Origin of the sequence: Streptomyces sp. MNU89 (genome assembly GCF_020982505.1) — a bacterium.
GTDB classification, from domain to species: domain Bacteria; phylum Actinomycetota; class Actinomycetes; order Streptomycetales; family Streptomycetaceae; genus Streptomyces; species Streptomyces xinghaiensis.
Genome location: NZ_JAJKLL010000001.1, coordinates 5,856,467 through 5,914,137, shown reverse-complemented (window position 1 = coordinate 5,914,137; position 57,671 = coordinate 5,856,467). Strand labels below are relative to the sequence as shown.

At 72.8% G+C, this 57,671-nt stretch carries 38 protein-coding genes, 1 tRNA gene and 5 pseudogenes (2 of these 44 running past the window's edge); 21 read left to right on the top strand and 23 right to left on the bottom strand.

Annotated features, from left to right (window positions below):
* Window positions 1-852, top strand: the 3' portion of a protein-coding gene (locus tag E4N63_RS25250; protein WP_125623858.1) for an aromatic acid exporter family protein. The gene continues 420 nt to the left of window position 1, outside the view; 852 of the gene's 1,272 nt are visible here — the last part of the coding sequence; its start codon lies beyond the left edge, outside the window; its stop codon occupies window positions 850-852.
* A 198-nt stretch (window positions 853-1,050) separates the two neighbouring features.
* Window positions 1,051-1,650: a DinB family protein gene (locus tag E4N63_RS25245; RefSeq protein ID WP_230241761.1), complete on the top strand. Its 600-nt coding sequence runs from the start codon at window positions 1,051-1,053 to the stop codon at window positions 1,648-1,650.
* A 234-nt stretch (window positions 1,651-1,884) separates the two neighbouring features.
* On the opposite strand, the gene E4N63_RS25240 is transcribed toward E4N63_RS25245, so the two are convergent.
* Together E4N63_RS25240 and E4N63_RS25235 are read right to left on the bottom strand one after the other, a co-directional pair.
* Complete coding sequence (locus E4N63_RS25240; protein WP_374112890.1) at window positions 1,885-3,822, bottom strand: cellulase family glycosylhydrolase; 1,938 nt, start codon at window positions 3,820-3,822, stop codon at window positions 1,885-1,887.
* A 151-nt stretch (window positions 3,823-3,973) separates the two neighbouring features.
* Window positions 3,974-4,645 (bottom strand): uridine kinase, encoded by a 672-nt coding sequence (locus E4N63_RS25235; protein WP_230241759.1) that lies wholly within the window; start codon window positions 4,643-4,645, stop codon window positions 3,974-3,976.
* Between the two features lie 160 nt (window positions 4,646-4,805).
* Here E4N63_RS25235 and E4N63_RS25230 point away from each other — a divergent pair, with 160 nt between their 5' ends.
* Window positions 4,806-5,504: a cysteine hydrolase family protein gene (locus E4N63_RS25230; RefSeq protein ID WP_230241758.1), complete on the top strand. Its 699-nt coding sequence runs from the start codon at window positions 4,806-4,808 to the stop codon at window positions 5,502-5,504.
* Window positions 5,505-5,511: 7 nt separating this feature from the next.
* Window positions 5,512-6,426: pseudogene (locus E4N63_RS25225) on the top strand (GlxA family transcriptional regulator); the annotation flags it as partial.
* A 110-nt stretch (window positions 6,427-6,536) separates the two neighbouring features.
* On the opposite strand, the gene E4N63_RS25220 reads toward E4N63_RS25225, so the two are convergent.
* From E4N63_RS25220 to E4N63_RS25210, 3 genes are all read right to left on the bottom strand, one after another.
* Entirely contained in the window at window positions 6,537-7,208 is a 672-nt protein-coding gene (locus E4N63_RS25220) for an antibiotic biosynthesis monooxygenase (protein ID WP_230242648.1), read from the bottom strand.
* A 134-nt stretch (window positions 7,209-7,342) separates the two neighbouring features.
* Complete coding sequence (locus E4N63_RS25215; RefSeq protein WP_230242646.1) at window positions 7,343-8,593, bottom strand: ADP-ribosylglycohydrolase family protein; 1,251 nt, start codon at window positions 8,591-8,593, stop codon at window positions 7,343-7,345.
* Between the two features lie 84 nt (window positions 8,594-8,677).
* Window positions 8,678-9,484 carry a methyltransferase domain-containing protein gene (locus E4N63_RS25210; protein ID WP_230241757.1) on the bottom strand — a complete coding sequence of 269 codons (807 nt, stop codon included), beginning with the start codon at window positions 9,482-9,484 and terminating at the stop codon, window positions 8,678-8,680.
* Window positions 9,485-9,554: 70 nt separating this feature from the next.
* On the opposite strand from E4N63_RS25210, the gene E4N63_RS25205 reads away from it, so the two are divergent.
* Both E4N63_RS25205 and E4N63_RS25200 read left to right on the top strand, forming a co-directional pair.
* Window positions 9,555-9,887, top strand: coding sequence for a cupin domain-containing protein (locus tag E4N63_RS25205; protein ID WP_125623865.1), 333 nt, complete (start codon window positions 9,555-9,557; stop codon window positions 9,885-9,887).
* 14 nt (window positions 9,888-9,901) lie between these two features.
* The gene (locus E4N63_RS25200) at window positions 9,902-10,471 is read left to right on the top strand and encodes a DUF488 family protein (RefSeq protein ID WP_230241756.1); all 570 of its coding nucleotides are present in this window, start codon (window positions 9,902-9,904) and stop codon (window positions 10,469-10,471) included.
* 196 nt (window positions 10,472-10,667) lie between these two features.
* Here the strand turns inward: E4N63_RS25200 and E4N63_RS25195 are convergent, their stop codons facing one another.
* The 4 genes from E4N63_RS25195 to rpsA all read right to left on the bottom strand — a co-directional run bounded on the left by E4N63_RS25195 (window position 10,668) and on the right by rpsA (window position 14,437).
* The gene (locus E4N63_RS25195; RefSeq protein ID WP_043463180.1) at window positions 10,668-11,030 is read right to left on the bottom strand and encodes a tetratricopeptide repeat protein; all 363 of its coding nucleotides are present in this window, start codon (window positions 11,028-11,030) and stop codon (window positions 10,668-10,670) included.
* Between the two features lie 88 nt (window positions 11,031-11,118).
* A complete protein-coding gene (gene coaE / locus E4N63_RS25190; protein ID WP_230241755.1) occupies window positions 11,119-11,736 on the bottom strand; it encodes a dephospho-CoA kinase in 618 nt (205 codons plus the stop codon).
* A 52-nt stretch (window positions 11,737-11,788) separates the two neighbouring features.
* On the bottom strand, window positions 11,789-12,730 hold the full coding sequence (locus E4N63_RS25185) for a PAC2 family protein (protein WP_125623867.1): 942 nt from the start codon (window positions 12,728-12,730) through the stop codon (window positions 11,789-11,791).
* Between the two features lie 186 nt (window positions 12,731-12,916).
* Entirely contained in the window at window positions 12,917-14,437 is a 1,521-nt protein-coding gene (gene rpsA, locus E4N63_RS25180) for a 30S ribosomal protein S1 (RefSeq protein ID WP_043463184.1), read from the bottom strand.
* 379 nt (window positions 14,438-14,816) lie between these two features.
* Here rpsA and E4N63_RS25175 point away from each other — a divergent pair, with 379 nt between their 5' ends.
* Window positions 14,817-15,749, top strand: coding sequence for a class I SAM-dependent methyltransferase (locus tag E4N63_RS25175; RefSeq protein ID WP_230241754.1), 933 nt, complete (start codon window positions 14,817-14,819; stop codon window positions 15,747-15,749).
* A gap of 245 nt (window positions 15,750-15,994) precedes the next feature.
* Entirely contained in the window at window positions 15,995-18,610 is a 2,616-nt protein-coding gene (gene hrpB / locus E4N63_RS25170) for an ATP-dependent helicase HrpB (RefSeq protein WP_230241753.1), read from the top strand.
* Between the two features lie 279 nt (window positions 18,611-18,889).
* Here the strand turns inward: hrpB and E4N63_RS25165 are convergent, their stop codons facing one another.
* Complete coding sequence (locus tag E4N63_RS25165) at window positions 18,890-20,236, bottom strand: lytic transglycosylase domain-containing protein (RefSeq protein WP_230241752.1); 1,347 nt, start codon at window positions 20,234-20,236, stop codon at window positions 18,890-18,892.
* A gap of 483 nt (window positions 20,237-20,719) precedes the next feature.
* Here E4N63_RS25165 and E4N63_RS25160 point away from each other — a divergent pair, with 483 nt between their 5' ends.
* Window positions 20,720-21,655, top strand: a complete 936-nt coding sequence (locus E4N63_RS25160; RefSeq protein ID WP_230241751.1) for a DUF4184 family protein — start codon at window positions 20,720-20,722, stop codon at window positions 21,653-21,655.
* Between the two features lie 129 nt (window positions 21,656-21,784).
* Here E4N63_RS25160 and polA read toward each other — a convergent pair whose 3' ends face one another.
* Window positions 21,785-24,517, bottom strand: coding sequence for a DNA polymerase I (polA, locus tag E4N63_RS25155; protein WP_230241750.1), 2,733 nt, complete (start codon window positions 24,515-24,517; stop codon window positions 21,785-21,787).
* 197 nt (window positions 24,518-24,714) lie between these two features.
* Here polA and E4N63_RS25150 point away from each other — a divergent pair, with 197 nt between their 5' ends.
* From E4N63_RS25150 to E4N63_RS25120, 7 genes are all read left to right on the top strand, one after another.
* Entirely contained in the window at window positions 24,715-27,084 is a 2,370-nt protein-coding gene (locus E4N63_RS25150; RefSeq protein ID WP_230241749.1) for an FdhF/YdeP family oxidoreductase, read from the top strand.
* Window positions 27,085-27,185: 101 nt separating this feature from the next.
* Window positions 27,186-27,647 carry a PaaI family thioesterase gene (locus E4N63_RS25145; protein ID WP_230241748.1) on the top strand — a complete coding sequence of 154 codons (462 nt, stop codon included), beginning with the start codon at window positions 27,186-27,188 and terminating at the stop codon, window positions 27,645-27,647.
* A gap of 603 nt (window positions 27,648-28,250) precedes the next feature.
* A complete protein-coding gene (locus E4N63_RS25140) occupies window positions 28,251-29,489 on the top strand; it encodes a branched-chain amino acid ABC transporter substrate-binding protein (protein ID WP_125627052.1) in 1,239 nt (412 codons plus the stop codon).
* 103 nt (window positions 29,490-29,592) lie between these two features.
* Window positions 29,593-30,522 (top strand): branched-chain amino acid ABC transporter permease, encoded by a 930-nt coding sequence (locus E4N63_RS25135; protein WP_043463194.1) that lies wholly within the window; start codon window positions 29,593-29,595, stop codon window positions 30,520-30,522.
* Window positions 30,512-32,410, top strand: coding sequence for a branched-chain amino acid ABC transporter permease (locus E4N63_RS25130; protein WP_374112889.1), 1,899 nt, complete (start codon window positions 30,512-30,514; stop codon window positions 32,408-32,410). The genes E4N63_RS25135 and E4N63_RS25130 overlap by 11 nt, the downstream gene beginning before the upstream one ends.
* Window positions 32,411-32,488: 78 nt before the next feature.
* Complete coding sequence (locus E4N63_RS25125) at window positions 32,489-33,385, top strand: ABC transporter ATP-binding protein (protein ID WP_230241747.1); 897 nt, start codon at window positions 32,489-32,491, stop codon at window positions 33,383-33,385.
* Window positions 33,382-34,098, top strand: a complete 717-nt coding sequence (locus tag E4N63_RS25120) for an ABC transporter ATP-binding protein (protein WP_125626970.1) — start codon at window positions 33,382-33,384, stop codon at window positions 34,096-34,098. Before E4N63_RS25125 ends, E4N63_RS25120 begins: the two co-directional genes overlap by 4 nt.
* 124 nt (window positions 34,099-34,222) lie before the next feature.
* Here E4N63_RS25120 and E4N63_RS25115 read toward each other — a convergent pair whose 3' ends face one another.
* Window positions 34,223-34,876 (bottom strand): ANTAR domain-containing response regulator, encoded by a 654-nt coding sequence (locus tag E4N63_RS25115; protein WP_125626969.1) that lies wholly within the window; start codon window positions 34,874-34,876, stop codon window positions 34,223-34,225.
* Between the two features lie 95 nt (window positions 34,877-34,971).
* Between E4N63_RS25115 and E4N63_RS25110 the strand changes: the two genes are divergently transcribed.
* Together E4N63_RS25110 and E4N63_RS25105 are read left to right on the top strand one after the other, a co-directional pair.
* Window positions 34,972-35,046, top strand: a tRNA-Leu gene (locus tag E4N63_RS25110).
* 109 nt (window positions 35,047-35,155) lie between these two features.
* A complete protein-coding gene (locus E4N63_RS25105) occupies window positions 35,156-35,932 on the top strand; it encodes a helix-turn-helix domain-containing protein (protein WP_230241746.1) in 777 nt (258 codons plus the stop codon).
* Window positions 35,933-35,996: 64 nt separating this feature from the next.
* Here E4N63_RS25105 and pyk read toward each other — a convergent pair.
* From pyk to E4N63_RS25080, 5 genes and pseudogenes are all read right to left on the bottom strand, one after another.
* A pseudogene (gene pyk / locus E4N63_RS25100) lies at window positions 35,997-37,430 on the bottom strand (pyruvate kinase).
* Between the two features lie 89 nt (window positions 37,431-37,519).
* Window positions 37,520-37,861, bottom strand: a complete 342-nt coding sequence (locus E4N63_RS25095; protein ID WP_230241745.1) for a GNAT family N-acetyltransferase — start codon at window positions 37,859-37,861, stop codon at window positions 37,520-37,522.
* Window positions 37,858-38,625 (bottom strand): IucA/IucC family C-terminal-domain containing protein, encoded by a 768-nt coding sequence (locus E4N63_RS25090; RefSeq protein ID WP_230242644.1) that lies wholly within the window; start codon window positions 38,623-38,625, stop codon window positions 37,858-37,860. Before E4N63_RS25090 ends, E4N63_RS25095 begins: the two co-directional genes overlap by 4 nt.
* A 365-nt stretch (window positions 38,626-38,990) precedes the next feature.
* Window positions 38,991-39,833, bottom strand: a pseudogene (locus tag E4N63_RS30795) (siderophore biosynthesis protein); the annotation flags it as partial.
* A 101-nt stretch (window positions 39,834-39,934) separates the two neighbouring features.
* Complete coding sequence (locus tag E4N63_RS25080; protein ID WP_308188743.1) at window positions 39,935-41,125, bottom strand: aminotransferase class V-fold PLP-dependent enzyme; 1,191 nt, start codon at window positions 41,123-41,125, stop codon at window positions 39,935-39,937.
* Between the two features lie 980 nt (window positions 41,126-42,105).
* On the opposite strand from E4N63_RS25080, the pseudogene E4N63_RS25075 reads away from it, so the two are divergent.
* Window positions 42,106-43,647: pseudogene (locus E4N63_RS25075) on the top strand (SpoIIE family protein phosphatase); the annotation flags it as partial.
* Between the two features lie 538 nt (window positions 43,648-44,185).
* Here E4N63_RS25075 and pepN read toward each other — a convergent pair.
* Together pepN and E4N63_RS25060 are read right to left on the bottom strand one after the other, a co-directional pair.
* Window positions 44,186-46,936, bottom strand: a pseudogene (gene pepN, locus E4N63_RS25070) (aminopeptidase N).
* A 524-nt stretch (window positions 46,937-47,460) separates the two neighbouring features.
* Entirely contained in the window at window positions 47,461-47,784 is a 324-nt protein-coding gene (locus E4N63_RS25060) for a chorismate mutase (protein ID WP_125623917.1), read from the bottom strand.
* A 143-nt stretch (window positions 47,785-47,927) separates the two neighbouring features.
* Between E4N63_RS25060 and E4N63_RS25055 the strand changes: the two genes are divergently transcribed.
* Window positions 47,928-48,821, top strand: a complete 894-nt coding sequence (locus tag E4N63_RS25055; protein WP_230242641.1) for a tautomerase family protein — start codon at window positions 47,928-47,930, stop codon at window positions 48,819-48,821.
* Between the two features lie 311 nt (window positions 48,822-49,132).
* The gene (locus E4N63_RS25050) at window positions 49,133-49,567 is read left to right on the top strand and encodes a CBS domain-containing protein (protein WP_125623918.1); all 435 of its coding nucleotides are present in this window, start codon (window positions 49,133-49,135) and stop codon (window positions 49,565-49,567) included.
* Between the two features lie 172 nt (window positions 49,568-49,739).
* On the opposite strand, the gene E4N63_RS25045 is transcribed toward E4N63_RS25050, so the two are convergent.
* From E4N63_RS25045 to E4N63_RS25030, 4 genes are all read right to left on the bottom strand, one after another.
* Entirely contained in the window at window positions 49,740-50,615 is an 876-nt protein-coding gene (locus tag E4N63_RS25045; RefSeq protein ID WP_230241744.1) for a hypothetical protein, read from the bottom strand.
* 559 nt (window positions 50,616-51,174) lie between these two features.
* On the bottom strand, window positions 51,175-52,635 hold the full coding sequence (locus tag E4N63_RS25040) for a glutamate synthase subunit beta (protein WP_230241743.1): 1,461 nt from the start codon (window positions 52,633-52,635) through the stop codon (window positions 51,175-51,177).
* Entirely contained in the window at window positions 52,628-57,226 is a 4,599-nt protein-coding gene (gene gltB, locus E4N63_RS25035) for a glutamate synthase large subunit (RefSeq protein ID WP_230241742.1), read from the bottom strand. The genes E4N63_RS25040 and gltB overlap by 8 nt, the downstream gene beginning before the upstream one ends.
* 313 nt (window positions 57,227-57,539) lie before the next feature.
* A protein-coding gene (locus E4N63_RS25030; protein ID WP_125623921.1) for a VIT1/CCC1 transporter family protein crosses the window boundary here: on the bottom strand, window positions 57,540-57,671 show its end. Its footprint extends 636 nt past the window's final position; only the last 132 of its 768 coding nucleotides appear in the window; the start codon falls outside the window, past its right edge; the stop codon is at window positions 57,540-57,542.

Here is a 57,671-nt window from a genome sequence, read left to right as displayed (position 1 = left end):
CGGGTCCTGGAGACCCTGGTCGGCGCCGGGGTGGGGCTCCTCTTCAACATCGTCTTCGTACCGCCGGTCTGGGTGGAGGACGCGGGCGAGTCCATCGAGGACCTGGCCAAGCGGATGTCGGCGCTGCTGCTGGAGCTCGGCGAGGAACTCGGCGGCCACACCCCGGTGGAGGAGGCCGCCGCACGGGTCGAGGAGGCACGCCGGCTCGACCACGACATCTCGGAGGTGGACGAGGCCCTCACCCGGGCCGAGGAGAGCTTGCGGTTCAATCCCCGGGTGAAGGAGGGCCTGCTCTCCCGGATCGTGCTGCGGACCGGTCTGGACACCCTGGAGATCTGCGCGGTGATACTGCGGGTGACCACCCGGAGCCTGGCGGATCTGGCCCGGGCGCGGACGGAGGAGGCATTGTTCCCCCCGGATGTCTCCGCCGCGCTGCGCGAACTGTTCATCAACATGGCCGGCGCGGTGCAGAGCTTCTCCGTGCTGATCACCGATCAGGTGAGCGCCAACGCGGAGGACGCGGAGACCTTCCTGCTCACCGAGCTCTCCGCGGCCCGGATGAGCCGGGAACACGTGGCCCGCCTGCTGCTGGAGAAGGTGCAGGAGCACCCGCGGCAGTGGCAGCTGCACGGGGCGCTGCTGGCCGAGGTCGACCGGTTCCTGGACGAGCTGGACGTCGAGAAGCGCTCGACCCGGCTCGCCGAGGAACTCGACCGCTACTCGCGCGAACAGCGCGCCCGCCACCCGAGGCTGGACCAGGCCAAGCGCCGCGTCCGCCGGTACCGCCGCCGCCGCGGCCGCGGGCAGAGCCATTGGCAGGCACTGACGAAGCAGGACGTGGACGCGGCCTGAGCCTGAGATGCCGGGGGAACGCGGCCGGGGACGGCGCCAGTCCCCGGCCGGGGACGCGGCACCTTGCGGACGGGATCCGACCGCAAGTCCTTCTACGGTCGGGGCACCGGCGGCACACGGGCCCCGGCCCACGGGAAACCGGACCCGGGCTCCGGCCCTGCCCCCGCCCGCCCCCGACCGTACGAAGGGACTCACCCCGTGAACGCTCATGCCCCCGCGTCCTCCGGGACATCCGGCACCCCCTCCGCGGCTCCCGCTCCCGGCGCCGTCCCACCGCGCGACCTGCCCGGTGAGCGCGGGGAGTTCCTGCGCAGCATGGCCGAGCAGCGGGCCAATCTGCTGATCACCGTCCGCGGTCTGGACGACGAGCAGGCCGCCCGGCGGACCACCGTCAGCGAACTGACCCTCGGCGGGCTGCTCCGCCACGTCACCCAGGGGGAACGCGCCTGGATCCGGATTCTGGCCGACGGCGAGGGCAGGGCTCCGGAGGGCATGTTCGACATGGACCAGTACCGGATGCGGGAGGAGGACACCCTCGCCGCTCTGGTGGCCGACTACGAGGCCGCGGCACGGGTCACCGAGGAGACCGTGGCCGACCTGCCCGGACTGGACGTCACCGTGCCGCTGCCGCACAGCCCGTGGGGACCGCCGGAGACGGTGCACTGGTCGGCCCGTCGCATCCTGCTCCACGTCGTCCGCGAGACGGCGCAGCACGCGGGCCATGCCGACATGATCCGCGAGGCGCTGGACGGGGCGAGCACGACGGCCCGGATGGTCCCGCCGGGCTCGGCCGCGTAAGAGGCCTCGCGGCTCCGGCGGAGGGCTCGCTCCGGCGGAGCCGCCGCGGGCGCTCCGGCCCCGGGCCGGAAAGGGCCCACCAGTCACCCGGCCCCGGGCCCCCGCAGCCCGGGACTCAGCGGCCCCGGGACTCAGCGGCGCTGCCGGGCCCCACTCGCACCCGGCGAGGTGAACGCCGCCGCGGACCCGGACCCCGCCGTCAGTCCGACGGGGCGGCACAACCCGCCGTCCCGGTCACCCGCCGAAACCGGCGCGGGCAGCCCAGCCCGCGAGCTCCCGCCGGGCCTCCTCCCGCAGCTCCGGCGGCGCCGGGGCGGTGCCCTCGGCGATCAGCGCGAAGTGCAGCCGTCCGCCCGGCTCGCCGTCCTCCTCCCCGGCCGCCGGCGGTGAGAGCAGCAGCCGCCGGGCGTCCGTACCGCCCGCCTCGGGGGCGGTGGCGACCGGGTGGCGGGCCGTGCGGCCGTCGGCGGCGTACGGGGGCGGCCCGGCGGCCGTTCCGAGGTCGGAGACGACGACGGTGCGCTCCGGGTCGAAGCCCCGGGGCAGGTGCAGCTCGGTGGGGGCCTCCTCCGCACCGCCGTCCGGAGCGTCCGAGCGCCACACCAGCATCCCGTAGCGGCCGGAGCCGGTCAGTTCGGCGACGTGCGGCAGGTCGTCCGGGATCCGGTTCCAGGTCAGGGTGCGGTCCCCGTCGCGGGAGCGGTCCTCGTAGACGAAGGCAAGGGTGCGGCCCGAGACGGCGGTCGGGTAGAGCCGGTCGAGCAGGCGTTCGTCCTGGCGGAGTACCAGCTCGCCGGACGCGTCCCGTTCGACGGCGGAGAGGTCCTCGTCGTTCCAGGCGTCGCCCTCGGTGAGCACCTTGTCGGGGTTGCCGTTCATCGGTTCGCGATGGCGGCCGCTGTAGATGTCCCACTGCCACTGCTGGGCGGAGAGCACGGGACCGGACTCGGCGGCCCGCCGCCACCAGTCCCGGCCGGGGAGGCGGGAGTCGAGCGCCTGGTACATCGCCTTGAGGACGGTGGGCGCCTTGTCCGCCGTGAGCCCGTTGAGCGGGTGCCCGAACTCACTGACGACCGCGGGTACGCCGGTCGCCGCCGAGCGTTCGCGCACCTTTTCGAAGTCGCCGAGGTTCTGGCCGTCCCGCGCCTTGCCCGGCATGAGGATGCCGGAGATGGCCCGCTGGTCGTAGAAGTGCGTGTTGAAGACGGAGCGGGGGCCGAGCCGCCCGGCGTCCAGGAAGCCGCCCTCCTCGTGCTGGAAGCCGATGTTGGAGTTCCAGAACATGTTCGGTTCGAGGAAGGCCGGCTTGTCCTGCCAGCCCGCGGCGTCCATGCGGGCGCGGAAGCGCTCGTAGAACGGCGCCAGGGTGTCCCGCTCCCAGGACCGGCTGTTCTCGCCGTCCTCATAGGTGCCGGCGTAGGGCTCGTTGTACGGGTCGAAGCCGGCGATCCCCGCGAACTGGTCCTCGGTGAGGTGCTCCTTGAGGTGCGCCATGGTCTTCCCGGCGGTGGCCAGGAACGCGTCCTGCACGCCGAGGGGCCCGGCCTCCGTCTCCAGGACCCGGTTGTGCCAGAAGTCGCGGCTCGCGTCCATGACGGCCCGGTTCTGGGTGATGTTCTGCCCCCAGTGGACGCAGATGCCGCAGAACTCCCGTGGGTAGCCGCCGGCTTCGACGGCCCACCGGGGCGCTCCGTCGCCGGTGTACCAGCTGTCCTCGTGGAAGAGGTACCGGGAGTAGAGGTCCTGGTGGAAGTCGGGGTAGACGCGCAGGCCCGCGTCGAGGAAGGCGCCCATCTGTGCGGTGACGGCGGCCAGGTACGCCTCGTCGACCCGGCCCGGCTCGGGTTCGGCGTACGCCCAGGAGAGCAGGAAGCGCACGGTGTTGCCGCCGGTGAGATCCCGCAGCGCCTCGGCGGAGGCGCGGGCGTCGGCGGTGTTCGCGAAGGGCAGGCCGCGGTTTTCGTGCAGCTTGGTCTCGCCGGAGACGTTGAAGCCGCGCAGGACGACCTCCCGGCCGTGCCCGTCGGTGAACCGGGTGCCGTCCGGCGTGACCTCGGCGGCGGCGCGGCCGTCGAACCAGAGTCCGCCGTCACCGGCCGCGGTCCCGGCGGCGGCGCTCTCCGTCCCGGCGGCTCTCGCGGCCGTGTCCGGGCCGTACAGCCCGGCCGTCATCAGGGCGCCGAGGACGATTCCGACCGCCCCGGCCCGCCGCCGTCCTCCGCCACCACGCCGTGTCCGCACACCGCTGACCACCATGGCCGCCACGATCAGGGCTTGCTGACGCGCTGTCAAGACTGCTTACAGCAAAGCGGGTTACCGATGGTTATGGCTCGTCTCCGGGCCACGCCGCCCGCCCCTCGGCGCCGTTCCAGGCCGGCCGGCGCGGATCGTCCACCCGTACGACCACATCCGCGGCCTCCTCCGGACGCACCTCGTCCGCGTACCGCACGAAGGCGGGCAGCGTCCACCGCTCCCCGACGGGGGTGCGCCGCTCCAGCGCGCCGGGCGACAACCGCAGATGGACGGTCAGGTCGAACGGGAACCAGTGCCCCAGCAGCAGCGGGCCGTGCAGCACCAGCACCCCGCCGGGCGGGAGTTCGGTGTACGGGCTGCGGGTGGCCCGGTCGGTCTCCGGATCCCACAGATCGGGCAGCACCCGCCCGCTGCCGCCGGGGTCCAGCGGCCCGAAGACCTCCCGCCGGAGGGCGCCGGTGTCGAGCCGGCCCTCGTAGTACGCGTCGGGGTCCTCGCGCCCGGACTCGTACCGCAGCGAGGCCGGCCGCAGGAAACCCTCGGTGGAGACACCGCACACCGGGCGGCCGCGGAGGCGCAGGGCTCCGGCGAGCCGCGCCGCCGGCTCCCCGGGGGACGCCGCGGGGGCGCCGTCGATCGCGATCCGCTGCCACGGGCTGCCGTCCCGGCCGGTCTCCGCCGCAGCGACGCGCTCCGCGAGTGCGTCCGTCAGCCGTTCCCAGGTGATCGCTTCCATCCGCATACGGCCCATCCTCCCCGCCCCTTCCGCCGTGCCCGGACGGGCCGAGCCGGACGGACGTGTGCCGGGATGACGACCGCGACCCGGCCGGCTGACCGGATCGGTCCGCCGGCGGGCATGATGGTGTCTGTCGCGGGCGCCGTCGGAGGAGCAGGGTCGGGGTATGGACCACACCACCGGGAACACCTCGCACACCACGTCCGCCGCCGCCCTCGCGTCCGCTTCCGCCGCACCGAGCGCGCTGCTCGTCATCGACGTCCAGGAATCCTTCCGGCAGCGGCCGGACTGGCGGGCCGCGTCCGACCCCGAGGTCGCCGGCCGGGTCGCCCGGCTGGTCGCCGCGGCCCGCGAGCGCGGCGAGTACGTCGTCTGGGTCCTGCACAGCGAGCCCGGCACCGGCACGGTGTTCGATCCGGAACTCGGCCACGTACGGCTCATGCCGGGTCTGGAACCCGGGGCCGGGGAGCCCGTGCTGACCAAGACCGCGCACAACGCCTTCACCACCACCCCGCTGCAGCGGCTCCTCACCACGCGCGGTGTCCGCGCCCTCACGGTCTGCGGCATCCGGACCGAACAGTGCTGCGAGACGACGGCACGGCTCGCCGCCGACCTCGGCTACGAGGTGACCTTCGCGATCGACGCGACCGCGACCACCCCGGTCGAGCACCGTGACGCGCCGCCCGGCCGCCCCCTCGCGGAGATCCTGGCCGATCCCCGCACCCTGACGACGGCCGAGATCATGACCCGCACCGAGTACGCGCTGGCCGGCCGCTTCGCGACCCTGCGCACCGTGGCCGAACTGACGGCGGGGACCGGCGCGGAACCGGCCGCCGCAGCGGCCGGGGCAATGAGCGGGAGCTGACCGGATCGTGACCCGTGTCGTCTTCCTGCTCGTGCCGGGGCTGCATCTGCTGGACCTCGCCGGTCCCGCACAGGTGTTCTCCACAGCCGCCGACCTCGGCCACGGCTACCGGCTCGCCTACGTGGCCGAGCGGGAGGACGTCCCCACGGCCCAGGGGCTGCCGCTGCACGCCGCCACCGCGTGGCCGGAGCTGAGCGCGGACGATCTCGTCCTCGTGCCGGGGTGGCGTACGTCCCTGGCCGCCCGCGGCGCCGGATTCCTCAGCGCCCCGGTCCTCGGCCGCCTCGCCGCGCACCACGCGGCGGGCGGCACCGTGGCCAGCGTGTGCTCCGGGGCGTACGCGCTGGGGCGCGCGGGCCTGCTCGACGGACGCCGCTGCACCACGCACCACGAACTCCAGGACGAGCTGGCCCGGCGCCATCCGCGCGCCACCGTCGAGCGCGACGTGCTCTACGTCGTCGACGAGCGGGTGGTGACCTCCGCCGGGATCGCCAGCGGCATCGACTTGGCGCTCCACCTGGTGGCCGTGCGGCACGGGCCGGCCGCCGCCGCCCGGGTGGCGCGCTCGATGGTCGTCCACACCCGCCGCAACGGCGACGAGCGGCAGAGCAGCGCCATGCTCCGGTACCGGGCCCACCTCAGCGACGTGGTCCACCGGGCCCAGGACGTGATCGACGCCCGGTTCACCGAGCCGCTGCCCCTGGCGGAGCTGGCCGCGGCCGCGGGCGTCAGCGAACGCACCCTCACCCGCCGCTTCGGAGCGGCGACCGGACTGACGCCGCTCCGCTACCAGCAACGGCTGCGCGTCGAACGCGCCGAGCACCTGATCGGCCGGGGCGCGACCGTGGAGGCCGCCGCCCGGGCCGCCGGCTTCCAGGACGCCCGGATGCTGCGCCGGCTCCGCGGCAGGGAGGCGGCCCCGGGCGGAAGTGCGGCGGTCCCGAAGGTTCCGGCGGCTGCGACTGCGGCGTCGCCCGCCCCGGCAGCTCCTTCCGCTCCGACGGCTTCCGCGGCCGGCCCGGAGCACCCGCCTCACGGCCGGAGGCCGCTCCACGCCCAGCGGTAGCGCTTGACGTCACTGCGCAGCAGCCCCGGAAAACTCTGCACCCGCCGCCACCCCTCGGTGACGGAGCCCACGCCGTCACCCGGCGCGGCGAGGGCGTCGGCGTGCGCCTCTTCGCTCGTCCACTCCGCGTAGTTGAGCACCCGCGTGCCGTCCGTGCTCAGGAGGAAGTTCGCGGAGATGCCGCCCGGACGGGACTGCGGTTCCCCGTCCAGGGCCTGGAACACCGCGTCGACCCAGGCGCGTTGCCGGGCGCGGTCCGGGCCGTCGAACTCCACGTCCACGATAACGACACAGCCGGGCACGGCGCCCGGATCGCGCAGCGAACGGCTGCGGTACAGCTCGTACGCCGCGATGCCGACCCGTTCGATTCCGGGGACGGCGGCGTCGATCTCGTCGTTCCGCTCCTGCCGGTGGGTGCGGACGAAGGCGTGGTAGGCGGCCTTGTCGGTCCACTGCGAGTGGTGCAGCAGGGTGTCGCCGTCGGTGCCCGTGTAGACGTGGTAGGCGAGCAGGTCGCGGGTGGGCCAGGGGCGCTCCGCCCAGGTGGCGGCGACGGCCGCCACGACGGCCCGCTGCCGCTGCGGGGTGCCGACCCGCCAGGTGCTGAAGAAGCGGGCGCCGGCGTCTGGGCGGGTGATGTCGGGCCGGTGGGGACGGAGCGGGGTGCGCGGCGGTCATGGGTGTTCCTCCGTGGTGGTCGCGGGGCCGTGGTACGGGACACGCCGTTCGCGTGCCGGCGACCACCACCCTCAGACATCAACCAAGCTTGAGGTCAAGGGAGTTCGGGGGGACACCCCGCACCCCGGCCGCCACGCGGGCGGCCGGGGACCGCACCGCCGCCCCGGGCCCTCAAGCCCTCCGGCCCCTTCCGTCCCTTCCGCCCCTCACGTCCCGTCCCCGCGTGGAACCCCGCCGCGAAGTCGTCCGCGAGCAGCGTGATGGCGGCGCGCCCCTCGACCCGTGCCAGCCAGTCCTGCGGCAGTCGCAGGTCCCCGTGGTGGGCGCCGAGGAGGTTGCCGCAGACGGCGCCGGTGGAGTCGCTGTCACCCGAGTGGTTGACGGAGAGCAGCAGGGCCTCGCGGACCGCCTCCCCGGAGACGGCCGCCGGCCCGCCGGTCCCGCGCCGCTCCGGGGTGTGGACCAGCACGCAGTACACGGCGATGGCCAGCGCCTCCTCCGCGATCCAGCCGCCGCCGAGTGTCTCCACCCGCTCCGGGCCCGGAGCGGCACCGCGGTCCGCCGCGAGATCGAGCGCGGCGCCGAGGGCGGCCGTCGTCTCCTCGTGGCCCGGATACCGGGCGAGGAGGCGGAGCGTCAGCAGCACGGCGGCCTCCGGGCTCTCGCCGTACAGCAGATGGTGGACGATCGCCGCCAGGGCGCCGGCCGCGTAGTAGCCGGTCGGATGGCCGTGGGTGATCTGCGCGCAGCGGGCCGCCAGTTCGAAGGAGGCGCGCGGCCCGGCGCCGGTGAGGCCGAAAGGGGCGGAGCGCATCACCGTGCCGCAGCCCTTGGACTCGGGGTTGACGGGGCCGTGCTCGCCGCGCAGCTCACCGGCCGGGTCGGGCGCATACGCGTGTTCGAGGCCCGAGAGGCAGGCGTTGCCGGGTGCGCGCCGCGCGTACAGCCACCGCTCCTCGCGGAGCGTCCCGGTGCGGTGCGTGAGCTCGTCCGCGGCCGGCGGCCCGTCGTGGCGCTGGGTGTCCAGCCAGCGCAGATAGGCATCGCGCACCAGTTCGGTACCGGCGCCCGCGAGGCCCCCCGCGGCCGCCCGCTCGCGGGCCCGCATCAGGCCCTCGGCCGTGAAGAGCGTCATCTGGGTGTCGTCGGTGACCGTGCCGGCCGGCGCGCCGCGGCCGGCCGCCACCAGGCCGCGCAGGCCGTCCGGCCCGTGCGCGGCGCGGATGCGGTCCGTGGACAGGAACTCCACCGGATTGCCCAGCGCGTCCCCGACGGCACCGCCCAGCAGGCACCCCCGGATCCGGGCCCGTACCGCCACCGCCCCGCTCCAGGACCGGTCTTCCATGTCCGCCACCCCCACCTGGTGTTTCCGTCGCTCGAACGGCCATCCTGCCAGGTGCGTGCGCCCCGCCCGGCGGCAACGGGCTCCTCAGGCCGGAGGCTTCCGGGTGACGAGCTGGAAGATCCGCGCCAGATGGGGATACGGCGGCCGGCCGGTCACCGCCAGCTCCAGCTTCTCCAGTTCCGCGTAGAACGCCGGATCGCGCTTGCGTTCGTCGTCCGCGATGACGTCGCAGAAGCTGCGGATGCCGTAGTGGTGGACGTCCGTACAGCCGAGCGACTCCAGGACGGGGATCACCTCCTCGGCGGTGTGCAGGACCAACTCGGTGTCGAACGTCCGGGTGCGGTCCCGGCGTACGTCCAGCGCGGCGAGTGCGGCGGCCGGGTCCAGCTCCCGGACGGCCAGGCCGAAGGGCCCGGAGTGCCGGTTGAACGCCATCACGGAGAGCAGCCCGCCCGGCCGCAGCGGGGCGAGGGCCGCGCGCAGCACGGCTTCGACGTCCTCCCGGTACTGCAGCAGGTTGTGGCAGACGACCAGGTCGTGCACCGGACGCGTCTGCTCCCCAGGGAGCCGCAGGACGTCCGCCTCGACCGTGTCCACCAGCGCCGCGACGCCGGCCGCGGCGGCGCGTTCCCGGGCGCGGGCGAGCATCGCGGGAGTGAAGTCGGCGATCGTCACGTGGTGTCCGCGCAGCGCCAGCCGGATCGCGTCACCGCCGTCGGCCCCGGCCAGGTCGAGCACGCGCAGAGGCCGGCCTCCGGCACGGGGCGGACTCCCGGTGTGACGGGCGAGATTGGCCTCGGCGAGGGTGTAGCGCAGCCGGCCCCCGGGGCTGTCCTGCCACCGCTGCCACGCCTCCATCGCCGCGTCGAACTTCCCGGCGGATACGGACATCCCCCGACCGTAGCCGACACCGGGCGGCCGCTCTGCCCCGTTCTCCGTCACCGGTGCGAGACTGGCGGCCATGCAGAAGCTTTCTCTCGACGCACAGGCCCGGGAACACCTGGCCCGCGCCGCCAACTCCTCCGCCGGACGCAGCGCCGACACCCTCTACGGCGGTCACGAACACGTCCTGCGGCAGACCCTTCTCGCCCTGACCGCCGGCAACTCCCTCTCGGAGCACGAGAACCCGGGCGAGGCCACCCTCCAGGTGCTCCGCGGCCGGGTGCGGCTGCACAGCGGCGACGAGCACTGGGACGGCCGCAACGGCGATCTGCTCGTCATCCCGCAGGCCCGGCACAGTCTGGAGGCCCTGGAGGACTCCGCGGTCCTGCTGACCGTCGCCAAGCCCGCCTGACCGGCCGGCCGGCTGTGAGCACCCCGCCGCCGCTGCTGACGTTCGGTCACGGCACGGCCGGCCGCGACCGGCTGACCGGGCTGCTGCACGGCGCCGGGGTGACGGAGGTGGTGGACGTACGGACGGCCCCCGGCAGCCGGCGCAACCCGGACGTCGCCCGGGACGCCCTCGCGGTGTGGCTGCCGGGCGAGGCCGGCATCGGCTACCGCTGGGAGCCCCGGCTCGGCGGCTTCCGCCGGGCCGCGCCCGGCTCCCCCGACACCTTCTGGCGGAACGCGTCCTTCCGGGGGTACGCGGGCCACACCCGCCACCCGGACTTCCTCGCCGCCATGGACGAACTGCTGCGCGGGGCGGCTGCCGCCCGCACGGCGGTGATGTGCGGTGAGTCGGTGTGGTGGCGCTGCCACCGGCGGCTGATCGCCGACTTCGCCGTGCTGGCCCGCGGCGTGCCGGTGCTGCACCTCTCCCACGACGGCCGCTTCACCGCACACCCGCCCACCCCGGGAGCACGCCTGCGCGAGGACGGCCTCCTGGTCTACGACCGCACCGACGCGGACGGGGCGGGCGGCGAGGACAGCCGGTGAAACCCACCCGGCCGTCCAACCCGGACGGCGTACGGATGCACACCTCGGCCCCCGCAAGCCACACGCCCTGAACGTCCTCACGCTGGTGGTCCGTCCTCTGGCCGCGATATCCACCGCCGACGCGATCAGCTGCGCCGAAAAGGCGGGCAGACCGGGGCGGGAGCGGTGGTCGCCGCCGGCAGCGGCAATGCCGGCGTCAGCCGCCGAAGCCCGCGGCGGCGAGGTAGTCCGGCCGGGGGTCGAGGGCCGCGGCGAGCCGGAAGTGCCGGGTGGCCTCGGCCGGGCGGTCGGCGCGCTGCAGGGTGCGGGCCAGCGCGAAGTGCGCGAAGGCGTTGTCCGGTTCGCGCTCCAGAACGACCTGGAACTCCAGCTCGGCCGGGCGGAGCTGGGCGGCGTGGAAGAAGGCACGGGCGCGCAGCAGCCGGGCCGCGGTGTTCTCCGGGTGAGCCGTGACGACGGAGTCCAGCAGCTTGACGGCGCCCTGCGGGTCACGGGCGGCCAGCAGCTGCTCGGCGGCACGGTACTGGATGACGGTGTTCTCGGGGGTGCGCGCGGTCACGGTTTCTCCTTCCCGGAGCGGGCGGCGGCGCGGCGGCCGCGGCGAGCTCCGTACGGTCTCCCACAACACCGGCCCCGCGTGGGTCCGCTCAGCCGGCGGCGGTGCGCGTGGCCCGCTCGCGCCGCAGGAGTTCTTCCCACACCGCCCTGACCTGGGGTTCCAGCGCCTCGATCGGGCCGTTGTTGTCGATGACCAGATCGGCGACGGCCTTGCGCTGCTCCCGGCCGGCTTGCGCGGCCATCCGGGAGCGCGCCTCCTCCTCCGACATGCCGCGCCGCCGCACGAGCCGGTCGAGCTGGGTCTCCGGGGCGGCGTCGACCACGACGACCAGGTCGTAGAGCGGGGCGAGTCCGTTCTCCGCGAGCAGCGGGACGTCGTGGACGACGACGGCGTCCTCGCCCGCGGCGGACTCCAGTTCGGCGGAACGGGCGCCGACGAGCGGGTGCACGATCGCGTTGAGCGCCTTGAGGCGCTCGGGGTCGGCGAAGACGACACCGCCGAGCCGGGGCCGGTCCAGGGCGCCGTCCTCCGTGAGAATCTCCGGGCCGAACTCGGCGACGACCGCCGCCAGTCCGGGGGTGCCGGGCTCGACGACCTCCCGCGCGATCTTGTCGGCGTCCACGATCACCGCGCCGTACGAGGCGAGGAGCCGGGACACCTCGCTCTTGCCCGCGCCGATACCGCCGGTCAGACCCACCTTCAGCATGAGGTCAGCCTACCGGGCGGTACGGAGCTCGGACGGCGGCGTCCTGCCGCGGTCAGCCGTCGTTGCCCTCCCGCTCGGCGAGAAAGCGTTCGAACTCCCCGGCCAGCTCCTCCGCCGACGGCAGCGGGGTCGCCTCGGCGACGAGGTTGCCGCGGGTCTCGCCCCCGGCGGCGGCATCGTACTGGTGCTCCAGTCCCTGGACGAGCGCCACCAGCTCCTCGTCCCCCTGCCCGAGCTGGCGTTCGATCTCGGCCTGGGTGCGGTGCGCCTCGCTGCGGAGCGCGTGCGCCACCCCGGGCAGCACCAGTCCGGTGGCCGCCGTGACGGCTTCCAGCACGGTGAGCGCCGCGTCGGGGTAGGGCGAGCGGGCGAGGTAGTGCGGTACGTGGGCGGCGACGCCCAGCACGTCGTGACCGGCCTCCGCGAGCCGGAACTCGACCAGCGCCTCGGCACTCCCGGGCACCTGCGCCTCCTCGAACAGCCCGCTGTGGCCCGGCACCAGGTCCACCCGGTTGCCGTGCGGGGTGATGCCGACGGGCCGGGTGTGCGGCACGCCCATGGGTATGCCGTGGAAGTTCACCGAGAGCCGGACGCCGAGACGTTCGACGATCTGCCGGACGGCCGCGGCGAACCGTTCCCACTCGACGTCCGGTTCGGGGCCGGCGAGCAGCAGGAACGGCGCGGCGGTGGCGTCCCGCACCAGGTACAGCTCCAGCTTCGGCGTCTCGTAGGCGGTCCAGCGGTCGCGCTCGAAGGTGAGCAGGGGGCGCCGGGCCCGGTAGTCGATGAGCCGGTCGGCGTCGAACCGGGCCACGGTCTGCCGGGGCAGGCCGTCGAGCAGCCGCTCCACGATCTGGTCGCCGGTGTCGCCCGCGTCGATGTACCCCTCGAAGTGGTACAGCATCGTCAGCCCGGCCGAGTCCCGGGTGTTGAGCGCGTCAGCGGCCGGGAGCCCGTCCGGGTCCCACGTGTACAAACTCTGGGGATCCTGCACAGTCCGTTCCTCCTCGTTCCTGTGCGGTCAACACCGGCCGCGGTACCCGCATTCCCCCGGACGGGCGGACCGCCCCGGCCGGGCGCCTGGAGCCCGGACGCGGCGAGGCCCGCTCCCCCGAAGGGGAACGGGCCTCGCCGTTCGGCTGTCCGGCCTGCCGGCCGGGACGACCTGGTTGACCGGGCGTCAGCTCTGCCCGCCGGCCAGCTTCTCGCGGAGCGCCGCCAGCGCCTCGTCCGACGCCAGGGCGCCGGAGTTGTCCGCGGACTCGGAGGAGTACGAACCGCCACCGGCCGCACCGCCACCGCCGGTACCGGCGCCGGCACCCGGGGCCGGAGCGGCAGCGCCCTCGGCCGCGGCCTGCTCGTCGGCCTCGCGGGACTTGACGACCTGCGCCTGGTGCTGCTCGAAGCGCTGCTGCGCCTCGGCGTACTGGCGCTCCCACTCCTCGCGCTGCTTCTCGTAACCCGGCAGCCAGTCGTTGGCCTCCGGGTCGAAGCCCTCGGGGTAGATGTAGTTGCCCTGGTCGTCGTAGGACGCGGCCATGCCGTACAGGGTCGGGTCGAACTCGACCGCCGTCGGGTCGGCACCGAAGGCCTCGTTGGCCTGCTTCAGCGAGAGGCTGATGCGGCGGCGCTCGAGGTCGATGTCGATGACCTTGACGAAGATCTCGTCGTTGACCTGGACGACCTGCTCCGGGATCTCCACGTGGCGCTCGGCCAGCTCGGAGATGTGCACCAGGCCCTCGATGCCCTCGTCGACGCGGACGAACGCGCCGAACGGGACGAGCTTGGTGACCTTGCCGGGGACGACCTGGCCGATCTGGTGGGTCCGGGCGAACTGCTGCCACGGGTCTTCCTGGGTCGCCTTCAGCGACAGGGAGACGCGCTCGCGGTCCATGTCGACGTCCAGGACCTCGACCGTGACCTCCTGGCCGACCTCGACGACCTCGGAGGGGTGGTCGATGTGCTTCCAGGACAGCTCGGAGACGTGGACCAGACCGTCGACGCCGCCGAGGTCCACGAAGGCGCCGAAGTTGACGATCGAGGAGACGACGCCGGAGCGCACCTGGCCCTTCTGGAGGGTGGTGAGGAAGGTCTGGCGGACCTCGCTCTGCGTCTGCTCCAGCCAGGCACGGCGGGACAGGACCACGTTGTTGCGGTTCTTGTCCAGCTCGATGATCTTCGCCTCGAGCTCCTTGCCCACGTAGGGCTGGAGGTCGCGGACGCGGCGCATCTCGACCAGGGACGCCGGGAGGAAGCCACGGAGGCCGATGTCGAGGATGAGACCACCCTTGACGACCTCGATGACCGTACCGGTGACGATCCCGTCCTCTTCCTTGATCTTCTCGATCGTGCCCCAGGCGCGCTCGTACTGGGCGCGCTTCTTCGAGAGGATCAGGCGGCCTTCCTTGTCCTCCTTCTGGAGAACCAGGGCCTCGATCTCGTCACCGACGGCCACGACCTCGTTCGGGTCGACGTCGTGCTTGATCGAGAGCTCGCGGGAGGGGATGACGCCTTCGGTCTTGTAACCGATGTCGAGCAGGACCTCGTCCCGGTCGACCTTCACGATCACGCCGTCGACGATGTCGCCGTCGTTGAAGTACTTGATCGTCTCATCGATCGCGGCGAGGAATTCTTCCTCGGAACCGATGTCGTTGACCGCCACCTGCGGGGTGGTGCGGGTTGCCTCGGTGCTGCTCGTCATGTGGGAAAGGGCTCCGGTACGGACATGGTGTCGTAGATACTGCTACGCCGAGAACCCGTATCGCACCGCCGAAGCCGGACAGCCCTGGAACGCCCTACTTCCTGGGGAAGAACCGGCGTCCCGACGACCGAGGGGACATGCAACAGATGCGAGCGCGACCTGCTCTGTCTGAGGCGCGCAGGCCCGCAGCGCAACTTGTAGCATACGGGGGCAGCCGGACAGGGTCAATGCACGAAGAGCGCAGGATGGGCGGAAACTCCCAAACCCGGCAGATATCCGCTCACGGCAGAATCGCACCACGCGCGCCCGCACGGCCCCCACGGGAGCCGCCGGCACCGCGTGGCAGCGGGTTGGACGGAAGACTACGACGACGGGCGCGATGAACCAAGAGGACGGACCAGAAGCGACGGCGACACGGCGCGCCACCGGCGAGGCGGAGAGCAGCCGGGCGAGCCGCGGCTGGTGGGACCGGAACGCCGACGCGTACCAGGACGAGCACGGGGCCTTCCTCGGCGACGACCGTTTCATCTGGGGCCCGGAGGGGCTGGACGAGGCCGAGGCCGCCCTGCTGGGACCGGCCGCCGGGCTCCGGGGCCGGGACGTGCTGGAGATCGGGGCCGGCGCGGCCCAGTGCTCCCGGTGGCTGGCGGCGCAGGGCGCGCGGCCGGTCGCCCTCGACCTCTCGCACCGGCAGCTGCGGCACGCCCTGCGCGCCTCCGGCACGGACGGTGCCGGCGGTGCGGACGGGGAGCCGGGAGCCGGGGACCGCCGGGGCGCCTCCGGCTCTCCCGGCACGGCTCCGGCGGCGGGCGGGGCCTCCGGTACGGGCCCGGGTCCCGCCGGCCCGGTGGCGCTGGTCCAGGCCGACGCGGGGGCGCTGCCGTTCGCCGACGGCTCCTTCGACCTGGCGTGCTCGGCCTACGGGGCGATCCCGTTCGTCGCCGACCCGGTGAGGGTGATGCGGGAGGTGCGCCGGGTGCTGCGGCCGGGCGGACGGTGGGTCTTCTCCGTCACGCACCCGCTGCGGTGGGCCTTCCCCGACGAGCCGGGGCCGGAAGGGCTGTCGGTCGCCGCGTCGTACTTCGACCGCACGCCCTACGTCGAGGAGGACGAGCGGGGGAACGCCGTCTACGTGGAGCACCACCGCACGGTCGGCGACCGGGTACGGGACGTGGTCGCGGCGGGTTTCCGGCTGGTGAACCTGGTCGAGCCGGAGTGGCCGGACTGGAACGCCCAGGAGTGGGGCGGCTGGTCCCCGCTGCGGGGGCGGCTGATCCCGGGCACGGCGATCTTCGTCTGCACGCGGGACTGAGGCGGCGAGGGCTCGCCCTCCTCCCTCGCCCGGCCGGGGGCCGGGGGACGCCGACACGCGTCGCGGTGCTTCGTCCGGCACACGGCAGGGAACACGGGCACCCGGCGGTGCGCGGCACGGGACGCCTCTCGCGGAGCGCCGGGCCCGGGCGGCGGCCGGCGGCGCCGCGGCCGGGCCGTCGCCGGGCGTGTGCCCGGGGGCCCGCCCGGGACCGAGGGCCGGCCACGGTCCGGGAGACTGGGGGCGTGATCCGGACCGACGCCCTGTTCGACCTGCCCGTCCGCACCGCCGTCCCCGAGCTGCTGGAAGCGCTCCGGGAGCGCGGCGCCGCCGTGCTCGAAGCCCCGCCCGGCACCGGCAAGACGACCCTGGTGCCGCTGGCGCTGGCCGGACTGGTGCCCGGGCTCGCACCCGGCGGCGTCCCGGAGCCGCGGCGGGTGCTGGTGGCCGAGCCGCGCCGGATGGCGGTGCGGGCGGCCGCGCGCCGCATGGCCTGGCTGCTGGGCGAGGACGTGGGCGGCCGGGTCGGCTTCACGGTGCGCGGTGAGCGCCGGACCGGCCGGGAGACCGTTGTGGAGGTGGTCACGACGGGTGTGCTGCTCCAGCGGCTCCAGCGCGACCCGGAGCTGCCCGGGGTGGACGCCGTCCTGCTCGACGAATGCCATGAACGGCATCTGGACGCCGACACCGCCGCCGCCTTCCTGCTGGACGTCCGGGCGGCGCTCAGGCCCGGGCTGTGGCTGGTCGCGGCCTCCGCGACGACGGACGCCGCCGCCTGGTCGCGGCTGCTCGGCGGCCCGGAGGGCCGGGGCCCGGCCCCGGCCGTCCGGGCGGAGGGCCGGGCGCACCCCGTGACGGTCGCGTACGCGCCACCGCCGCGGCCGGTGCGCCCGCCGCACGGCACCCGCGTCGACCCGGCGCTGCTGGAACACGTCGCCGCGACCGTGCGGACCGCGCTGCGGGAGACGGACGGCGACGTGCTGTGCTTCCTCCCCGGCGTCGGGGAGATCGCGCGGGTCGCCGGAATGCTGGGCGGGCTCGGAGCGGAGGTCCTGCAGTTGCACGGGCAGGCCCCGGCGGCCGTCCAGGAGGCGGTGCTGCGCGGGAGCGGGGAGCTGCGGCGGGTGGTGCTGACCACGTCGGTCGCCGAGTCGAGCCTGACGGTGCCGGGGGTGCGCACGGTCGTGGACTCCGGGCTGGCACGGGAGCCCCGGATGGACCACGGGCGCGGGCTGGGGGCGCTGACGACCGTACGGGTCTCGGCCGCGTCCGCCGTCCAGCGGGCGGGGCGCGCCGGGCGCGAGGCGCCGGGCCGGGCCTACCGCTGCTGGGCGGAGGCCGAGGACGGGCGGCTGCCGCGCAGTCCGTCACCGGAGATCGCGGTGGCGGACCTGGCGCCGTTCGCGCTGCACGCCGCCTGCTGGGGCGATCCCGACGCGTCGTCGCTCGCCCTGCCGGATCCGCCGCCGGCCGGGGCGATGGCGGCGGCGCGGGAGGTGCTGACCGCGGTCGGGGCGGTGGACGAGAACGGACGGCCGACGGAACGGGGCCTCCGGATGGCCCGGCTGGGCCTGCATCCGCGCCTGGCGCGGGCGCTTCTGGACGGCGCGCGGGAGGTGGGTGCGCGCCGGGCCGCGGAGTTGGTGGCACTGCTGTCGGAGGAACCGCCGCGTGCGCTCGGGGACGACCTCGCGGCGGTGTGGCGTGCGGTGCGCGGAGGCGGCGGCCACCGGGACGGCGGCGGCCGGAGCGGGCCGGGCGGCCTGGGCGCTTACGCGGCGCGCTGGCGGCGCGAGGTGCGGCGCCTGGAGAGCGCCGTGAACGCGGACGGCCGGACGTCCGGTGGCGACGGCGGAACCGGCGGTGTCACGCTCTCGGAGGACGGGGCCGCCGGGCTGGTGGCCGCGCTCGCGTTCCCGGAGCGGGTGGCGCGGCGGCGCGGGACGGGCACCTATCTCATGGCCTCGGGCACCGGAGCGGAGCTGGGCGACGGCTCGCGGCTGGGGACCGCCGAGTGGCTCGCCGTCGCCGTCGCCGACCGGCCGGTCGCGGCGGCATCGGCGCGGGTACGGCTGGCCGCGGTCATCGGCGAGGAGACCGCACGGTGGGCGGCCGCGCCGCTGTACGCGGCCGGGGAGGAGGTCGTCTGGTCGGCGGAGCGGGACGATGTCGTGGCGCGCCGGGTGGAACGGCTGGGGGCGGTCGAACTCTCCGCGGGCCCCCTGTCCTCCCCGGACCGGGCCGCCGTGCGGGCCGCGCTGCTGGACGGTCTGCGGCGGGAGGGGCCGGGGCTGCTGCGCTGGTCGCGGGAGGCCGGGCAGCTGCGGGAGCGGATGGCGTTCCTCCACCGGGAGCTGGGGGAGCCCTGGCCCGATGTCTCCGACGCGGCCCTGCTGGCGCCCGGCCGTGTGGAGGAGTGGCTGGGGCCCGCACTGGAGAAGGCACGGCGGCGGGCCGATCTGGAGCGTACCGACGCGGGCCGGGCCCTGTCCCATCTGCTGCCGTGGGCCACGGGTGAGGCCGCCCGCTTCGACGAGCTGGCGCCGGAGCGCATCGCGGTACCGAGCGGTTCCCGCGTCCGGATCGATTACGGCGGGCCGCAGCCGGTGCTGGCCGCCAAACTCCAGGAGTTGTTCGGCTGGCAGGAGACACCGCGGATCGCGGGCGGCCGGGTGCCGCTGCTGGTCCACCTGCTCTCCCCCGCCGGGCGCCCGGCGGCGGTGACCGCGGATCTGGCATCCTTCTGGCGCGAGGGCTACCGCTCCGTACGCGCCGAGCTGCGCGGACGCTACCCGAAGCACCCGTGGCCGGAGGACCCGGCCGCGGCGGAACCCACCCGGCGCACCAACACCCGGCGCTGAGGCGGGCGTTCCGGCGCCGAGGCGTCTTCGCCGGAGCGGGCCGGTGGGAGGGAGCCTCCGCCACCGGACCTCCGGGGACGCCACGCCGGAGGACGCGTCCCGGCCCATGGTGCGCCGGGCCGCGGGCAAGTCTGCGCACGGCCGCGCCGGAGGGGCGCCGGGCAGGCCCGGTGCCCCCGGGGGGCCGCGCGGCCGGCCCTGAACGGACGGGCCCGGGCCGCCGTATCGGGCGGCCGGGCTCCGGGAGCGGGCGCACGGGGTGGTGTCGCCCGCGCGGTCTCAGAAGGACGTCAGCCGGGCCAGCGCGGCTCCGAGGACCGAACCGGTCGAGGAGCTCGGCTCCGGCTCGGGGGCCTTCTGCTCTCCGGTGTCCTCGTCGGCGCAGGGGTCGTCGCCGGGCTCGCCGCTGGGCGATGCCGAGGGCGACCCGCTGCCGCTGGGGGTGGGCGTCGGGCTGGCGGAGCCCGAGCTTCCGCTCGGTGAGGGGGAGACCGACTCGGTGGGGCACTCGGCGGGAGGCGTGCTCTCCTCGTCCTCCGGTTCGGACTCCGAGGGGGACGCGGACGGGGACGAGCTCGCGGAGGAGGAAGGGCTCCCTCCGGGGCTGATGGTTCCGCCGGCGGTGGCGGTGGCAGTGGGCGAGCCGGACCCGGTCGGCGTGCCGGGTTCGTCGTCCTTGCCGCCGGAGCCCTTGCCCGGGTCCTCGTTCTGCTGCTTCCCCGGGCCGTTGTCCTTGCCGTCACCGCGACCGGAGTCGTCCTTCTGCGAACCGCCCCGGCCGCCGGATCCGCCGGCCCCGCCGCCGTCCGAGGCGCCGGCGCCGGGGGTGCGGGGCAGGACACCCGTGCCGTCGGGCACCTCGTGCGTGCCCTTGCGGTAGAACTCCAGCCAGGACAGGACCGTGCGCAGATACTCCCGCGAGCGGTTGTAGCCGAGGATCGCGGCCTCGAGATCGGCCGGCTCCGACAGATCGCGGTTGCCGGCGCAGAGGTAGCGCCCGGCGGAGAGCGCCGCGTCGTAGATGTTGTTGGGATCCTTCGCGCCGTCGCCGTTGCCGTCGGCGCCCCATCGCATCCAGGTCTCCGGGATGAACTGCATCGGCCCGACGGCCCGGTCGTGCACGGTGTCGTTGTCGTACGTGCCGCCGTCGGTGTCCGAGATGTTGGCGAAGCCGTTGCCGTTGAGCTGCGGGCCGAGGATGGGCTTGAGGGTGGTGCCCTCGGCGTCCACGGCTCCGCCACTGGCCTGTCCGGACTCCACCTTGCCGATCGCGGCCAGCAGTTCCCAGGGGAGGTTGCAGCCCGGGTTGGTGTCGGCGAGCGACGCCTCGGCCCTCTTGTACGCGGCGAGAACGGTGGCCGGTATGCCGGAGTCCGGGTCCCCGGCACCCGGCAGGTCTATGGAGGCGCCGGGCTTGTCCGGGGTCTGCAGCGGCGGCAGTTCCGTGTGGTACGGCGATCCGCCGTCGATGGGGTGGTCGTCGGAGGGCGCACCGGCGGGCACGTCGGGGTCCTTGAACGGCAGGGTTCCCGGGGCCTGGGAGGCGGTCAGCGCCGCCATCGCCACTGCCGCGATGGCTGTCGAGGCCGCTCCCCTGCGAAGCCGTCGGCCGATGTGCGCTGCCATGCTGCGTCCCTCCCCTGGACCCCGGGCGGAATCGCCGCCCCTCCGACACCACTCGCGCCGTGCGCCGCCGGACAGCCTTCTCTGATGACGGTCTTCCCGGCAACTGCCGCGACACTACGGCAACTTCTGGCCCGAGGTCACCGTCTCCCGGGCATGTTTCACCACATTCGCACCATCGGGCCGTGCGGAGGCGGACCGCCCGGCTCCGGCAGTGCCGTCCGGCGTCCCCGGGCCGGACACGCCCCGGGGAGCGGCCGATGGCCGCGCGTGCCGGGCGCGGCCCCCGTCGTGGCCCGTTCCGCGGCCTGTCGTGGCGGTGCCGTGCTCGCGCCGGACGGGCGCCGCCCGCGCCGGGCACCGCGGGTCACGGAGCGGACGGCAGCGGCCCCGCGGAGGTGACCCGGCTCTCCCCGGCCGGCGCGAACCCCGGGGTGCGGCCCGGCGTCTGTACTGTCCGGACGTTCGTATCGATCAAGGGGGACCATGCCGTTCACACTCAGCCACGCGGCGGCCGTACTGCCGGTGATCCGGCGTACCGGGCGGGCGCGCGGGCCGCTGGTGGCATCGGCCCTGGTCGCAGGTTCGTTCGCACCGGACCTGACGTACTTCGCGGACTCCGTACTGCCCGGCGCCATGGCCTTCGGTGAGGTCACCCACTCCCCGCTCGGGGTGCTGACCGTGGACGTTCTCCTCGGCGCGCTGCTGGCCGGCTGCTGGCCGGCCCTCCGCGATCCGCTGGTGGGACTGGTGCCGCCGGCCTGGCGGGGGCGGGTGTACGGGCTGGTGCGCGGGCGGCCGTGGCGGGGCCGGCCGGTGCTGCCGCAGGCCCTGTGGTTCTGGGTGTCGGCGGCGCTCGGAGCCACCACGCACGTGGTGTGGGACGCGTTCACGCACGCCGACCGCTGGGGTGTCCGGCTGCTGCCCGTGCTCGGCGAGATGACGGCAGGCTTTCCGCTCTACTACTACGCGCAGTACGGGGGTTCGGCCCTGGCGCTGGCCGGTACGGCGGCGTTCCTGGTGTCGGCGGTGCGGCGGTCGCCGGACGCGGCGCTGCCGGTGTCCGTGCCGCGTCCGGGGGCGTCCGGGCGGCTGGTCGTCGTGGTGCTGCTCGCGCTGTGCGCGTCGGCGGGTGCCGTGCACCGCTGTCTGCGCATGAACGCCGCCACCGGCTGGGACTACAACCTCGTCAACTACACGCCCACGGCCATGTTCGGCGCGGGGGCGGGCCTGGCGGCCGGCCTCGTGGTGTACGCGGGGGCGGTCCGGACCCGCCGGTGGTGGCGGCCGGCCGGTGAGCCGCCGCGGACGGGAGCCGTGGACGGCCCGCGCGAGGCCGCCGCCGTGCCGGCCGGCACGGCCGACGGCGGGACCTCCGAGGGCGGGACGGCCGGGGGGACGGGACGCGGACGCCCGCGCTGAGGCCACCGGAGGCACGACCGGTGGCGGCGCCCAGGCTCCCGGGCACAGCGGACTCCCGGCCCGGCCGGGCCCCGGGCGGCACAGCCGCCGCCCGGGGCCGCCCGGGAACGGCGGCTCCGGGCCCGGCCGTCAGTGGGCGGCCGACTCCCAGTCCGCGCCGAAGCCGACGGCCACGTCCAGCGGCGCCCGCAGGTCGGCGGCCCCGGCCATCTCGCGGCGGACCAGCTCCTCCACCGGGCCGCGCTCGCCGTGCGCCACCTCCAGCACGATTTCGTCATGCACCTGGAGCAGCATCCGGGATTCCAGCTTCCGCTCCGCCAGCGCCCGGTCGACCCGCAGCATCGCGATCTTCACGATGTCGGCGGCGGTCCCCTGGATGGGGGCGTTGAGCGCCATCCGCTCGGCGGCCTCCCGGCGCTGCCGGTTGTCGCTGTTGAGGTCGGGCAGATAGCGGCGGCGGCCCAGGATCGTCGAGGTGTAGCCGCTGGCCCTGGCCTCCTCCACCACCCGGTGGAGGTAGTCCCGGACCCCGCCGAAGCGCTCGAAGTAGGTGTCCATCAGCCGCCGGGCCTCGGCCGCCTCGATCCCGAGCTGCTGGGACAGCCCGAACGCGGAGAGACCGTAGGCGAGCCCGTAGGACATGGCCTTGATCTTGCGCCGCATCTCCGGGTCGACGCTGCTGCGGCTGACGCCGAAGACCTGGGAGGCGACGGTGGAGTGCAGGTCCTCGCCGGAGGTGAACGCCTCGATCAGGCCCTCGTCCTCCGAGAGGTGGGCCATCACCCGCAGCTCGATCTGGCTGTAGTCGGCGGTCAGCAGGGACTCGTAGCCCTCGCCGACGACGAAGCCGCGGCGGATGGCGCGGCCCTCGTCCGTGCGGACCGGGATGTTCTGCAGATTGGGGTCGGTGGAGGAGAGCCGGCCCGTGGCGGCCACCGTCTGGTTGAAGGAGGTGTGGATGCGCCCGTCGGGCGCGATCGTCTTGATCAGCCCCTCGACCGTGGACCGCAGCCGGGCCTGCTCCCGGTGGCGCAGCATGATCACGGGAAGTTCGTGGTCCGTCTGCTGGGCCAGCCAGGCCAGGGCGTCGGCGTCGGTGGTGTAGCCGGTCTTGGTCTTCTTCGTCCTGGGCAGGCCCAGTTCGCCGAAGAACACCTCCTGGAGCTGCTTCGGGGAGCCCAGGTTGAACTCGTGGCCCACCGCGTCGTGCGCCTCGCGGACCGCCTGCTGCACGGCGGCGGCGAACTGCTGCTCCATGCGGTCCAGCCAGCCGCGGTCCGCGGCGATACCGGCCCGCTCCATCCGGGCCAGCAGCTCCGAGGTCGGCAGATCCACCTCGCGCAGCAGATCGGCGGCGCCGGCCTCCGCGAGCCGCTCCCCCAGTACCCCGCCGAGGTCCAGCACGGTACGGGCCTCGGCCATGAGGGCGTTCCGCTCGGCGTCCTCGTCGGCGCCGAAGGCCAGCTGCCCGCCGCCGGCCTCGGCCGGGGCCAGCTCGCGGCCCAGATACTCCAGGGAGAGGGCGTCCAGATCGAAGGTGCGGCGGCCGGGCTTGACGAGATACGCGGCGAGGGCCGTGTCCATGGTGATCCCGGCGACCGTCCAGCCGTGCTCGGCGAAGACCCGCATCGTCTCCTTCGCCTTGTGCACCACCTTCGGCCGGTCGGCGTCGGCCGTCCAGGCCGCGAAGGCCCGCTCGTCGGCCTCGTCGAGCTGGGTGGGGTCGAACCAGACGGCCTCCCCGGAGGCCACGGCCAGAGCGATCTCGGTACAGCTGCCGCTGCCCAGCGACCAGCTGCCGACCGAGGCCAGCCCCAGGGGCTGCCCGCCGTGCGCCTCCAGCCAGGGGGCCAGCTCCCCGGCGCCCAGCACCTCGCCGTCCACCTCGACGCCGGCCGCCGGGGCCGGCTCCTCCTCCTGCGCGCCCGGATCCACGGCCAGCAGCCGCTCCCGCAGACTCGGGTTGCGGATCTCCAGCGAATCCAGCAGCACCGCCATGGACTTGCGGTCGTACGGCTCCCGGCACAACCCGTCCGGGCCCGTCGGAAGCGCCACATCCTTTATCAGACCGGTCAGGCGGTGGTTGAGCTTGACCGCGTCGAGATGCTCGCGGAGGTTCTGCCCCGCCTTGCCCTTGACCTCCTCGGCCCGCGCCACCAGCTCGTCGAACGACCCGAACTGGTTGATCCACTTCGCGGCGGTCTTCTCCCCGACGCCCGGGATGCCGGGGAGGTTGTCCGACGGGTCGCCCCGCAGAGCCGCGAAGTCCGGGTACTGGGCCGGGGACAGGCCGTACTTCTCCCGCACCTTCTCCGGGGTGAAGCGGGTCAGCTCCGAGACGCCCTTCGTCGGGTAGAGCACCGTGACGTGCTCACTGACCAGCTGGAAGGAATCGCGGTCACCGGTGACGATCAGCACCTCGAACCCCGCGGCCTCCGCCTGGGTGGCGAGCGTGGCGATGACGTCGTCCGCCTCGTAGCCCTCCACCGCGAAGCGGGTGACCCGCATGGTGTCGAGCAGTTCGCCGATCAGCTCCACCTGGCCCTTGAACTCGTCCGGCGACTTGGAACGGTTCGCCTTGTACTCCGCGAACTCCTCCGAACGCCAGGTCTTGCGGGACACGTCGAACGCGACGGCCAGATGCGTCGGCTGCTCGTCACGGAGCGTGTTCGCCAGCATCGAGGCGAAGCCGTAGATCGCGTTCGTCGGCTGCCCCATGCTCGTCGTGAAGTTCTCCGCGGGCAGCGCGAAGAACGCGCGGTACGCCAGGGAGTGCCCGTCCATGAGCATCAGTCGGGGCCGGCCGTCCCCCTGCCCTGGAGAAGCGGTCGCTGCGGTCTTCTTCGATGCTGTCTTCGCCACGCCCACGATCCTGCCAGACCCCACCGACACTGCCCGCCCCGCCGACACCCCCTCCGCCCCTTGGCGCCCCTCGCCCCACCCGCACACCACCGCGGCACGAGGGCCCGTGCCGCCCGCGGCACCGGATCCCCCGTCGGCACCCCGTGGGAGGATCGACCCCACGCATCCGCCGCCCGCAGGAGCCCGAGGGAGAAGCCATGGCAGGCAAGCCGCCCGCAAGCGACCCGGTCCAGGACGCGCCGGAGGTCGGGCCCCCGCCCCGCGCCGTCGCCGGGCTGCCCGCCGTCGGCCACACCCTGCGCATGGCCGGACGGCAGATGGGCGTCCGCCGCACCGCCCTCACCCTCCTCAGGGTCAACCAGAAGGACGGCTTCGACTGCCCTGGCTGCGCCTGGCCCGAGGGCGACAAGCGGCACGCCGCCGAGTTCTGCGAGAACGGTGCCAAGGCCGTCGCCGAGGAGGCGACACTGCGCCGGGTCACCCCCGACTTCTTCGCCGCCCACCCCGTCGCCGCCCTCGCCGGCCGCAGCGGCTACTGGCTCGGCCAGCAGGGCAGGATCACCCAGCCGATGTACCTCCCCGAGGGCGCCACCCACTACGAACCGGTGCCCTGGGAGCGCGCGTTCGACATCATCGCCGAGGAACTGCGCGCCCTGGACTCCCCCGACGAGGCCGTCTTCTACACCTCCGGCCGCACCGGCAACGAAGCGGCGTTCCTCTACCAGCTCTTCGCCCGCGAGTTCGGCACCAACAACCTGCCCGACTGCTCCAATCTCTGCCACGAGTCCTCGGGCTCCGCGCTCACCGAGACCCTCGGCGTCGGCAAGGGCAGCGTCCTCCTCGACGACCTCGACCGGGCCGACCTCATCATCGTCGCCGGCCAGAACCCGGGCACCAACCACCCGCGCATGCTCACCGCCCTGGAACGGGCCAAGGCCGCCGGGGCGCACATCATCACCGTCAACCCGCTGCCCGAGGCCGGCATGGAGCGGTTCAGGAACCCGCAGACCGCCCGCGGCCTCACCGGCCGCGGCACCCCCCTCACCGACCTCTTCCTGCAGATCCGGATCGGCGGCGACCAGGCCCTCTTCCGCGCCCTCAACCGGCTCCTCCTCGAAGCGGCCGACACGGCCGCCGGTACGCCCGGCGCCGGGCACACGACCACCTCACCCGGCGGGCCCCCGCCCGTCGACGAAGCCTTCATCCGCGAACACACCCACGGCTTCGAGGAGTTCGCCGCCGCCGCCCGCTCCGCCGACTGGGACGAGATCCTGCGCGCCACCGGCCTGGGCCGCGCCGACATCGACGCCGCGCTGCGGATGGTCCTCGGCGCCCGCAGCATCATCGTCTGCTGGGCCATGGGCCTCACCCAGCACAAGCACTCCGTCCCCACCATCCGCGAGATCGTCAACTTCCTGCTGCTCCGCGGCAACATCGGCCGCCCCGGCGCCGGCGTCTGCCCCGTCCGCGGCCACAGCAACGTGCAGGGCGACCGCACCATGGGCATCTTCGAACGCCCCGCCCCCGCCTTCCTCGACGCCCTGGAGAAGGAGTTCGGCTTCGCGCCCCCGCGGCACCACGGCTACGACGTCGTCCGCGCCATCCGCGCCCTGCGCGACGGCACCGCGAAAGTCTTCTTCGCCATGGGCGGCAACTTCGTCTCCGCCTCCCCCGACACCGGCGTCACCGAAGCCGCGATGCGCCGCGCCCGGCTCACCGTCCACGTCTCCACCAAGCTCAACCGCTCCCACGTCGTCACCGGCGCCCGCGCCCTGATCCTCCCCACCCTCGGCCGCACCGAACGCGACATCCAGGCGGGCGGCGAACAGTTCGTCACCGTCGAGGACTCCATGGGCATGGTGCACGCCTCCCGCGGCCGCCTCGAACCGGCGAGCCCCCACCTGCTCTCCGAGACCGCCATCGTCTGCCGCCTGGCCCGCCGCGTCCTCGGCTCCGCCAGCCGCGTCCCCTGGGAACAGTTCGAACAGGACTACCGGCTCATCCGCGAGCGGATCTCCCGCGTCGTCCCCGGCTTCGACGACTTCGAAGCCAAGGTCTCCCGGCCCGGCGGCTTCACCCTGCCGCACGCCCCCCGCGACGACCGCCGCTTCCCCACCGCCACCGGCAAGGCCAACTTCACCGCCGCGCCCCTGGCGCACCCCCGCGTGCCCGAAGGCCGCCTCCTGCTGCAGACCCTCCGCTCCCACGACCAGTACAACACCACCATCTACGGGCTCGACGACCGCTACCGCGGCATCAAGGGCGGCCGCCGCGTCGTCCTCGTCCACCCCGAGGACGCCCGCGCCCTCGGCTTCCCCGACGGCTCCTACGCCGACCTCGTCGGCGAATGGACCGACGGCGCCGAACGCCGCGCCCCCGGCTTCCGCGTGGTGCACTACCCCACCGCCCGCGGCTGCGCCGCCGCCTATTACCCCGAGACGAACGTCCTCGTCCCCCTCGACGCCACCGCCGACACCAGCAACACCCCCGCCAGCAAGTCCGTCGTCATCCGGCTCGAACCCACCCCGCCGGCCGGAGAGCGGGACGATCTCCCGGCCACCCCGTGATCCCCGGCACAGCGCCCGCCGGGGAGTCCTGATAGGACGGTGCACACCACACCGGCGGGACGCCCCCGCCGGGTCCCCTGCGAGAACCGGAGCCGCGCCCCATGGGTGAGCAGAGCAAGATCATCTTCCCCCAGGAGGTCCTGGCCGAGTACGCCGGCCTCGGCATCGACCTCACCACCCTGTTCTCCGCCGGGCACCTCGGCGCGCGCATGGGTCTGGAGGTCCTGGAGGCCTCTGCCGAGCGGGTCGTCGGCACCCTCCCCGTCGAGGGCAACACCCAGCCCTACGGCCTGCTGCACGGCGGCGCCTCCGCCGTCCTCGCCGAGACTCTCGGCTCCGTCGGCGCCATGCTCCACGGCGGCACCGGCAAGCTGGCCGTCGGCGTCGACCTGAACTGCACCCACCACCGGGGCGTTCGCTCCGGCCTCGTCACCGGAGTCGCCACCCCCGTCCACCGCGGCCGCACCACCGCCACCTACGAGACCGTCATCACCGACGAGGAGGGCCGGAGGGTCTGCAGCGCGCGGCTCACCTGCCTGCTCAAGGACGCCCCCGTCAGCTGACGCCGCGCGCCGCCGCCCCGGACCCTCCCGCCGGCCGGGGCGCCGGCACCCGGCACCGCACACCCCGCCGCGGCGGCCGTCCGGCTCCCGGCCCCGGCCGTCCGGCACCCCGCCCCCGGTGACGGCCGCTCCCCGCGCCGCGGACTCCCGGCCCCCACGCACCGTGTCCGAAACGTCCGGTCCGCTCACACCGTCGTAACACAGCGTGATATTCGTGCCCGCCGGTTTCCCGCCGGACCCGCCCGCACCCCACCCCACCGGCCCCTCCCCGGCGGCGCGCACGATATGCGGACCCCACCCCGGCGCCCCACCGCCCCACCCCACGGCCGAACTGCGGAATCACCCCTCCGGGCCGTCCGCTGCCCGAGCGGTCCCCACCGGCAGCCCCACACCCCGCACCGGCCCCGAAGACACACCGGGCATAACAAGAGCGTCACATCCTCTCCCGCCCTCTGCCGGGCCGTAGCTCATCCCCATATATTCACCGCCAGTTACCGCGCCGCCGGGTGCGACACCGCAATGCCCACCAAGCGCACTGCCCCCGCCCGGCAACGCACACGGCCCACTCAGGCGAGAAGGCCGCGCCAGGGGAAAGGACAGAACGTGCGTCAACGTTCCTTGCTCATCATCACCACCGCGGTCACCGCGGGGGCACTCACACTCACGGCCTGCGGTTCGCGCGACGACAGCGCGGGAGGCGGAGACGGCGGCAACACCACCGTCGTGATCGGCGTCGACGCCCCGCTCTCCGGCAAGCTCTCCGCCCTCGGCCAGGGCATCAAGAACTCCGCCGAACTGGCCATCAAGACCGCCAACAAGAACAAGGAAGTCGACGGCGTCACATTCAAGATGCTGGCGCTCGACGATGTCGCCCAGCCCGGCACCGGCCAGCAGAACGCCAACCGCGTCATCGACAACAAGCAGGCCATCGCCGCCATCGGCCCGCTGAACTCCAACGTCGCCCCGCCGATGCAGAAGGCGTTCGACAACGCCGACATGGCGCTCATATCCCCCGCCAACACCGCCCCCGAACTCACCCAGGGCAAGGACTGGCGCAGCGGCAAGAAGGTCCGCCCCTTCAAGACCTACTTCCGCACCTCCACCACGGACGCCGTACAGGGCCCCTACGCCGCCCAGTACATGTTCGAGGAGAAGAAGCTCAAGAAGGTCTTCGTCATCGACGACAAGAAGACCTACGGAGCCGGCCTCGCGGGCACCTTCAAGGACGAGTTCGTCAAGCTCGGCGGCAAGGTCGTCGGCACCGACCACGTCAACCCCGAGGACACCGACTTCTCCGCCATCGCCACCAAGGTCAGCAACTCCGACGCCGACTTCGTCTACTACGGCGGCGAGTACCCGGCCGGCGCCCCCCTCTCCGACCAGATCAAGAAGGCCGGAGCCAAGATCCCCGTCGTCGGCGGCGACGCGCTCTTCAGCGGCGAGTACATCAAGCTCGCCAAGAAGAACGCCGAAGGCGACTTCGCCAGCTCCGTCGGCGCCCCCCTCGAAACCCTCGACACCGCCAAGTCCTTCATGAAGGACTACGAGGCCGCCGGCTACGACCTGCCCTACGAGGCCTACGGCGGCTACGCCTACGACAGCGTCTGGGCGATCATCCAGGCCGTCAAGGCCGTCGCCGAGAACAACGACGGCAAGCTCCCCGAGGACATGGACAAGGCCCGCAGCGAAGTCGTCAAGGCCGTCCAGGACGTCTCCTTCGAAGGCGTCAGCGGCGCCGTCGCCTTCGACGAGTACGGCGACACCACCAACAAGCAGCTCTCCCTCTACGAGGTCAAGGACGGCGAGCACACCGTCGTCCAGACCGGCGAATACCAGGACTGACCCAGGGCACACCCGCCCGCCCGACGCTTCACCGCAGCTGCGCGGGGGCGCCACCAGCGCCCCCGCGCAGCCGTATCCACCACCCATACTCGGAGGCCCAGCGGTGCACGACCTGCCGCAGCAGCTTGCCAACGGCCTGATCCTCGGTGCGATGTACGGCTTGATCGCCATCGGGTACACCATGGTCTACGGCATAGTCCAGCTCATCAACTTCGCCCACGGCGAGATCTTCATGATCGGCGGATTCGGAGCCCTCACCGCCTGGCTCCTCCTCCCCGACGGCACCTCCATCGCCCTGGCCCTGCCACTCATGCTCCTCATGGGCATGATGGCCTCCGTCCTCGTCGGAGTGGGGGCGGAACGGTTCGCCTACCGCCCGCTGCGCGGCGGCCCCCGCCTGGCACCCCTCATCACCGCCATCGGCCTCTCCATCGCCCTCCAGCAGGCGATCTGGGCCTTCTACCCCGACGCCAAGAAGGCCCGCCCCTTCCCCCAGATCGGCGGCGGCCCCATCGACCTCGGGCCCTTCTCCGTCCAGCGCGGCGAACTCTTCCTCATCGCCGCAGCCCCCATCTGCATGATCACCCTGGCGCTCTTCGTCTCCAAGTCCCGCACCGGCCGCGCCATGCAGGCCACCTCGCAGGACCCCGACACCGCCAAGCTCATGGGCATCAACACCGACCGCATCATCGTCACCGCCTTCGCCATCGGCGCCGCCTTCGCGGCCATCGCCGCCATCGCCCACGGCCTCAAATACGGCCAGGTCGAATTCAAGATGGGCTTCATCGCCGGACTCAAAGCCTTCACCGCCGCCGTCCTCGGCGGCATCGGCAACATCTACGGCGCCATGATCGGCGGACTCGTCCTCGGCCTCTCCGAAGCCATGGCCACCGCCTACATCGAATTCATCCCCGGCATGGAACTCTTCGGCGGCGGCGCCTGGAAGGACGTATGGGCCTTCGTCCTCCTCATCCTCGTCCTGCTGCTACGGCCACAAGGCCTACTCGGCGAACGCGTCGCGGATCGGGCGTGATCACCATGACCACAGCGCAGACCACCCCGGAGACCACCGCCCCGGCCACCACCCGGGCGTCCTCCCCCTCCCCCCGGCGCCGCCCGCATCGGCACCGCCGCCGGGCGCCGCCCTCACCCTCGCGAGCACCTTCCTCGCCTGGACCTGGACCTCCGCCTTCCCCGGCAACCTCACCGTCACCGGCTACCCCGGCGGCCTCCAGGTCCTCACCCTCACCGGCTCCCTCCTCACCCTCCTCTTCCTCCTCTCCGGACACGGCATCCGCGGCCTCCGCTGGCTCACCCCCGGCGGCACCAACAGCCCCGTCCTCCTCCTCGCCCTCGGCACCCTCGCCACCACCTGGTATGCCGTCGCCGCCATCACCACCACCCTCGGCGGCCTCGTCAACCTGGAGCCCGGCGCCTGGATCGCCGCCCTCGCCTCCCTCCTCACCGCCGCAGCCGCCCTCGGCCTCCCCGCCGACACCCCGCGGCCCCGGCCAACCCACCGGAACCCCCTCCAGCGGCTCCGCCACGCCATGAAGGCACCCGCACCCGGCCGCGCCAAGGACCTCCCCTCCTGGGCCGAGATCCTCCTCATCGCCGCCGCCTTCGCGGTCCTTCTCCACGTCTTCACCTACGGCATCGCCACCGAGTACGGCGAACTCTTCGTCGGCTTCCTCCTCCTCACCGGCCTCGCCGTACCCGCCCTCTCCAAAGCCGGCCTCATCCGGCGCGTCAGCCGGCTCACCGCCCGGCACCGCAACATCTCCATCGCCGCCGCCTTCGTCGCCGCCGCCGCGTTCCCCTTCCTCCAGAGCGACAACCAGTTCACCTCCATCGCCGCGAACATCCTCATCTTCGCGACCGTCGCCCTCGGACTGAACGTCGTCGTCGGCCTCGCCGGCCTCCTCGACCTCGGCTACGTCGCCTTCCTCGGCGTCGGCGCCTACACCGCGGCCCTCGTCTCCGGCTCCCCCTTCTCCAGCATCGGCGTCCAATTCCCCTTCTGGGCCGCCGTCCTCACCGGAGCTTTCGTCTCCCTCGTCTTCGGCGTCCTCATCGGCGCCCCCACCCTCCGCCTCCGCGGCGACTACCTCGCCATCGTCACCCTCGGCTTCGGCGAGATCTTCCGCATCGGCATGCAGAACCTCGACGGCATCTCCGGACCCGCCATCACCAACGGCTCCACCGGCATCCCCCAGATCCCCGACCTCGAAATCCTCGGATTCAACTTCGGTGAGTCCCACAGCTTCCTCGGCTTCGACTTCACCCGGTCGGCCAACTACTTCTGGCTGATGCTGTTCTTCACCGTCATCGTCGTCTCCGTCTTCCGGCGCTCCGACTCCTCCCGGATCGGCCGCGCCTGGGTCGCCATCCGCGAAGACGAAACCGCCGCCCGCGCCATGGGCATCAACGCCTTCCGGTTCAAGCTCATCGCCTTCGCCCTCGGCGCCACCCTCGCCGGACTCGCCGGCACCGTCCAGGCACACGCCGTCTCCTCCATCGACCCCGAACAGTACAAATTCGTCGAAGCCGTACCGCCCAACTCCGCCTTCCTCCTCGCCGCCGTCATCCTCGGCGGCATGGGAACCGTCGGCGGACCCCTCATCGGCGCCGCGCTCCTCTTCCTCATCCCGGCGAAACTCCAGTTCATCGGCGAATACCAGCTCCTCTTCTTCGGACTCGCGCTCGTCCTCCTCATGCGCTTCCGCCCCGAGGGCCTCGTCGCCGACCGCAGAAAGCAACTGGAATTCCACGAGACCGGACAACTCGACGTGCCCGAAGCAGCAGCACTCGCGGACACCGACGGAAACGGCAGCACCGGCACCGGCACCGGCACGGGAAACAGCAACGGCAACGACACCCCACCCGGCGGCACCGCCGGCCTCGGCAAGGCGGAGGCCTGACGACATGACCACCGACACCACCACACCCGCCGCCCCACCCCGGCGCGGCCCCACCACTCAGAAGCCACCGGCGTCACCATGCGCTTCGGCGGCCTCACCGCCGTCGACAACGTCGCCCTCACCGTCAACAGCGGTGAGATCGTCGGCCTCATCGGCCCCAACGGCGCCGGCAAAACCACCTTCTTCAACTGCCTCACCGGCCTCTACATCCCCACCGAGGGAACCGTCGCCTACAAAGGCACCGTCCTCCCCCACCGCTCCCACCTCGTCACCCAGGCCGGCATCGCCCGCACCTTCCAGAACATCCGGCTCTTCCCCAACATGACCGTCCTGGAGAACGTCCTCGTCGGCCGCCACACCCGCACCAAAGAAGGACTCTTCTCCGCCCTCATCCGCGGCCCCCGCTTCAAAAAAGCCGAACGCGAATCCGAAGCACGGGCCATGGAACTCCTCGAATTCACCGGCCTCGCCGCCAAACGCGACCACCTCGCCCGCAACCTCCCCTACGGCGAACAACGCAAGCTCGAAATCGCCCGCGCCCTCGCCAGCGACCCCGGACTCCTCCTCCTCGACGAACCCACCGCCGGCATGAACCCCCAAGAGACGATGGCCACCCAGGAACTCGTCTTCGCCGTCCGCGACCAGGGCATCGCCGTCCTCGTCATCGAGCACGACATGCGGTTCATCTTCAACCTCTGCGACCGCGTCGCCGTTCTCGTCCAGGGCAAAAAACTCGTCGAAGGCACCCCCTCCGTCGTCCAGAGCGACGAACGCGTCGTCGCCGCCTACCTCGGCACCCCCTACGAAGACGCCCCCGGCGCCGAAGAAGCCGCCGAAGTCGCAGCAGCCGAAGCACACGCCGGACACACCCCCACCACCGCAGCGGACACCCCGCAGGCGGACACCGACACACCGGGAACCGGCACCACCGGCACCACGGACGGAGCCGGCACCAAGGGAGAAGAACAGGCATGACCGCACTGCTCGAAGTCGAGGACCTGCGGGTCGCCTACGGCAAGATCGAAGCCGTCAAGGGAATCTCCTTCAGCGTCGAGGCCGGCCAGATCGTCACCCTCATCGGCACCAACGGCGCCGGCAAAACCACGACGCTGCGCACCCTCTCCGGACTGATCAAGCCCCTCAGCGGCAAGATCATGTTCGACGGCAGGCCCCTCAACGGCATACCCGCCCACAAAATCGTCGAACTGGGACTCGCCCACTCCCCCGAGGGACGCCACATCTTCCCCCGGCTCACCATCGCGGAAAACCTCCAACTCGGAGCCTTCCTCCGCCGCGACCCCGCCGGCATCGCCAAAGACATCGAACGCGCCTACGAACGCTTCCCCATCCTCGGCGAACGCCGCAAACAGCCCGCCGGCACCCTCTCCGGCGGCGAACAGCAAATGCTCGCCATGGGCCGCGCCCTCATGTCCCAGCCCAAACTGCTCATGCTGGACGAACCCTCCATGGGCCTCTCCCCCATCATGATGCAGAAGATCATGGAAACCATCAGCGAACTCAAAGCACAGGGCACCACCATCCTGCTCGTCGAACAGAACGCCCAGGCAGCCCTTTCCCTCGCCGACCACGGCCACGTCATGGAAATCGGCAAGATCGTCCTCTCCGGCACCGGACAGGACCTCCTCGTCGACGAATCCGTCCGCAAGGCCTACCTCGGCGAGGACTGAACCCGCAGAACCCGCACCACACCCCGCACCACACACCGAAGGGGCCCGCGACCGAACCGGCCGCGGGCCCCTTCACCGTTCACCATCCCCCGCCCCCGCACGGCACACGGCCGCACGGACACACTCAACCCTCCTGCTGCTGCCGCCTCTTCTCCTCGGCGTCCTCGATGATCGCCTCCGCCACCTGCTGCATCGACAACCGGCGATCCATCGACGTCTTCTGAATCCACCGGAACGCCGCCGGCTCCGTCAGCCCGTACTGCGTCTGCAGAACACTCTTCGCCCGGTCCACCAGCTTCCGCGTCTCCAACCGCTGCGTCAGATCCGCGACCTCCGACTCCAGCGCCTTCAACTGCGTGAACCGCGACACCGCCATCTCGATCGCCGGCACCACATCGCTCTTGCTGAACGGCTTCACCAGATACGCCATCGCACCCGCGTCCCGCGCCCGCTCCACCAGCTCACGCTGCGAGAACGCCGTCAGCATCAGCACCGGCGCGATACTCTCCGCAGCGATCTGCTCCGCCGCCGAGATCCCGTCCAGCACCGGCATCTTCACATCGAGAATGACCAGATCAGGCCGGTGCTCACGGGCCAGCTCCACGGCCTTCTGCCCGTCCCCGGCCTCCCCCACGACCGAGTAGCCCTCTTCCTCCAGCATCTCCTTGAGATCCAGACGGATCAGAGCCTCGTCCTCGGCGATGACCACGCGGGTCGTCGTCGGGGGGACGTGCGACTGCTCGTCGGCAACGGGCTGCTCGGGCTCGGCGGCACTCACGGGTCTCCTCGTTCCAGGCAGGTAGTGCTCCCTGAGCCTACCTAGCTCCTGTATGGTTGGGTCACACAGGGCACCCTGCACCCTGCCTTTCGAAGGCCCCGGTACTCCAACTGGTCAGAGAGGCCGCTCTCAAACAGCGGACAGTGTGGGTTCGAATCCCACTCGGGGCACTCGCCTTCTTTTCCAAGGTCACGGCATTTCTGGCCGTTTCACCCTATGGAGTGAAAGGTTATCTGGAAGCGGGCTTTTGACCCGCAATAGCGCGCCACGATCGCACCCATGTACCCCCTGGATCGCCGAACGCGCGCCTTGACGCTCCTGCGCGCAGGCAGCAAGAACATCGACGTCTCGCGGCTCCTGCACGTTCCCCCCGGAACGGTCTCCTACTGGAAGCACATGGACCGGGTCAAGCGCAACGCGGTGCCGGAACGCCCTCGATGTCACCGGTGCGACAACTCCCCGCTGGACCGGCCGAACTATGCCTACTTGCTCGGGCTCTACCTGGGCGACGGTCACATCATTCAGTATTCCGGTCACCGGGTTCCAAGTCTCATGATCACCTGTTCTGACACATGGCCGGGCTTGATGGACGAGTGCGAGAACGCCCTGCGCACCGCATTCCCCCGGAACGCCGTGTGCAGGGTCCGCAAGAAGGGGGCTCATAACGTGAAGGTCTATTCCAAACATCTGTGGTGCCTCTTCCCGCAGCACGGTCCCGGCAGGAAACACAACCGCCTCATCGCCCTCGAACCGTGGCAGCAGGACATCGTCGATGCATATCCCTGGGATCTCCTGCGCGGGCTGGTGCATTCCGATGGGTGCCGGGTCACCAACTGGACCACCAAAGTCGTACGCGGCGAGCGGAAGCGGTACGAATACCCCCGATATTTCTTCGCCAACAAGTCCGACGACATCCGCCGGATCTACACCGGCACCCTGGACAAACTCGGGATCACCTGGACCCACTGCACCCGGGGCGGGAAACCCTTCAACATCTCCGTCGCCCGGCGGGCCGATGTGGCGCTCCTGGACGAGCACATCGGCCCGAAGCACTGAGCCGTCCCGCTGGTCGTCGCATCCGTCGCGGTCCTCGTCCTCTCCGAGGCCGCACCGCGCCGGGTCACGCCGTAGCGGCGGCGTCCTCGCCGATGCGGTGGACGCGGACCAGGTTCGTCGTGCCGGGGACTCCGGGCGGGGAGCCGGCGGTGATGACGACGATGTCGCCCTTCCGGCAGCGGCCGATGCGCAGCAGTTCCGCGTCCACCTGGGCGATCATCTCGTCGGTGGAGTGGGCTTCGGGGCTGAGGAAGGTTTCGACGCCCCAGGTGAGGCTGAGTTGGGCGCGGGTGGCGGGGTCGGGGGTGAAGGCGAGGAGGGGATGGGTGAGCGGTAGCGGGAGAGGCGGCGGGCGGTGTCGCCGGATTGAGTGCAGGCGACGAGGTGGGTGGCGCCGAGGAAGTCGCCGAGTTCGGCGGCGGCGCGGGCGACGGAGGCGGCTTGGGTGCGGGTTTGTGGGTGGTGACGAGGGTGGGAGGCCTTGGGCGAGGAGGTCTTCTTCGGCGGCTTCGATGATGCGGGACATGGTGCGGACGGTTTGGAAGGGGTATTTGCCGACGCTGGTTTCGCCGGAGAGCATGACGGCGTCGGTGCCGTCCATGACGGCGTTGGCGACGTCGCTGGCTTCGGCGCGGGTGGGGCGTGAGGCGTCGACCATGGAGTCGAGCATCTGGGTGGCGACGATGACGGGTTTGGCGTTGCGCCGGGTGAGTTTGACGGCGCGTTTCTGGACCATGGGGACGGTTTCGAGGGGCATTTCGACGCCGAGGTCGCCGCGGGCGACCATGATGCCGTCGAAGGCGGCGACGATTTCTTCGAGGTTGCGGACGGCCTGGGGTTTTTCGATTTTGGCGATGACGGGGAGGCGGCGGCCTTCTTCTTTCATGACGCGGTGGACGTCGTCGGCGTCGCGGGCGTTGCGGACGAAGGAGAGGGCGATGGCGTCGGCGCCGGTGCGGAGGGCCCAGCGGAGGTCTTCGATGTCTTTGGCGGAGAGGGCGGGGACGGAGACGGCGACTCCGGGGAGGTTGAGTCCTTTGTGGTCGGAGATGAGGCCGCCTTCGATGACGATGGTGTGGACGCGGGGTCCTTCGACGGTGGTGACTTCGAGGGTGACGCGGCCGTCGTCGACGAGGATGCGTTCGCCGCGGCTGACGTCGGCGGCGAGTCCGGTGTAGGTGGTGGAGCTGGTGTGGCGGTCGCCTTGGATGTTTTCGGTGGTGATGGTGAATTCGTCGCCGCGTTCGAGGAGGACGGGGCCTTCGCGGAAGCGGCCGAGGCGGATTTTGGGGCCTTGGAGGTCTGCGAGGATTCCGACGCTGCGTCCGGTTTCGTCGGCTGCTTTGCGGACGTGGTGGTAGCGGCTCTCGTGTTCGGCGTAGGTGCCGTGGCTGAGGTTGAGGCGGGCCACGTTCATTCCGGCGTCGATGAGTGCCTTGATCTGGTCGTACGAGTCCGTGGCGGGGCCCAGTGTGCAGACGATTTTCGCTCGGCGCATGGGGTCGACCTTATGACGTACCGGTGGGTAGCGATTTGGGTTGGGGTGACGGGCCGTCAAGCGTTGAGTGAAGGGCTGTTGACGGTTCGCTAAAAGTGCGGGGTAGCGCTCCGATGAGCGCTTTCGGGGCGGTCGCGGATCATCAGGAGGGCTTTTTTGCCGGGGAGGTCGAGTTCTCCGGCGGGGTGGAATCCGGCACGCCGGAAGGCGTGGACGGAGCGGGTGTTGCGGGTGTCGGGTTCGGCGAGGACGCGGGTGGCTCGGGGGTCGGTGGCGAGCTGGTGGTCGGAGACGGCGCGGATGAGGTGGGGGCCGAGGCCGCGGCGCGGTAGTGGTGGGCCGAGGGAGGAGGTGGAGGCCGGCGTCGTGGGGTCTTGCGGGGGTAGTGGCGGGCGAGGGTCGAGGTCGGCGCGGTAAAGCCAGTAGCTCATGGGGGTGTCGTCGAGGTGGCCGATGAGGGGTGGAGTGGCTGTCGGGGGTGAGGTTGTTCGAGGTGGGCGCGGACGGCGTGGGTGGGTTGGTGGAGTTCGGGCCAGTGGGGGCGGTGTCGGGGTCGTGGCGTGTGGAGGAGGGTGTGGGTGTCGGGGTCGACGGGGTGGAGGGTGGTGGGAGGCGGGTGGTGAGGAGGGTGGCGGCGGGTGTGGTGGGTGGTCACTGGTGGACCCTCCTTTCTGTCACCGGCGGGCCTCGGCGATGGGGTTGGGGATGTCGACGTAGACGGACTGGGCTTCGAGGGGCCGATGAGTTCGTCCATGCCGCGGATGCGGGTGAGGAGGTTGGCTTTGCAGCGGAGGGTGGGGGCTTCGCGGAGGGTGGTGGCGAGGGCGAGGCGGTCGCCGTGTTGGGCGGCGAGGGTGGCGAGGTGGCGGTCGGTGTCGGCGAGGAGGTCGGTTTCGTCGGCGAGGCCTTGGGAGCCGAGGGCGCCGATGGTGCCGAGGATGTTGTTGATGCCGATGTAGTAGCCGAGGCGTTCGTCGATGACGGTGTCGTCGACGTAGGTGCCGAGGTCGCGGCCGGCGCCGGGGATCCATTGGTGGAGGGCGTGGCTGCGGGCGGGTGAGAAGTAGTAGCCCTGGTTGTCGCGGTAGTGGCCGCCGGTGGGCCAGCCGTCGGTGTCGAGGGTGACGAGGGTGTTCTGCTGGTGGGCTTCGAGGCCGAGTCCGTAGGTGGCGTAGAGCCAGAGGAGGGGGGTGATGACGGTGTCGAGGTAGCGGGTGAACCAGGTGCGGGTGGTGCGGGGGTGCTCTGGCCGGTGCGGTGGGCGAGGTGCTGGATGTGGGTGGCGAGGCGGCTGCGGTGGTCGGGTTGAGTCAGGGCGTTCGGCGAGGAGTCCGGCGAGGCAACCGGTGGTGGTGCGGTGGGTGCAGGGTGGGGTGGGGTGCCGGTGCGGAAGGGTTGTCGCGGATGACGGCGTCGAGGCCGGTGGGGGTGGTGGCGCCGGGGTGTCGACGGCGAGCCAGGCAGGGTCGCGGACGATGTGGAAGTGGGGGGGGTGGTGTGGAGGGCGTGTGCGAGGCCGGCGTCGAGGAGGCGGTGGACGGCGAGGCCGCGGCGGAGTTCAGTGCGGTTGTTCTCGCGGCGTGAGTTGGTGATGCGGATGCCGAGGAGGAGTTTGAGCATGACGGGGGCGTCGGCGCGGTAGAGGTGCGGACGGATGAGGTGGGGGTCAGTTGGGGCCGGAGGGCCGAGGTCGTGGAGGTGTCCGTCGTCGAGGAGGGCGCGGACGGCGGGGCGGTGGAGGAGGTCCTGGGCCACCAAAGGTGGGCAGGGACGAGGCTGGTGCCGGGGGTGTGGTGGGGTGGCCGGCGAGTTCGGCGAGGAGGTTCCGGAGGGCGGTCGAGGGCGGTGTCGCTGAGAACAACGGGGTCGGCGGCGAACCAGTGGAGAAGTGTCCGTGGGCTTCGGGTGAGTAGCGGGCGGCTTCGTTGTCGCTGGAGTCCTTCGCGGCTTTTGGGGTGGGGTGGAAGAGTGGCCGGTGACGAGGGCTTGTTCGGCGTCGATGAAGGGTGGCAGGGGTGTGGGTGGTGTGGGGCGGGTGCGGAGGAATTGTTCGATGCGGTGGGCGGAGTCGGTGACGCGGCTGGTGAGGTCGGTGACGGAGCTGGGGTCTCCGGCGGCGATCTCGATGCCGAGGAGGGAGGCGATGAGGGGCGGGCGCTGGTGCCGGTGCGGAGGCGTGCGCGGCCGAAGCGGTGGTGGCCGGTGGGTGACCAGTGGATGACGGGGTTTCGAGAGTGACGCCGGAGGCGGGAGGCGGAGGCGGAGGATGCCGTCGGTGGGTCTGGGGGTGCCGGTTTCGCGGATCCAGCAGCGGAGGAGGTTGCCGGTGGTGATGGCGTCGGCGATGGCCGCGGGGTCGCCGGGCCGGTGGTGTCCGGTGGCGGCGCGGGCGGGAAGCGTCATGCTCATCGGTTCTCTTTCTGTCCGGAGGCCGCTGCGCCGGCCGGGCCGCCGGTGCCCGGGTGGGGCCGGTGGTCCGCGGTGGGTGGTGCGGTCGGGCCTGGTCAGTGTGGGGGTGGTCCGGGTGTGGCGTCGGGGACGTCGCACCGTCGGTGAGAAGTCGGTGGCTGCCGCTGTGTGTGTGGGGGCGGGGCAGGTGGGTCAGGGGTGGTGTGGGCGATGCTGTCGGCCAGGGTCTCCAGGTCGGTGGTGCGGGTGTCGGGGTGGAGCAGGGTGGCTTTGAGCCAGAGCCGGACGCGGCCGTCGGTGTCCTGGGCGCGGGCGCGGCCGATGACGGCGCGTCCGGCGGTGAGGAGGCGGCGGCGGACGTCGGCGACGTGTGCGTCTCCGGCTTCTTCGCCTTCGGTCGCGGCGAGTTCGTCGGCGGCGGTGGGGCGGAGCAGGACGGTGCTGATGCCGATGGGGCCGGGGCGGCGGCGGAGTGCGGGGTGCCGGTCGGTGATGGCGGCGAGTTGTTCGGCTGAGGTGACGCAGTGTTCGACGAGCTGGGCGAGGCCGGTGCGGCCGAGGGCGCGGAGGGTGACGGCGATTTTGAAGGCGTCGGGGCGGCGGGTGGTGCGGATGGAGCGGCCGAGGAGGTCGGGGAGGCCGGCTTCGGTGTCGTCGTCGGCGTTGAGGTAGTCGGTCTGGTGGGTGAGGGGTTCGAGTTCGGTGGTGTCGCGGACGGCGAGGAGTCCGGCGGCGACGGGCTGCCAGCCGAGTTTGTGCAGGTCGAGGGTGACGCTGATGGCGTTGTCGATGCCGTCGAGGCGGTGGCGGAGGGTGTCGCTGAAGAGGAGGGGGCCTCCGTAGGCGGCGTCGATGTGGAGTTCGGCGCCGTAGGTGGTGGCGATGCGGGCGAGTTGGGGCAGGGGGTCGATGAGTCCTTCGTCGGTGGTGCCGGCGGTGGCGATGACGAGGGCGGGTCCCGCGGTGGTGGCGAGTGCGCGGTCGAGGGCCGCGGGGATGACGCGGCCGGCGTGGCAGGCGACGGTGACGGGGGTGGGGAGGCCGAGGAGCCATGCGGCGCGGTGGATGCTGTGGTGGGCGTTGGTTCCGCAGACGACCTGGACGGTGCGGGCGCCGGCGGCGCGGGCGCGTTCGCGGGCGAGGAGGAGGGCGACGAGGTTGGATTCGGTGCCGCCGCTGGTGACGAGGGCGTCGGGTTGGGGCTGCGGGGTGGACGAGGGCGGCGAGGGAGCGGGTGATGCCGGTTTCGAGAGCGGTGGCGGCGGGGCCTGGTCCCAGGAGTCCATGGAGGGTTGAGGGCGGTGGCGGCGAGGTCGGCGGCCCGGCGACGGCGAGTGGGGGCAGTGGAGGTGGGCGGCGCAGTGGGGGTCGGCAGGGTCGGCGCGCCCGGCGAGGGTGGACGAGGGTCTGGAGGGCTTCGTGGGGGCCGGTGCCGTGTTCGGGGAGGGTCGAGGGTGGGCGGAGCCGGTCGGTGACGATTTGGGGCCCGGCGAGGGGCCGCCGCGGGCGTGGCTGCCGGTGCGGAGGGCGTCGAGGACGGGTGGAGGAGGGGCTCGAGGGGTGGGGCGGTGGGCGGTGGGGGCGGCGTCCGGGGTGCGGTGGGGGCGTTCGCGGGCGCGGGGCGTTCGTTGCGGGCGTCGTTCCGCGGCGTGGCGCGGTCGTCGGCCGGTGGCGGTGTGGCGGGGCCGGTGCGGTGCGGGGGCGGAGGCGCCGAGCGACATGGAGGAGCCCTTTGGTCGAGGTATGGAGGCACACGAACCAGTGGGGTACCCCGGTCTCGGGCGGGGTGTGCCTCATACTCCTCTACACGCTTCCCGGTCGTACCGGGTTCATCGCAGGACCGAGCAGAACGGGCCAACTCCCATAAAATCGCAGTGTGTTGAGTTGTGATTACGGAGTGCGTGGCGTTTCGATACGAGGGTGATGGAGCGGGTGCCGTGTTGACGGGGCCGTGGTGCGGGGTGCCGGCCGGCGGCGGGCGGGTCGCGTGTCCGGGGGTGCGGTGGGATGGCGGGGTGCGGGTGCCGTGGCGCCGGGGATGCGGGATCCGGGTGGTGGGGTACGTACGGGGCGTTCCGGGCCGGTGGTCCGGCGGGCGGTGGTGCCGGTGGTGCCGTCCGGGCGTGAAAGGGGCGGAGCTGGGTACCTCTGCGGTGCGTCTCGCCCTGTCCCGTCCGTTCCCCCGTCCTGGCCCCGATGTGCCGGTCCCCGGCTGTGACCGCAGCCGTACCGTCCCCGTCTCCCCGTTCCGCAGGAGTGCCCGTTGATGACTGATCCCGGGTATCCGTCCGGCGACGCCGAGTACCGTCCGCTGCCCGGCGAGGAACTGCTGCACGCGATGTTCTACGGGCTGGACGCCGGGGTCTGGGTGATGGATTCCGGCGGGCGCATCCTGGTGGTGAATCCGCGGGGCGCGGAGATCGTCCGGATGCCGCCGGAGCGGTTCATCGGTGCGGACGCGCACGATCTGCTGCACCGGGAGGCGGACGGCAGTCAGCAGCCGCGTTCCCGGTGCCCGCTGCTGGCGGCGATGGCGGAGGGTCTGCCGACGAGGACGCAGGGTGCCTGGTTCCGGCGCGGTGACGGTTCGCTGCTGCGGGTGGGGTGGCTGCTGGCCCCGTATCTGGTGGAGGGTGAGCAGGCCGGCGCGGTGGTGACGTTCTTCGACCTCTCCGCGCAGGAGGAGGAGGCGCGGCGCCGGGACGCCCATCTGGCGGCGCTGCGCACGCGCGCGGAGCGGTTGTCGCTGGTGTCGGAGGTGACGACGGTCCTGACCTCGACGCTGGATGTGCGGGAGGCGCTGCGGCGGCTGGTGCGGCTGGTGGCGCCCCGGCTGGCGGACTGGGCGGTGGTGGATCTGCTGGGTGAGCAGGAGGAGGTGCTGCGGGTCGCGGTGGTGCACCACGAGGACGGCCGGCATGTGAACGTCACGGAGCTGGAGGGGCGGCTGCCGGATCAGCTGTCGTGGGATTCGCGCTCGCCGCTGCAGCGGGTGCTGCGGGGTGCTCCGTCGCTGATCGCCGGCCCCGAGGACTATGCCGGTGTGCCGGATTCGGCCATTCAGCGGGTGCAGGGTGATCTGTTCCGTTTCACCGGGATCCACTCGGCGGTGATGGCCCCGCTGCGCGGCGGCCGGGGTGTGCTGGGAGCGTTGACGCTGGGCCGGGCGGATCAGGAGCAGCCGTTCGACCGGGAGGATCTGGAGCTGATCGACGACATCGCGCGGCGGGCCGGTCTGGCGGTGGACAACGCGCAGTTGTACGACCGGCAGCGGCGGGTGTCGGAGACGATGCAGCTGCATCTGCTGACGCCGCTGCCCCGGGTGGAGGGGCTGGAGATGGCGGCCCGGTATCTGCCGGCGCCGCAGGGTTCTCAGGTGGGCGGTGACTGGTACGACGCGTTCGTCATGCCGGACGGGGCGACGACGCTGGTGATCGGGGATGTGATCGGGCACGACCTGCAGGCGGCGGCGAGCATGTCGCAGGTGCGGAACATGCTGCGCGCGTTCGTCTGGGACCAGCGGGAGGTGCCGAGTCTGATCATCGACCGGCTGGACAGTGCGCTGGTGCACATCAGTGATGTGCCGATGGCGACTCTGGTGCTGTGCCGGCTGGAGGGCGGGGGCGGTGAGCCGTGGGTGGTGCGGTGGTCCAACGCCGGGCATCCGCCGCCGCTGGTGATCGAGCCGGACGGGGAGGCCCGTTTCCTGTGGGAGGGGCACGGCATGCTGCTGGGCACGGAGGCGAGTCCGCCGCGGGTGGACTCGGCGGTGACGCTGGCGCCGGACACCACGTTCGTGCTGTACACGGACGGGCTGGTGGAGGCTCCGGGGCAGTCGCTGGACACGGGTCTGGAGCGGCTGCGGGAGCGGGCGGCGGGCTGGCGGGGCGGCCGCTGGGCGAGTTCTGCGACCGGCTGCTGGTGGAGGTGGCGCCGGAGGGTCGGCGGACGACATCGCGCTGCTGGTGGTGCGGGTGCCGTAGCGGCGGGTGGTGCCGGTTGCCGGCGGTGCGGCGGCGCGGGCGGTGCCGGCGGCGCGGGCGGTGCGGCGGCGCGGGCGGTGCCGGCGGCGCGGGTGCGGGCGAGTGCGGGTGCGGGTGCGGGCGAGTGCGGGGTGGCCGAGGAGTGCCGGCCACCGCCGCCCCCACGGCCGCCTTTGCTTCTGCCTCCCCTGATCCCGCCGACGGCGTCGGCCGCCGGGCGCGGGTGCGTCGCGGGACCCGAGTGCGTCCCGGGGGTCGCTGCGGCGCGGCGGGGGTACGGCACCGGGCCCGGCCGGGCCGTGGGCCGCCCGGCCGGATCGCGGCTCGCGGGTAGTGGGCCCCGGGCGGGCGGCCGGGGCCGGGTCAGCCGGCGCCGGTGGTGTGACCGGTGGTGTGGATGGTTCGGGCGCGCAGGATGCGGGCCAGGTCGTCGAGTTGGTCGTCGAGTGTCCGGCGGAGGGCCGGGACGGGCTCGTCGCGGCGCAGGCATTCCCGGCCGAGGCGGAGGGTTTCCTCGTCGAGGGCGTGGGCGGGGTAGCCCTCGCGGCCGAGGATCGTGGCGATGGCGGGTCCGCGGCGGGCGGCGGCCGCGACGGCCGCGGGGTGGTAGCGGCGCACGTAGCCGGTGAGGAGGTCGCGCTGCTCGGGCTGCCAGAAGCCCTCGGCGGTGGCCTTGACGAACCGGTTGGACAGGTCGTCGGAGTCGAACAAAGCGTTCCAGGCCGTTTCCTTGGCGGCCGGGTCGGGGAGGGCCGCGCGGCAGCGGGCGGCGCCCTCCCGGCCGGTGGCGCCCGGGTCGTCGGCGAGTGCGGTGTCGATGTCGGCGGGTCCGGCGGCGCCGAGGACGGTGAGGCGCAGCAGCAGCCGCCAGCGGAGTTCGGGGTCGAGGGCTGGTCCGCCGGGGACGGTGCCGGCGGTGAGCCAGGCGCGGAGTTCGCCGGGGTCGGTGAGGTTGTCGAGGCAGCCGCGTGCGGCGGCGAGCCGGAGGCCGGGGTTGCCGCCGTCGGCGGTGCGGTCGAGCAGGTCGCGGCAGACGGCGGTGAGGCCGTCGAGGGCCTCGGGGCGGTCCGGCGGGGGCAGGTGCCGGTCGGCGATCTGGTGGCGGGCGAAACCGAGGACGCCCTGGACGATGGCGAGGTCGGTCTCGTACGGGAGGTGGGCGCGGACGGCGCGGAGGTAGCCGCCGGGGGCGAGTTCGCCGTCGCGGACCATGTCGCGGGCGGTGTTCCAGACGACGGCGCGGGTGATCGGGTCGGGGAGTCCGGAGAGGGCGCCGAGGGCGGTGTTCCAGGAGCGGGGGTCGAGGCGGATCTTGGCGTAGTCGAGGTCGTCCCGTTGAGGAGGACGAGTGGGGGCGGGGGCCGGGGAGGGTGCGGGGGGGCGTCGCCGTCGGCGGGGACGTCGGCGGTGAAGCGGTCGCGGAGGGTGAGGCGGCCGCCGGGGTGGTGGGTGGCGTCGGGGTGCGCGGCGGATGACCGTCGGGGTCACTGCCGCTGCCGCTGCCGCTGCCGTGGTCGTGCTCGTGGTCGTGCTCGTAGGTGGTGACGGTGACGCGGTGGGGGCGGGTGCCGGTGTGGCGCAGGGTGAGCCGCCAGGCGGGTTCCGCGGGGGCGGCGGTGCCGTCCTCGGCGGTCTCCGTGGTGACCTCGGCGGTGAGGGTGTCGACGCCGGTCGTGCGGAGCCAGCGGTCGGCCCAGCCGTGCACGTCCTCGGTGGAGGCGCTGGCGAGGGAGTCGAGGAAGTCGGCGAGGGTGGCGTTGCCGAACCGGTGCCGGGCGAAGTGGTCGTTGATGCCGGCGAGGAAGTCCTTCTCCCCGAGCCGGGCGACGAGTTGGCGGAGGGCGGAGGCACCCTTGGCGTAGGAGATGCCGTCGAAGTTGAGCAGTGCGGAGGCGGTGTCCGGGACGTCCTCGGGGGCGGGGCGACGGGTGGGTGGTGGGCCGCTGGTCGGCGTCGTAGCCCCAGCTCTTGTGGCCCGCGGCGTAGTCGGTCCAGGTGTCGCGGTAGCGGGTGGCCTCGGTGAGGGTCTGGAAGCCCATGTACTCGGCGAAGGACTCGTTGAGCCAGATGTCGTCCCACCACTGGAGGGTGACGAGGTCGCCGAACCACATGTGGGCCATCTCGTGGGCGATGACCATGGCGCGGGTCTGCCGCTCGGTGTCGGTGACGGCGGAGCGGTGGATGTGCTCGTCGCGGAAGGTGACCAGGCCGGGGTTCTCCATGGCCCCGTAGTTGAACTCCGGGACGAACGCCTGATCGTAGGAGTCGAAGGGGTACGGCTCCTCGAAGATCTCGTGGTAGCGGTCGAAGCAGCGGCGGGTGATGTCGAGGATCTCCACGGCGTCCCGGTCGAGGTGGGGCCCGAGGGAGCGGCGGACGTGCAGGCCGAAGGGGAGCCCGGCGTGTTCGGTGCGGACGGAGTGCCAGGGGCCGGCGGCGACGGCGAGGAGGTAGGTGCTGAGGGGCGGGTGGGGGCGGCCCGCCATCGGACGGACCCGGGGCGGGCGCGGAGCCGGGGCGGGCGCGGAGCCGGGGTCCGGCGGGGTTTCCGGCGGGTGCCGGGATGGGTTCTCCTGCGGCGGCCGGGGTGGGTTCCCCGGCGGCTGTCGGCGCGGGGTCCGCGGGTGTGGTGACGGCGTTGGAGAGGACGGTCCAGCCGGCGGGCGCGGTGACGGAGACGTCGAACAGGGCTTTGAGGTCGGGCTGGTCGAAGGCGGCGAAGACGCGACGGCAGTCGTGGAGGAAGCCCTGGGTGTAGACGTAGGTCTCGCCGTCGGCGGGGTCGGTGAAGCGGTGCATGCCCTCGCCGGTGCGGGTGTAGCGCATGTCGGCCTCGACGCGGAGTTCGTGCTCGCCGGCGGTGAGGCCGGTGAGCGGCAGCCGGTTGTCCCGGAGGAGCGCCGGGTCGAGGGCGTGCCCGTCGAGGAGGACGCGGCGCAGCCGGGCGGGTTCGACGTCGGCGAAGGTGTCTCCCGCGCTGGCGGCGGTGAAGCGGATGACGGTGGTGGAGCCGAACACGTCGTCGCCGCGGGTGAGATCGAGGTCGACGGTGTAGCGGTGGACGTCGAGGAGGCGGGCTCGGGTTCGCGCTTCGTCGCGCGTCAGTGCGGGCATGGCGCCATGCTGCCAAAGGGGCGGCGGTGCTGCCGGGAGGAGGGCGGCCCGGGCCGGGGCCGAGTGCGGGCGGGGCCGAGTGCGGGCGGGGCAGGGCCGGTTCGGGGTACGGGCGGGGTCGGCCGGGTACGGGCGAGACCGGTTCGGGGCCGGGTGCGGGTGCGGCCGGGTGCGGCCGGTTCGGGGTGCCGGGGCCGGGCCCTCCGGAGGGTCCTCCACCGTCTATTTACGGCCGCCTGCACCCGTGCCGAGATCAATGAACGGGGCCTGCGGCCACAAATACACGGCAGCGTGGAGGACCCCCCTCCTACGGTCCCGTCCCCTCCTGTCGCACCCCGGCTCTCCGCCGTCTCCCGGTGAATGGTGCGGGGCGAAGCCTGCCGTACCCCGGCTCTCCGCCGTCTCCCGGTGAATGGGTACGGGGCGAAGCCTGCTGCCGTACCCCGGCTCTCCGCCGTCTCCCGGTGAATGGGTGCGGGGCGAAGCCTGCCGTACCCCGGCTCTCCGCTGTCTCCGCGGTTGGGTCAGGAGCGGGCGATGGTTTCGTGGTGGCGGATCACCTCGGCGATGATGAAGTTGAGGAGCTTCTCCGCGAAGGCGGGGTCGAGCCGTGCGCTTTCGGCGAGTTGCCGCAGCCGGGTGATCTGGCGGGCCTCGCGGGCCGGGTCGGCCGGGGGGAGGCGGTGTTCGGCCTTGAGCCGGCCGACCTGCTGGGTGCATTTGAAGCGCTCGGCGAGCATGTGGACGACGGCGGCGTCGATGTTGTCGATGCTCTCCCGCAGCCGCTCCAGTTCCGCCCGGACGGACGGGTCGGCGTCGGTGGCGGTGTTCGGGGGCTGGTTCGTCATCGCGGAGCTCTCCGGTCACTCGTCACGGGCGGAACAGTGCGTCACCGTAACAGGGGCGACCGGCCGCCGCCGGGGGCGTCCATTGTGCGGAAAGACCCGGTCGGGGCGGTCCGGACGGTGTCCCGCCGTAGGGTGGGGGCGTGATGCCCGGGAGCGAGGTCGAGCGCGGTTATCCGCATCTGGAGACGGTACGGTCGGCGCTCACCGCGCTGTACCGGGCGCTGCCGCCGGAGGTGGTGCGGTCGTTCACGGCCAGTGTGCTGCCCGTGGAGGTGGGGTTCTCCGGGGAGGAGGACCTGCGCGCGGGTGTGGAGCGGGTCGCGCGGGTGATGGTGCGCCATCTGGGGCTGCCGGACGCCCGGGTGGTGGTCACCTTCCGGGAGATGGCGGACGCGGCGAACGTGGAGCTGGCGGCCGGTCCCGAGTACGACGTGGAGCTCCACACGCGGTTCGACCGGCACCGGCGGGACATCGGCGCGGCCCTGGCGCACGAGATCACCCATGTGTTCCTGCACCGGGCGGGGCTGTCCTTCCCCGGCACGGCGGCCAACGAGATCCTCACCGACACGGCGGCGGCGTACCTGGGGGTGGGCTGGCTGCTGCTCGACGCCTTCCGGCAGGACGCGCTGACCTCGCAGAAGCTGGGCTATCTGACGCCGGAGGAGTACGGCTACGTTCTCGCCAAGCGGGCGCTGGTCTTCGGGGAGGACCCCTCGCCGTGGTTCACCAGCCCGCAGGCGTACACCGTGTACACCGAAGGGATGGAGCGGGCCCGGGCCGACGAGCGGCAGCCGCCGCTGGCGGGCGCGAGCCGCTTCGCGCGGCTCCGGTACGGCCGGGCCCGCCGCGCCGCCTCGGAGCCGGGGGCGGCGGCGCCGCCCCCGCTGCCGGACGCCCCGTACGCGTTCGATGCCGGTCCGCCGCTACGGGTGGTTTTCCCCTGCCCGGTCTGCTGCCAGCGGCTCCGGGTGCCCGTCCGGGGGCCGGTGCGGGTGCGCTGCGGCCTCTGCCGGAGCGTTCTGGACTGCGACACCTGATCCGCCCTGTGTTCGGGTCCGGGCCGAAGGCGATCCCGCGGACTGCGTCATCTCGCCGGAGCAGGACGGTGGCCACGGCCGGAAACGGGGCACACGGTGCGTGGGCGCGGGACCACGGTACGGAGCCGAGTGGCCCGGGACGTGGGTCGATTCCGGAGCGGAGGGCCGGGCCCATCGGGGGCGCGTCCGCTCGGGAGGTGCGTTGCGGCCATCCGTGTTGTGATCGATGGGGAGGGTTTCGCATGGAACGGGGCCGAACGGGAGACCCGTAGAGATCCGGAAACGCCTGGAAGCAGAGAGGAAGCTCCGATATGGCAGCGAAGCAGAATCTGACGGTCCGCGACGTCATGACGGAGGGGGCCCAGTGCATCGGTGAGAGCCAGAACATGTCCGACGCCTCGCGCATGATGCGTGATCTCGGCGTCGGCAGCCTCCCCATCTGCGGGGAGGACGACCGGCTGAAGGGCATGATCACGGACCGTGACATCGTGATCAAGTGCTGTGCCGAGGGGAAGGACCTGAACCAGGTCCGTGCCGGGGAGCTCGCCGGGGAACTGTTCTGGGTCGATGTGGACGCGTCCATCAGCGAGGCGCTGGACGCGATGGAGCAGCACCAGATCAAGCGGATCCCCGTGATCGACACGGGCGCCGGCCACCGGCTGGTCGGCATCGTGACCGAGCACGATCTGGCCCGGAACATCAGCGACGAGATGCTCGCCGAGTTCGTCGAGAAGGTCTACGCCTGACCGTGCCCGCCGCGCCGCCCCGGTGCCCCGGCGTCAGCGCCCGGGCCCGGGGCGGTGACGTGCCGGGGCCCGGGGCGGAACCGTCGCGGCACCCGCCCCGGATCGGGTGGGGCGGGTGCCGCGGTTCGGGGCCGCCCGGCCGGGTGGCCGGACGGGGCGGGCCGGTGGCCGGTCAGCCGACGCAGCCGGGGACGCTGCCCAGCGGCGCGCAGTTGTCGGGCACGTTCCCGATGACCGAGCTGGTCAGGGCGGTCACCGCGCCGCCGGCCTCGTGGACGCCTCCCCCGCCGGCCGGGGCGGTGGCCGTGTTTCCGATGACCTTGCTGCGCGCGAGGGTGGCCGTGCCGGCCCGGTTGAAGAGGCCGCCACCGCGGACGGCGCGGTTGGCGTAGACCGTGCTGCCGCGGACCTGCAGGGTGGCGGCGTTGACGATGCCGCCACCGTCGGAGGTCGCGGAGTTCCCGTAGATCCGGGAGGAGTTGACGGTCGCGCTGCCCGCCACGTTGGCGAGGCCGCCGCCCGAGGAGGCCTTGTTGCCCAGGAGGACGGAGCTGTGGAGGCCGAGCGTGCCGGAGTTGTGGATGCCGCTCCCGGTGTTGCCGCGGACCACCGACCGGTACAGGGCGAGCCGGCCCGCGTTGCGGATGCCTCCGCCCTGGGCGGCCTCGCCACCGCGCACGGTGATCCGGTTCAGGGTGAGGCTGCCGCCCGGCACCACGTTCAGGATGCGGAAGACCTCGGCGGAGTCACGGCGGAGGGTGGCGCCGCCGACCGAACTGATCTGGACGTTGCCGGTGATCTCGGGCAGGGCGTCGTCCGCGTTCGCCGGGGTGTCGGGAGCGGTCAGGGTGTAGGTGCAGCCGGACGCCAGGAGGACGGGTCCGCCTCCCGCGTTGGCGTTGGTGACAGCGGCTTTCAGGGCGGCGATGTCGCCGCAGGGAACGAAGACCTGGGCACGGGCCTGGGTCTGCCCGGCGGGCAGCAGGGCAAGACAGAGCCCCAGGCCGGCGGCGGCGCCGATGCCGCCGCGTCGGATCGTGGCTTTCATGCGGGACGTCCCGTCCGGTCGTGGGTGTTCAGGGCAGGCCGCCGGCCACCCGCCGTGCCCGCCCCAGCAGCGGGACACGGCGGGTGATCCGCGGCGACTCTCCGAGAAGTACCGCCGGCTCCCGCGCCCCGCGACCGGGACGGTCCGCCCGGGTGACGGCCTCACCGGTGCGGGGGTACGGCGGTGTGCGCGGGCCGTCCCGCGCGTACCGCCGGAACGCCCGGTCCGTCCGTCACCGGATGTGCCGGGAAGCGCCCCCGTGTCCGACCGTCTGGAATCATCGGCCGGGTCACGGCTGAACAGGGGGCGGAGAGTGACGGATTCGGATTCCGCGCGGGGCACCGGCCGCCGGCGGGCGCTGCTGATCGGCGTCGGGGAGACCCGGGCCCTGCACCGGGACCCCGGTCTGGTCCGGTGGTGACGGCCGCTCCGCTTCCCTGCTGACCGAGCCGCCCGCCCGCTCCCCGCACCGAACGGCGCGGCGCCCGCCCCTCCGCGGTGGGAGGAGCGGGCGCCGCGTTGGTTTCGTATGCCGCCGGAGCGGCGCGGGTCCGGGCCGTCAGACCGTCAGGGCGCGGTCCGTCGGGCGGATGGGTGCGGGCAGGGAGCTGCCCCCGGTCAGGTAGCGGTCCACGCCGCGTGCCGCGGAGCGGCCCTCGGCGATGGCCCAGACGATGAGCGACTGGCCGCGTCCGGCGTCGCCGGCCACGAAGACGCCGTCGACGTTGGTGGCGTAGTGCTCGTCCCGGGCGATGTTGCCGCGGGCGTCGAGCTCCAGGCCGAACTGCTCGACCATGCCGTTCTCCCGGTCGGTGCCGGTGAAGCCCATGGCGAGCGTGACGAGCTGCGCCGGGATCCTCCGCTCGGTGCCGGGCTTCTGTTCGAGCTTGCCGTCCTTGAACTCGACCTCGGCCATGTGCAGCCACTGGACGTTGCCGTCCTCGTCGCCCTCGAAGTGGGTGGTGGAGACGGAGTAGACCCGCTCGCCGCCCTCCTCGTGCGCGGAGGTGACCTTGTAGAGCATCGGGAACGTCGGCCAGGGCTGGTTCGGCGCCCGGTCCTCGCCCGGCTGCGGCATGATCTCCAGCTGGGTGACGGAGGCCGCGCCCTGGCGGTGGGCGGTGCCGACGCAGTCCGCGCCGGTGTCGCCGCCGCCGATGACGACGACGTGCTTGCCCTCGGCGCTGATCGGGGAGACGGTGAGGTCGCCCTCCTGCACCTTGTTGGCGAGCGGCAGGTACTCCATCGCCTGGTGGATGCCGTTCAGCTCCCGCCCGGGGACGGGCAGGTCGCGGGCGGTGGTGGCGCCGACGGCGATGACGACGGCGTCGTACCGCTTGCGCAGCTTGGCCGCGTTGATGTCCCGGCCAATCTCCATCTCGGTGCGGAAGCGGGTGCCCTCCGCGCGCATCTGCTCGATGCGGCGGTTGATGTGGCGCTTCTCCATCTTGAACTCGGGGATGCCGTAGCGGAGCAGACCGCCGATGCGGTCGGCGCGTTCGAAGACGGCGACGGTGTGGCCGGCCCGGGTGAGCTGCTGGGCGGCGGCCAGGCCGGCCGGGCCGGAGCCGATCACGGCGACGGTCTTGCCGGAGAGCCGCTCGGGGGGCTGCGGGGTGATGTCGCCGCGGTCCCACGCCTTCTCGGCGATGGTGACCTCGACGTTCTTGATGGTCACCGGCGGCTGGTTGATGCCGAGGACGCAGGAGGCCTCGCACGGCGCCGGACACAGCTTCCCGGTGAACTCCGGGAAGTTGTTGGTGGCGTGCAGCCGCTCGCTCGCCGCCGTCCAGTCCTCGCGGTAGACGTAGTCGTTCCACTCGGGGATGAGGTTTCCGAGCGGGCAGCCCTGGTGGCAGAAGGGGATGCCGCAGTCCATGCAGCGGCTGGCCTGCTTGCTGATGATCGGCAGCAGGGAGCCGGGGACGTAGACCTCGTTCCAGTCCTTGACGCGCTCGGGGACGGGGCGGGTCTCGGCGACCTCGCGGCCCGTGGTCAGGAAGCCCTTGGGGTCAGCCATTGATCGCCGCCTCCATCATCTTCTCGTGGGTCTCGGACTCGGAGAGTCCCGCTCGCTCGGCGGCGTCCTTGGCGGCGAGCACGGCCTTGTAGGTGGCGGGGACGACCTTGCCGAAGCGGGGCAGGGCCGCGTCCCAGTCGTCGAGCAGGGCCCGGGCGACGGTGGAGCCGGTCTCCTCGTGGTGGCGCCGCACGACGTCGTGCAGCCAGCGCGCGTCGTCGGCGTCGAGCGCCGCGACGGCGGACACGAGGTCCGGGTTGACGTTGTCCTTGTCCAGGTCGATGACGTACGCGACGCCGCCGGACATGCCGGCCGCGAAGTTGCGCCCGGTCTCGCCGAGGACGACCGCGTGGCCGCCGGTCATGTACTCGCAGCCGTGGTCGCCCACGCCCTCCGAGACGACCGTGGCGCCGGAGTTGCGGACGCAGAAGCGCTCGCCGACCCGGCCGCGGAGGAAGATCTCGCCGCCGGTCGCGCCGTAGGCGATGGTGTTGCCCGCGATGGTCGAGTACTCGGCGAGGTGGTCGGCGCCGCGGTCCGGGCGGACGACGAGCCGGCCGCCGGAGAGGCCCTTGCCGACGTAGTCGTTGGCGTCGCCCTCCAGCCGCAGGGTGACGCCGCGCGGCACGAAGGCGCCGAAGGACTGGCCGGCGGAGCCGGTGAAGGTGATGTCGATGGTGTCGTCCGGCAGTCCGGCGCCGCCGAACCGCTTGGTCACCTCGTGGCCGAGCATGGTGCCCACGGTCCGGTTGATGTTGCGGATCGCGAGCCGTGCCCGGACCGGCTGGGCCTTCTCGGCGCTGTCCGCGGCGAGGGCGTCGGACGCGAGCTTGATCAGCTCGTTGTCGAGGGCCTTGCCCAGGCCGTGGTCCTGCTCGATCACCTGGTGCCGGGCGGCACCGGCCGGCAGGTCCGGGACGTGGAGCAGCGGCTCCAGGTCGAGGCCCTGCGCCTTCCAGTGGCCGACGGCCCGGGAGGTGTCCAGCAGCTCGGCGTGGCCGACCGCCTCCTCCAGGGTGCGGAAGCCCAGCTCGGCGAGGAGCTCGCGGACCTCCTCGGCGATGAACTGGAAGTAGTTGACGACGTATTCGGCCTTGCCGTTGAACCGCTCGCGCAGCACCGGGTTCTGGGTGGCGATGCCGACCGGGCAGGTGTCCAGGTGGCAGACGCGCATCATGACGCAGCCGGAGACGACGAGCGGCGCGGTGGCGAAGCCGAACTCCTCGGCGCCGAGGAGCGCGGCGACGACCACGTCGCGGCCGGTCTTCAGCTGGCCGTCGGTCTGCACGACGATGCGGTCGCGCAACCCGTTGAGCAGCAGGGTCTGCTGGGTCTCGGCGAGGCCGAGCTCCCAGGGGCCGCCCGCGTGCTTGAGGGAGGTGAGCGGCGAGGCGCCGGTGCCGCCGTCGTGGCCGGAGATCAGCACCACGTCGGCGTGGGCCTTGGAGACGCCGGCGGCGACGGTGCCGACGCCGACCTCGGAGACCAGCTTGACGTGAATGCGCGCCCGGGGGTTGGCGTTCTTCAGGTCGTGGATGAGCTGGGCGAGGTCCTCGATCGAGTAGATGTCGTGGTGCGGCGGCGGGGAGATCAGGCCGACGCCCGGGGTGGAGTGCCGGGTCCTGGCGACCCACGGGTAGACCTTGTGGCCGGGCAGCTGGCCGCCCTCGCCGGGCTTGGCGCCCTGCGCCATCTTGATCTGGATGTCGTCGGAGTTGACGAGGTACTCGCTGGTGACGCCGAAGCGGCCGGAGGCGACCTGCTTGATCGACGAGCGGCGGGCCGGGTCGTAGAGCCGGTCCGGGTCCTCGCCGCCCTCACCGGTGTTGGACTTGCCGCCGAGCTGGTTCATGGCGATGGCGAGGGTCTCGTGCGCCTCCTGGGAGATGGAGCCGTACGACATGGCGCCGGTGGAGAAGCGCTTGACGATCTCCGAGGCGGGCTCGACCTCCTCGATCGGGATCGAGGGGCGGCCGGACTTGAAGGAGAACAGGCCGCGGAGCGTCATCAGCCGCTCGGACTGCTCGTCGACCCGCCGGGTGTACTGCTTGAAGATGTCGTAGCGGCGGGTGCGCGTGGAGTGCTGCAGCCGGAAGACCGTCTCCGGGTCGAAGAGGTGCGGCTCGCCCTCGCGGCGCCACTGGTACTCGCCGCCGATGTCGAGGGCGCGGTGGGCCGCGGCGATGCCGGAGACGGGGTACGCCTTGGCGTGCCGGGCGGCGACCTCCTGGGCGATCACGTCCAGGTCGGCACCGCCGATCTTGGTGGTGGTGCCGTGGAAGTACTTCTCGACGAAGGACTCGTCCAGGCCGACGGCCTCGAAGACCTGTGCGCCGCGGTAGGAGGCGACGGTGGAGATGCCCATCTTGGACATGACCTTGAGGACGCCCTTGCCGAGCGCCTTGATCAGGTTGCGGATGGCGGTCTCGGGCTCGACACCGGGCAGGAAGGTGCCGGCGCGGACCAGGTCCTCGACCGACTCCATCGCCAGGTACGGGTTGACGGCGGCGGCGCCGTAGCCGATCAGCAGGGCGACGTGGTGGACCTCGCGGACATCGCCGGCCTCGACCAGCAGGCCCGCCTGGGTGCGCTGCTTGGTGCGGATGAGGTGGTGGTGGACCGCGGAGGTGAGCAGCAGCGAGGGGATCGGCGCGTGCTCGGCGTCGGAGTGCCGGTCGGAGAGGACGATCAGCCGGGCGCCGTCCTCGATGGCGGAGGCGGCCTCGGCGCAGATCTCGTCGATCCGCGCGGCCAGCGCCTCGCCGCCGCCGCTCACCCGGTAGAGACCGGAGAGGGTGACGGCCTTGAAGCCGGGCAGGTCGCCGTCGGCGTTGATGTGGACGAGCTTGGCCAGCTCGTCGTTGTCGATCACCGGGAACGGCAGGGTGACGCTGCGGCAGGACGCGGCGGTCGGCTCCAGCAGGTTGCCCTGCGGGCCGAGGGAGGAGAGCAGCGAGGTGACGAGCTCCTCGCGGATGGCGTCCAGCGGCGGGTTGGTGACCTGCGCGAAGAGCTGGGTGAAGTAGTCGAAGATCAGCCGGGGCCGGTCGGACAGGGCGGCGATGGGCGAGTCGGTGCCCATGGAGCCGATGGGCTCGGCGCCGGTCTTGGCCATCGGGGCGAGGAGGATGCGCAGCTCCTCCTCGGTGTAGCCGAAGGTCTGCTGGCGGCGGATGACCGAGGCGTGGGTGTGCGCGACGTGCTCGCGCTCCGGCAGGTCGGCCAGGTCGATCAGGCCGGTCTCCAGCCACTCCTGGTAGGGCTGCTCGGCGGCGAGCCCGGCCTTGATCTCGTCGTCCTCGATGATGCGGTGCTCGGCGGTGTCCACCAGGAACATGCGGCCGGGCTGGAGGCGGCCCTTGCGGACGACCTTGGCCGGGTCGACGTCGACGACGCCGACCTCGGAGGAGAGCACGACGAGGCCGTCGTCGGTGACCCAGTAGCGGCCCGGGCGCAGACCGTTGCGGTCGAGAACGGCGCCGACCTGGGTGCCGTCGGTGAAGGTGACGCAGGCGGGGCCGTCCCAGGGCTCCATCATCGTCGCGTGGTACTGGTAGAACGCGCGGCGGGCCGGGTCCATCGAGGTGTGGTTCTCCCACGCCTCCGGGATCATCATCAGCACGCTGTGCGGAAGCGAACGGCCGCCGAGGTGCAGCAGCTCCAGGACCTCGTCGAAGGAGGCGGAGTCGGAGGCGTCGGGGGTGCAGACCGGGAAGACGCGCTCGGCGGCCTTCTCGCCGAACAGGCCGCTGGCGAGCTGCGACTCGCGCGCCCGCATCCAGTTGCGGTTGCCCTTGACGGTGTTGATCTCGCCGTTGTGCGCGACGAACCGGTAGGGGTGGGCGAGCGGCCAGCTCGGGAAGGTGTTGGTGGAGAACCGGGAGTGGACCAGCGCGATCGCGGTGGCGAAGGTGCGGTCGGAGAGGTCCGGGAAGAACGGCTCCAGCTGCCCGGTGGTGAGCATGCCCTTGTAGACGATCGTCCGGGCGGAGAGCGACGGGAAGTAGACCCCGGCCTCGCGCTCGGCGCGCTTGCGGAGCAGGAACGCCTTGCGGTCCAGGGCCAGCCCGGTGTTCTCGCCGTCGGCCACGAAGAGCTGGGCGAAGTCCGGCATGGTGGCGCGGGCGCCGGCGCCGAGCATCTGCGGGGCGACGGGCACCTCGCGCCAGCCGAGCACGGTCAGGCCCTCGTCGGCGGCGATGGCCTCGACGCGGCCGGCGGCCTCGCTGTCACCGGCGGGGAGGAAGGCGATGCCGACGGCGTAGGCGCCGGCCTCGGGGAGTTCGAAGGAGACGTTCTCGCGGAGGAAGGCGTCCGGGATCTGGAGGAGGATGCCCGCGCCGTCGCCCGAGTCGGGCTCGGAGCCGGTGGCGCCGCGGTGTTCCAGATTGCGCAGCACGGTGAGGGCCTGCTCGACCATGTCGTGGCTCGCCTCGCCGGTGAGGGTGGCCACAAAGCCGACGCCGCAGGCGTCGTGCTCGTTGCGCGGGTCGTACATGCCCTGCTGGTCGGGGCGTCCGGCCAGGGGCGACCAGGCGGTGTTCCCACCGCTGGCCGCGGAGTGGTCGGACAGCAGGCGCGGCGTGCGCATCGGCTCTCCCGTCGTCGTCGTGGCAGTGTCAGTGCCGAGGGACGACGTTGGCCCTCTGCGAATTTCGTGCAGGTTACATGATGACCGCTGTCCCGCAAGGCGAAAACGGCGTTCCATCATGCGGACACCACCAGCTCAGAGCGGTGGCGGGGGGAGCGACAGGAGCGTTCGGCCCTCGTCTTCTCCGGCGCCGGACGGGCGGCACTGCCCGTAGCGCTTCCGGCTCATGCCCAGCCGGGCACCGATCGAAACCCGCAAGTAACCAACTGGTTTCCCGGCCGGGAGGAAGCACCGGCCGGCGTGGCCGGTCCCCCTAGCTTACGGCCGTTCCGATGAGGGAGCCCAGGCCGTATGTCACAGCGGCGGCCGCTCCCCCCAGGATGAACTGCCGGAGGCCGCTGTACCACCAGGAGCGGGCCGTGACTCTCGCCACCAGGCTGCCGCA

Bases quoted from the DNA above. Each gene is read 5' to 3' on its own strand.
- coaE (WP_230241755.1), bottom strand. From the start codon at position 11,736: ATGCTGAAGGTGGGTCTGACCGGCGGTATCGGCGCGGGCAAGAGCGAG.
- E4N63_RS25175 (WP_230241754.1), top strand. From the start codon at position 14,817: ATGAACCAAGAGGACGGACCAGAAGCGACGGCGACACGGCGCGCCACC.
- E4N63_RS25150 (WP_230241749.1), top strand. From the start codon at position 24,715: ATGGCAGGCAAGCCGCCCGCAAGCGACCCGGTCCAGGACGCGCCGGAG.
- E4N63_RS25045 (WP_230241744.1), bottom strand. From the start codon at position 50,615: ATGAAAGCCACGATCCGACGCGGCGGCATCGGCGCCGCCGCCGGCCTG.
- E4N63_RS25095 (WP_230241745.1), bottom strand. From the start codon at position 37,861: ATGAGCTACTGGCTTTACCGCGCCGACCTCGACCCTCGCCCGCCACTA.
- E4N63_RS25125 (WP_230241747.1), top strand. From the start codon at position 32,489: ATGCGCTTCGGCGGCCTCACCGCCGTCGACAACGTCGCCCTCACCGTC.
- E4N63_RS25215 (WP_230242646.1), bottom strand. From the start codon at position 8,593: ATGGAAGACCGGTCCTGGAGCGGGGCGGTGGCGGTACGGGCCCGGATC.
- E4N63_RS25040 (WP_230241743.1), bottom strand. From the start codon at position 52,635: ATGGCTGACCCCAAGGGCTTCCTGACCACGGGCCGCGAGGTCGCCGAG.
- E4N63_RS25165 (WP_230241752.1), bottom strand. From the start codon at position 20,236: ATGGCAGCGCACATCGGCCGACGGCTTCGCAGGGGAGCGGCCTCGACA.
- E4N63_RS25240 (WP_374112890.1), bottom strand. From the start codon at position 3,822: ATGACGGCCGGGCTGTACGGCCCGGACACGGCCGCGAGAGCCGCCGGG.
- E4N63_RS25205 (WP_125623865.1), top strand. From the start codon at position 9,555: ATGCAGAAGCTTTCTCTCGACGCACAGGCCCGGGAACACCTGGCCCGC.
- E4N63_RS25060 (WP_125623917.1), bottom strand. From the start codon at position 47,784: ATGACGAACCAGCCCCCGAACACCGCCACCGACGCCGACCCGTCCGTC.
- E4N63_RS25210 (WP_230241757.1), bottom strand. From the start codon at position 9,484: ATGTCCGTATCCGCCGGGAAGTTCGACGCGGCGATGGAGGCGTGGCAG.
- E4N63_RS25080 (WP_308188743.1), bottom strand. From the start codon at position 41,125: ATGGACTCCTGGGACCAGGCCCCGCCGCCACCGCTCTCGAAACCGGCA.
- E4N63_RS25145 (WP_230241748.1), top strand. From the start codon at position 27,186: ATGGGTGAGCAGAGCAAGATCATCTTCCCCCAGGAGGTCCTGGCCGAG.
- E4N63_RS25050 (WP_125623918.1), top strand. From the start codon at position 49,133: ATGGCAGCGAAGCAGAATCTGACGGTCCGCGACGTCATGACGGAGGGG.
- E4N63_RS25160 (WP_230241751.1), top strand. From the start codon at position 20,720: ATGCCGTTCACACTCAGCCACGCGGCGGCCGTACTGCCGGTGATCCGG.
- E4N63_RS25105 (WP_230241746.1), top strand. From the start codon at position 35,156: ATGTACCCCCTGGATCGCCGAACGCGCGCCTTGACGCTCCTGCGCGCA.
- E4N63_RS25235 (WP_230241759.1), bottom strand. From the start codon at position 4,645: ATGCGGATGGAAGCGATCACCTGGGAACGGCTGACGGACGCACTCGCG.
- E4N63_RS25120 (WP_125626970.1), top strand. From the start codon at position 33,382: ATGACCGCACTGCTCGAAGTCGAGGACCTGCGGGTCGCCTACGGCAAG.
- E4N63_RS25230 (WP_230241758.1), top strand. From the start codon at position 4,806: ATGGACCACACCACCGGGAACACCTCGCACACCACGTCCGCCGCCGCC.
- E4N63_RS25055 (WP_230242641.1), top strand. From the start codon at position 47,928: ATGCCCGGGAGCGAGGTCGAGCGCGGTTATCCGCATCTGGAGACGGTA.
- rpsA (WP_043463184.1), bottom strand. From the start codon at position 14,437: ATGACGAGCAGCACCGAGGCAACCCGCACCACCCCGCAGGTGGCGGTC.
- gltB (WP_230241742.1), bottom strand. From the start codon at position 57,226: ATGCGCACGCCGCGCCTGCTGTCCGACCACTCCGCGGCCAGCGGTGGG.